This window comes from Brevibacterium sp. R8603A2, from assembly GCF_023072605.1.
In the GTDB taxonomy this organism is placed as follows: Bacteria; Actinomycetota; Actinomycetes; order Actinomycetales; family Brevibacteriaceae; genus Brevibacterium; species Brevibacterium pityocampae.
This window is the reverse complement of record NZ_JALLGN010000003.1, coordinates 55,837-112,343: the sequence shown is the minus strand read 5'-3', so window position 1 is coordinate 112,343 and position 56,507 is coordinate 55,837. Positions and strand designations below refer to the sequence as shown.

Genomic DNA, 56,507 nt, shown 5'->3' with positions numbered 1-56,507 from the left:
GCATCGAGCCCACACCGCTATCGGAGGCCTCACCCCAGCCGACCGCGTTCACAACCTCACGGGGAACTACACCTAGCGTGAGGGGTATCCGCGGGCACCGGCCGCGGTGCCGACGGGCCGAGGACAGCGATGCCGCCGCGCCGCGAGGACGGGCGCCGGGAGGCGCCCGGGAAGGCGAGCCGCATAGTTTGGCAGAGTGCGATGAATCCGTTAGCGTATATCCACTATGTGAAATGCATCACCACCACGGGGCCGCCGAGCACACCCGCATCACGGCACCACAGCCGCTGGCGACCGGACGACACCCTCATCCGGGGGCCACGACATGAGGAGAACTGGTATGACATCGAACATTGCGCAGGCCCCCGACTCGAAGACGAACTCGGAGCCGAGAATGATTCAGATGCTGACCCCCGAAGGCGATCGCGTGAGCTCGGGAGAGTACGACGCCTTCGCCGCAGAGCTCACCGACGACGACCTCCGGAACTTCTACCGCGACATGGTGCTCGTGCGCCGCGTCGACGCGGAGGGCAACGCCCTGCAGCGCCAGGGTCAGCTGGGCCTGTGGGCCCCGCTGCTCGGCCAGGAGGCCGCCCAGATCGGAATGGGCCGGGCCTTGCGCCCGCAGGACTTCGTCTTCCCGACCTACCGCGAGCACGGCCTCGCCTGGTGCCGCGGCGTGCAGCCGGAGACCCTGCTCGGCATGTTCCGCGGGCAGAACCACGGCGCCTGGGACCCCCAGGAGAACCGCTTCCACACCTACACGATCGTCATCGGCTCCCAGGCGCTCCACGCCACCGGGTACGCGATGGGGATCAGCCTCGACGGGGACGTCGGCACCGGTGACCTCGAGCGCGACAGCGCCACCATCGCGTGCTTCGGCGATGGCGCCACCTCGCAGGGCGACGTCTCCGAGGCCCTGACCTTCGCCGGTGCCTTCCACGCCCCCGTCCTCTTCTTCTGCCAGAACAACCAGTGGGCGATCTCCGAGCCGACGAGCGTGCAGACCAAGGTGCCGCTGTTCAAGCGCGGCGAGGGCTTCGGGGTGCCGGGAGTCCGTGTCGACGGCAACGACATCATCGCGATGTACGCAGTCGCCCGCGCCTCGCTCGACAGCGTCCGCGCCGGACACGGTCCCATGCTCATCGAGGCCTTCACCTACCGGATGGGCGCGCACACCACCGCCGACGACCCGAGCAAGTACCGCGACGCCGCGATCACCGAGCAGTGGAAGGCCAAGGACCCGATCAGCCGGCTGCGCGCCCACCTCGAGAAGTCGGGTCTCGCCGACGACGGCTTCTTCGCCGAGGTCGACGCCGAGGCCGACACCCTGGCTGCACGCATCCGCAAGGCATGCATGGAGATGCCCGAACCCGACCCCGCGGAGATCTTCGACTTCGCCTACGCCGGGGAGCACTCCCTCGTCGCCGAGGAGAAGGCCGCGTACCTCGACTACCTCGACTCCTTCGCCGACACGACGGACGGGGGGCGCTGACATGGCAGCAGACACCTCGACGACCGAGGCCCCCGGGTCCTCGCTCACCACCCTGCCGCTGTCCAAGGCGATCACCGCCGGGCTGCGCCGGGCGATGGAGGACGACGACAAGGTCGTCCTCATCGGTGAGGACATCGGGAAGCTCGGCGGAGTCTTCCGCGTCACCGAGGGCCTGCAGAAGGACTTCGGCGAGGCGCGCGTCATCGACGCCCCGCTCGCCGAGTCCGGCATCGTCGGCACCTCGATCGGCATGGCGATCCGCGGCTACAAGCCCGTCATCGAGATCCAGTTCGACGCCTTCATCTACCCGGCCTACGACCAGATCGTCACCCAGCTCGCCAAGCTCCACAACCGCACGCAGGGCCACGAGCAGATGCCGCTCGTCATCCGCGTGCCCTACGGCGGCGGGATCGGCTCCCCGGAGCACCATTCGGAGAGCCCGGAGACGGTGTTCGCCCATCACGCCGGGCTTCGCCTCATCTCACCGTCGACGCCGCACGACGCCTACTGGATGATCCAGGAGGCCGTGCAGAGCCCGGACCCGGTGATGTTCTTCGAACCCAAGCGCCGCTACTGGACGCGCGGGGAGGTCGACACCGCCGAGCGCGGCCTGCCCCACGATCGGGCGCAGGTCGTGACCGAGGGGACCGACCTCACGCTCCTCGCCTACGGCCCCCTCATGCCGACGGCCAAGGACGTCGTCGCGGCCGCGGCGGAGGAGGGCACGAGCATCGAGCTCATCGACCTCCGCTCACTGTCCCCGATCGACTTCGACACGATCGAGGCCTCGGTCCGCAGGACCGGGCGGCTCGTCGTCGCCCACGAGGCCCCGGTGTTCCTGGGCCTCGGCGCGGAGATCGCCGCTCGGATCACCGAGCGCGCGTTCTTCCACCTCGAAGCGCCCGTGCTGCGGGTGGGCGGCTTCCACACGCCCTACCCCGGCTCCAAGCTCGAGCACCACTACCTGCCCGACCTCGACCGGATCCTTGACGGCGTCGACCGCGCACTCGCCTACTGACGCCCGCCCCGCCCCCGGCGCCCCGGCCCGGTGGGCGGGGCGCCGCGGGTCGGCAGCACGCTGAGCGCCGCCGGCCGCCCCGAGGATCGACCGACCACCCGACGACAGACAAGCAAGGGTACTCATGTCCAACGTTTTCCCCCTCCCCGACGTCGGCGAGGGCCTCACCGAAGCCGACATCGTGGCGTGGAAGGTCGCCGAGGGCGACACCGTCACCGTCAACCAGATCCTCGTCGAGATCGAGACCGCGAAGTCCCTCGTCGAGCTCCCCAGCCCCCAGGCGGGCACCATCGAGGCGCTCCTCGTGGGTGAGGGCGAGACCGTTGACGTCGGCACCCCGATCGTCCGCTTCGGCGGCGAGGGCTCCGACGGATCCGAGAGGGCCGGCACCACCCCGGTCGCGGAGCCGGGTGCTCCCGCGCCGGACCAGACCGATGCCGTCCCCGCGCCGACGGAGACCGGCGACGGCACGGCCGGTCCCAACCTCGTGGGCTACGGGGTGAGGGCCGCGTCCTCCAAGCGCCGCCCGCGCAAGCAGGCGGGCTCCCCGCAGGCCGCGGCACAACCCGCACCCGAGGCGCCCGCCTCCCGGGCCGCGCCCGCCGCTGACACGGAGACCGCCCCGTCTGCCGCCCCGGCCGAGGCACAGCCGCGGACGGACGGGCCGGCCGACCCCGGTTCCTCCACCGGGCGGGTGCTCGCCAAACCGCCGGTGCGCAAGCTCGCGAAGGATCGCGGCATCGACCTCGCCGGGGTGCGGGCCACGGGCTCGCGGGGCGAGGTCACCCGCGCCGACCTGCTCGCCCACCTCGACGGAGGCTCCGAACAGGAGACCCCGGCGGGCGCCTCGACGCCGGCCGGCAGTGCGGGGGCGTCGGCTGCTGCCGGCGCCGCGGCCGCTGCTGCGCAGCCCGGCTCGGAGGAGCGCGTGCCGCTCAAGGGCGTCAACCGGATGATGGCCAAGGCGATGGTGGACTCCGCGTTCACCGCCCCGCACGTCACCGAGTTCCTCGACGTCGACGTCACCCGAACCATGGAGTTCGTCCGCCACCTCAAGTCCACGCAGCTGCTCGGCCCCGACGTCAAGGTCTCCCCGCTGCTCGTCGTGGCGCGGGCCGTGATCTGGGCGGCGCTGCGGACCCCGCGCATCAATGCCGTCCTCGACGGCGACGACGTCGTCATCAAGCACTACGTCAACCTCGGGATCGCCGCGGCCACCCCACGCGGGCTCGTCGTCCCTAACATCAAGAACGCTCACGCGCTCGGCCTCGGCGCACTCGCGCAGGAGATCGTCGGCCTCACCGCGGCCGCGCGGGCCGGCCGCTCGACCCCGGCGTCCCAGGCCGGCGGTACCATCACCATCACCAACGTCGGGGTGTTCGGGGTCGACTCCGGCACGCCGATCATCAACCCGGGCGAATCGGCGATCGTCGCCTTCGGCAGCATCCGGAAGCGTCCCTGGGTGGTCGACGACGAGATCGTCCCCCGCGAGATCACGACCCTGTCGGTGTCCGCCGACCACCGCGTCGTCGACGGGGCGGCGATCTCCCAGTTCCTCGCCGACATCGGCCGGGCGCTCGAAGAGCCCCTCGTCATGCTGTCCTGACCGGGCCCGCCGCCGCAGCGGCCGGGGCGCCGCGCCTGCGGCACCCCGGCCGCAGTGCGCTCGCAGTGCGCTCGCAGTGCGCTCCCAGTGCGAGCGCCATGAGTTGAGCCGGGGCCGCCGAGGAGGGTGCGCGCCGGCATGCACCCTCACCGCTGACCTGCTCCTGCCGGGCAGGGCCGCTCAGGGATTGAGCTTCGTGGCCTCGTCCGGGCCCTCGGTCGTCGACAGCTTCTTCGCGAAGCAGTGGTCGCGGTCGATGCTGAGCTCGCGGCAGTGCGCGAGCGCCTCCTGCGGGTCCTCGTAGCCCGTGTCGAGCACGGTGATCCAGTAGTCGTTGAATCGGAACGTCGACCAGTCGCCGCTCCACAGGAGCATCGCCTCGGGGTGCTCGGTACGGTTCTGCTCGAACTCCTCGAGGATGTCCTCCTCGGTCCAGGTGCGGCCCTCGGTGCGCAGGCCGTCCTGCTTGGCGCTCAGCTGCACAACCCAGCGGTCCTGCAGCTCGTCCATCGCCCGGGCGGTGTCGTCCTCGGAGATCGACCGGAGCTGCTCGCCGGCGGCCACGGCGGTTGCGGCGGAGTCGGTGGAGCCGGAGGCGTGGCCCGTTCCCGCATCGGTCTGCGGCTGCGAGCTGTCCGAGGGCATCTCGGTGGAGCGGATGCCGTTGTCGGGGCCGAGGAAGTTCCCGCCGAGCACGAGCGCGATCGCGAGGACCGAAACACCGGCCACGGTGGCGAGCAGGATGCGCGGGCCGCTGCGACGGCCCCCTCTGTCGCGGGTCGGGGTGCCGCCGCTGCCGGACCCGGCGGGCGCCTCGGCTCCGGGAGCGGGGTGCGTTCGGGGAACCGCGTTGGGCTGCTCACCGGTGTGCGCGGCGATGTACTCGTAGTAGGTGGACCGGTCGACGTCGCTGCGGTCGTGGCCTGTCTGCCCGGTGCCGCCCGTCGCGGACCTGTCGAGTGCTGACAGCGGGTAGTACTGACCGTCGGAGGCCTGGAAGTAGACGGAGCCGTCGGCGGCGCGGAAGCAGGCCAGGCCGTCGGGTCCGGTGAAGTGCCCCGTCGCCGGTGCCCCGGGCTGCGGAGCAGACTGCGGGGCGGGGCTCGGGGCGGAGGAGGGAGGAGCCGGGAAGGCGGGCGGGGACGTCGGCGGGGCCGGGTACGGCGCGGTGGGATGCGGGAGCGCCCGGGGTGCCGGTCGCCCGTCTGCGGGTGCGTCGATGCGTGCCGGGCGATCGGGATCCCAGTTCTCGCTCTGTGCCGGGCGGATCCGGGGTCTGCGCGGATCTCGGCCGGGCGTCGTGCCGTCCGGAGGAAGGGGGCTCATCGGGTGCGTGGCCTCGGTCCGTGGGCAGCCTGCGGGCAGTCCATGGAGAATACTGTGGCACGTCCGCTGCGCGGGATCAACCGGATTTGCCTGGTCCGACCGGGCTCCCATAGGATTGTCTTCTGTTGTGTCGATCGATGACCGATCAGCTTCCCCCGCACGGCCCGCGCATCCGCCGCGTCGCGTGGAGGATCCGATCACCGGACATCGACACAGTGCTCATTGAGCGCTGCATCTTGCTTCGGCCCCCTCTCACAGGCTTCAGCTCAGCGCTGATGAGACATCTCGTCACGAAAGTGCGCTCCCGTCCGCGGGAGCGTGCGGAACTGACGGACACGAGCCCTTCGCCGGGCGCAGGCATGTCGGCCCTCCGCACCGCGGAGTCAGCAGGCGCCGGCCCGGTGTCGAATCATGTGTGATGTCTTCGGCGTGTCCACCCCGAACGGTCCGTGCGCGGACCGGTGGGGAACCGGCAGTCCGGTGGACCGTCGGCATTAGTGAAACTGGAGGAGAGAAATGGCAGCAACCTGCCAGGTGACCGGAGCCGTTCCCGGTTTCGGACACAATGTGTCCCACTCGAACCGCCGCACCAAGCGCCGGTTCGACCCGAATATTCAGAAGAAGCGCTACTTCGTGCCCTCGCTGCGGCGTTCCGTGACCCTCACGGTGTCCACCAAGGGCATCAAGATCATCGACGCCCGCGGAATCGACTCCGTGGTGAATGAACTCATCGCCAAGGGAGTGAAGCTCTGATGGCCAAAGCACAGGACATCCGCCCGATCATCAAGCTCAAGTCGACGGCCGGCACCGGGTACACCTACGTGACCCGCAAGAACCGCCGCAACAACCCGGATCGCATCGTGCTCAAGAAGTACGATCCCACGATCCGCAAGCACGTCGAATTCCGAGAGGAGCGCTGAGCGCACATGGCCAAGAAGTCGAAGATCGCCCGTGACCAGCAGCGCCGCGAGGTCGTCGAGCGCTACGCCGAGCGTCGCGCCACCCTCAAGCGTCAGCTCACCCACCCGGACAGCACCGACGACGAGCGCGAGGAGGCACGTCTGGCACTCCAGAAGCTGCCCCGCGACGCCTCGCCGGTCCGTCTGCGCAACCGCGACCAGGTCGACGGTCGCCCGCGCGGATACCTCCGCAAGTTCGGTCTGTCGCGCGTCCGCTTCCGCGAGATGGCGCACAACGGCGAACTCCCCGGGATCACCAAGTCCAGCTGGTAGTCTCTGGTAAGTTCGTAATCGGTTAAACAGATCCGATGTCCTGAAGGAGGGCACAACTATGGCTAAGAACCGCAGTGAACTCGTCTCCGAGGTCGCAGAGAGCACCGGCCTGACCCAGAAGCAGGTCTCCGATGTTCTCGACGGCGTCTTCGAGTCGTTCTCGAACGTCGTCGCCAAGGGCGAGAAGCTCACCATCCCGGGCTGGCTGTCCGTCGAGCGCACCGAGCGTGCCGCTCGCAAGGGCCGCAACCCGCAGACCGGTGAAGAGATCCAGATCGCTGCCGGTTACTCGGTTAAGCTGTCCGCGGGCTCGAAGCTCAAGGCTGCCGCCGGTACCCCGAAGAAGTGATTCTTCGCGCACCTGCGCTGGAGGCCCGGACCCCCTGAGGGTCCGGGCCTTCGCCCATTCATGGGCCGAGGTGGCCCGGCCCTCCCGAGGCGTGTCGCCCGAGCCCGGTCCCGGGGCCGGGCGCCCGGGGTCGGTCGCCCAGGCCCGAAGGCACATCGCCGGGCGCGGTCACACCCCCAGGGTGCTCGCTGAGAGTGCGATCGCCGAAGGTTTCGCTCTCAGGAACCTTCGGAAATTGCGCTCCAGGGGGTGCGTTGGTCCGGGGCGCAGGCGGCGACTACCCTTGAGACATGCGTGTTTCAGCGATCCAGCTCGCCTATACCGATGAGGACTCCCAGCAGACGCGGATCGAGCGCGCCGCCCGGCTCGTGAGGGCCCAGCACGGCTCCGATCTCGTCGTCCTGCCCGAGCTGTGGTCGCCCGGCGGCTTCTCCTACCGCGACTGGGGACCCCGCGCCGAATCGCCCACCGACGGGCCGACCGTCACCGCGCTCGCCCAGGCGGCCCGCGACATCGGCGCCTACGTGCACATCGGCTCCGTCATCGAGGGCAGCGAGACCGCCCTGGCCCGGCTCGCCGAATACGACCATGACGTCACCGCCCTCCCGGAGCTGCCCGACGGCGAGCGCCACCTGTGGAACACCTCGGTCGTCGTGTCGCCGGCCGGCGAGGTCATCGCGACGTACCGCAAGATCCACCGCTTCGGGTTCGGCTCCGGCGAGCCCAAGCTCCTCGAGGCCGGTGAGGACATCGTCACCGTGCCGCTCGAGGTCGACGGCCGCACTGTCTCCCTCGGCCTCGCCACCTGCTACGACCTCCGGTTCCCGGAGATGTTCCGCGCCCTGCTCGACGCCGGGGCCGAGGTCGTCGCCGTGCCCGCCGCCTGGCCCGCGCCGCGGGTCGACCACTGGAGCCTGTTCGCCCGCGCCCGCGCAGCCGAGGACTTCATGGCCGTGATCGCCTGCAACACCGCCGGCTTCCACTCGCGCACGGAGATGGGCGGGCACTCCGTCATCGTCGACGCCTCTGGCACCGTCCTCGCCGAGGCGGCCACCGATGAGACCGTGATCGTCGCCGACATCGACATCGACGCGATCCACACCCGCCGCGAGAGCTTCCCCGCGCTCGCCGACCGACGGCTGCGCTGAGCGGCCGGTGACCACCACCCAGGCCACGCGCACCACCGGTCCGGCCGGTCGCGGCCCCGCCGGGGCGGCAGCGGACCGCCGCACCGCGCGCCGGCTCCGCCTCGCCGCGCTCCCGGGCTTCATCGTCCTCGGCGCGGTCGTCGGCCTCCTCGCCCTCGACTCCACCGGTGCCGCGGCCCCCACCCTGCTCAACGACGCCGGCCCGCTCGGCCGCTTCGGCCTGCCGGCGGCGAAGTTCCTCTTCAACACCGCGATGGCGGTGACGATCGGCGCACTCGTGCTCGCCTCCGTGGTGCTGCCCCGCAGCGCCCCGGTCCGCCGTCGCCACAGGGATCGGAAGGCGGACGCGGACCAGGAGCTCGATCCCGCCTGGTCGGCGTGCCTGCGGGTGGCCGAGGTCGCCTCGGTCGCATGGACCGTGTCCGCGATCGCCGTGCTCATCCTCACCTTCGTCGACACCGCCGGGGCGCAGGCGCTCACCGGCGACTTCTCCGCCCAGCTCGGGGTGTACGTCACCCAGGTGCCCTACGGCCAGATGTGGACCCTCATCGTCGTGCTCGCCGCGATCGTCTCCACCCTCGTGTTCGCGGTCCGCAGCTTCACCGGGATCGGCCTCGTCACCGTCCTGTCCTTCATCCCGCTCGTCCCTCAGGCCCTCATGGGGCATGCGGCGGAGGCCTCCGGCCACATGCAGGCGGTCAACAGCATCGGGCTCCACCTCGTCGCCGTCGTCGTGTGGCTCGGCGGGCTGTTGGCCCTCGCGCTGCTCGCCCCCGTGCTCACCGGCCGCGGGGACCTCGGCGTGCTCGTCTCGCGGTTCTCCGCGCTGGCACTGTTCGCCTGGGCACTCATGATCGTCTCCGGGTTCTTCAACGCCGTCCTGCGCGTCGACTCGCTCGCCGACTGGACGACCCCCTACGGGCTGCTCGTCGTGGTCAAGATCGCCCTCACCGCGGCGCTCGGCGTCATCGGTTGGTGGCACCGCAGCTTCGTCATCGGCCGCCTCGCCGGCTCGCCCGCGGACGGCGCCGCTGCCGGGCGGCCGGGCACGGCCGCGGCGAAGCCCGCCGCCGGGAGAGCGCCGGTGCAGGCCACCGGGACGAGCGGGACCGTCTCCTCCCGGGTCGAGTTCTGGCGCCTGATCGGCATCGAGACACTGCTGTTCGCGGCCGTCATGGCGCTCGGCACCGTGCTCGCCCGCTCCCAGCCGCCCGTGCCCGACGAGCCGCCGGCCGTGCCCACCCCGGCCGAGCGGCTGACCTCCGAGCCCCTGCCGCCGGAGCCCACCTGGGCCACGTTCTTCACCGAGTGGCAGCTCGACCCGCTGTGGGTGGTCGTCGCCGTCGGCCTCGCGATCGCCTACATCGCCGGATTCGTGCGCCTGCGCCGGCGCGGGGACGCCTGGCCGGTCGGACGCCTGATCCTGTGGCTGGTCGGCATGGCGCTGCTCGTCTACGTGACCTCCGGTGGGCCGATGGTCTACGGGCGGGTGCTGTTCTCCGCCCACATGATCCAGCACATGCTCATCGTCATGTTCATCCCGCTGCCCATGGTCCTCGGCGCGCCGATCACCCTGCTCATGCGTGCGGTGCCCGCCCGCACCGACGGCTCGCGCGGCGCCCGCGATTGGATCCTGGGCGCCGTCCACCACCCGTACCTGCGGTTCTGGGCCCACCCGGTGGTGGCGGCGGTGAACTTCTCCGGCTCGCTCGTCGTGTTCTACTACTCCGGGCTCATGTGGTGGGCGCTGTCGACCCACATCGGCCACGAGCTCATGATCCTCCACTTCACCGCCGCCGGGTACATGTTCGCGCAGGCGATGATCGGGATCGACCCCGGCGTCAGCCGCTTCCGCTACCCGCTGCGGCTCCTGCTGCTTCTCATCACCATGGCCTTCCACGCCTTCTTCGGCCTGTCGATCATGGCTTCGACGACCCTCATCGAGGGCGACTGGTACGGCAACATCGGCCACGGCTGGATCCCGGCGATCGACGACCAGGTGCGCGGGGGCGAGATCGCGTGGGGCATCGGCGAGCTGCCGACGCTCGCGCTCGCGATCATCGCCGCCGTCCAGTGGTCGCGCTCCTCGGACCGCGAGGCGAAGCGCCGCGACCGCGCCGAGGACCGCACCGGCGACGCGGAGCTCAAGGCGTACAACGACATGCTCGCCGGCCTCGACCGGCGCGGCTGAGGAGTTCGCCGGGTCGCCTCTCGCACCCCATCCACTGTGCCCGAGTGCACCGCAGGGCACATATCATCTGCGGACTTGCACACTCCAATCGGGTCACGAAACGCGTTCCGCGCTTGAAGGGCACACAGGAAAGGTTCAGGATGGGCTATCGAACGCACCCCGAAGGAGTGGCTGCGGACCCCCGGCCCACAGAGCTGTGACCGGCACGCGCACGTCCTCTCCTTCACTCACCCGCCTGCGGATCACCGCCCGGCGGGAGGACCATCCCGGGAGTCCCGGGTCGACCCGGCTCGGCATCCGCCGAGCGAAGGAGCATCATGAGCACGAAAACATCGGAGGCGCTCGAGCCCGCGGAGCGCACGCAGCTGCAGCGCGTCGTCGCGGCCTCGATGGCCGGCACCATCGTCGAGTGGTACGAGTTCTTCCTCTACGCGGCGGCCGCCACCCTCGTCTTCAACAAGATCCTCTTCCCCCAGTCGGACAACCCGTTCGACGCGATCATCCTCGCCTTCGGCTCCTACGCGATCGGCTTCATCGCCCGCCCGCTCGGCGGCATCGTGTTCGGCCACTTCGGTGACAAGCACGGCCGCAAGAAGCTGCTCCAGCTCTCGATCATCCTCGTCGGCACCTCGACGTTCCTCATGGGCTGCATCCCGACCTTCGAGGCGATCGGCTACGTCGCGCCGGTCATGCTCGTCCTGCTCCGCTTCGTCCAGGGCTTCGCGGTGGGCGGCGAGTGGGGCGGCGCCGTGCTGCTCGTCGCCGAGCACTCCCCGCGCGACTCCCGCGCGTTCTGGTCCTCCTGGCCGCAGGCCGCGGTGCCGATGGGCAACCTGCTCGCCACCGGCGTGCTGTTCGGCCTCGTCGCCGTGCTGTCCGACGCCGCGTTCCTGTCCTGGGGCTGGCGCGTCGCCTTCTGGCTGTCGGCCGTCATCGTGTTCGTCGGATGGTACATCCGCACCAAGGTCTCCGACGCCCCGATCTTCCAGGAGGCGCAGGAGGAGGTCGTCGAGGGCGAGGCCGGCTACGGCGTCGCCGAGGTGTTCAAGCGCTACCCGCGCGGCGTGTTCACCGCGATGGGCCTGCGCTTCGTCGAGAACATCCACTACTACCTCGTCGTGACCTTCTCGATCACCTACCTCTCCATCCAGGTGGGCGTCGAGAGCATGGAGATCCTCGGCCTGCTGCTCGTCGCGCACGCCATCCACGCCGCGGCGGTGCCGGTGGTCGGCAAGATCGGCGACATCGTCGGCCGCAAGATCCCCTACGGGATCGGCATCGTGCTCACCGCCACCTGGGGCTTCTTCGCCTTCCCGCTGTTCGACACCGGCGAGGACATGCTCATCCTCCTCGCCGTCGTCGCCGGACTCCTGTTCCACGCGCTCATGTACGCCTGCCAGCCGGCGCTCATGGCGGAGATGTTCCCCACCCGCATGCGCTACTCCGGCGTCTCGCTGGGCTACCAGGTCACCGCGATCGTCGCCGGCTCCATGGCGCCGATCATCGCGACCACCCTGCTGCGGAACACCGAGTCCTCGATCCCGATCTCGTTCTACCTCCTCGGTGCCGCCGTGGTGAGCTTCATCGCACTGATGTTCACCCGCGAGACCCGCGGCATCGACCTGCTCGACATCGACCGCATCGACAACGAGCGTCGCGCCGGCGAGCGCGCCGCCCGGGCGGCCGGATGACCGGCCGGCCGGCGCCCGCCGGGATCGACGGCAAGCGGGCCCTCGTCACGGGTGCCGCGTCGGGGCTGGGGCGCGCGATCGCCTCGGCCCTGGCCGGCGCCGGCGCCCGGGTGACGGTCGCCGACATCGACGCGGAGGCGGCCCGGGCCGTCGCCGAGGAGATCGGCGGGGAGACCTGGATCGCGGACTTCTCCGACACGGATGCGCTCGAGGGGATCAGCCTCGAGGCGGACATCCTCGTCAACAACGCCGGGATCCAGCGGATCCACCCGCTCGAGGAGTTCCCGCTCAGCGAGTGGCAGCTCATCAACCGGCTCATGCTCGAGGCGCCGTTCCTCCTCACCAAGGCGGTGCTCCCGGGCATGTACGAGCGCGGCTGGGGGCGGATCATCAACCTCAGCTCGATCCACGGCCTGCGCGCCTCGCCGTTCAAGAGCGCGTACGTCGCGGCCAAGCACGGGCTCATGGGGCTGACGAAGGTCACCGCGCTCGAGGGCGGGCCGCACGGGGTGACGTGCAACGCGATCAACCCCGGCTACGTCATGACGCCGATCGTGCAGCGCCAGGTCGCGGACCAGGCGCAGACCCGCGGGATCGACGAGGACCAGATGATGGAGGACGTGTTCCTCGCCCATTCCGCCGTGCCCCGGCTCGCCGAGCCCGAGGAGATCGCCGAGCTGGCGCTGTTCCTCGCCTCGGACGCCGCGGCCGTCATCACCGGCGCCGCCCACGTCGTCGACGGGGGCTGGTCCGCCGGCTGAGCACCGCACTCCGGTCCGACCCCTGCGGGGCCGGACACCGCACGCAGGCGCCGTCCACCGGACGGCGCCTGCGCGCGTGTCGGGGATGGTGGGGCGGCCCGGCGTACGGGTGCCGGGCGGCGCCGGCGTGCGGGCGCCGGGCGGGGCCTGCGTGCGGGCGCCGGGCGGGGCCTGCGGGAGCGGGTGCCGACCGGTTCAGCCGGCGCCCTTCACGGCCTCGGGTGCGGCTGTCTGCTCGGGCGCGGCTGCCTGCTCGGGCGAGGCTGCCGCAGCGTCGCCCTCGACCTCCTCGGGCGCGTCCACCGCCTCGGGTGCCCCGGGCCCCTCCGCCGGGAGGGCGGAGCCGGGGAGCACCTCGGGCACGACCGGCGGCCGGGCGGAGAACTCGCGGAGGATCGCGAGCGCGGCCTCGACCCCGCGGTTGCGCAGCGCCTCGCGGCGCACGTTCGCCCAGTAGGTGATGCGGAGGTCGAGCTCGGGGACCACCCGGACGAGCGCGGGGCTCGCCTGGCCCAGGTAGTTCGGGAGCAGCCCGATCCCGGCGCCGTGCTCGGCCGCACGGACGTGGACGAGCATGGAGTTCGAGCGGAGGAAGCCGCGGGGTTCCGGCAGGCGCGCGCCGGCGGAGTCGAGGACGTCGACGCCGAGCGTGTGCTCGATGTAGTAGACGAGCCGGTGGTCGGTGAGCTCGGCGACCGTGCGCGGGGTGCCGTTGGCCGCGAGGTACTCGGGGGTGGCGAACAGACCCAGGCTGTAGGCGTTGAGCTGGTAGCTCAGCGAGCGCGCCACCTGGGGGCGGCCGACGACGATCTCGATGTCGACGCCGGACCGGTACTGGCGGGCGCGCTGGGTGGCGGTGACGAGCTCGACCTGGAGCCCGGGGTGGAGGCGCTGGAGCTCGGTGAGCGCGGGCGCGGCCCAGGTCAGGCTGAAGCCCTCCGGGGCGGCCACGCGCACCATCCCCGTGAGCTCCGCGGCACCCGTGACCGTCTGCTGGGCGCGGGCGAGGGCCGCCTCGATGTCCTCGGCGACGGCGAGCAGCTCACGCCCGCGTGAGGTGAGCTCCCAGCCCTCGGGGGCGTTGACGAGCACGCGGTCGCCGACGCTCTTCTCCAGTGCGGCGATCCGGCGGGACACCGTCGTGTGGTTGATCCCGAGGCTGTGCGCGGCGGCGGTGTACTTGCCCAGGCGGGCGACGGCGAGCAGGGTGAGGAGGTCGTCCGGCGCGACGGGGTGCGCGCTGTGGCCGGGGCGAAGGTGCGGGCCCGGCCGGGGAGCGGTGCCGGGCCGAGGTGAGCTGTCCGGGTGGGGGCCGGCGTCGGCCCGGCGGCGGTCCGGCTCGCCGTGTGCATCGGTGTGGGGCATGCTCGGAGTGTATCTGCAGAGCTGCACACTCGGTTTGCGCAACTGGCCCGCCGCGCACGGTGCCGTGCCCGCGCGGGCGGACGTACGCTGGTGGCACGACCAGGACAGCGCGGCCTGGATGCACAGCAGTCGGCCGCCACCCGTGTGCAAGGAGGCACCATGGCAACCATCGGATGGATCGGCTTGGGCAATATGGGCAGGCCGATGACGAAGAACCTCATCGCCGCCGGGCACACCGTGCGCGGCTACGACCTCGACGAGCGCGCCGTGGCGGCGGCCGCGGAGAACGGCGTCGAGGCGGTCGGCTCGATCGCGCAGGCCGTCGACGGGGCCGAGGTCGTCTTCACCATGCTCCCCAAGGGCGAGCACGCCCGCAGCGTCTACCTCGGCGACGGCGGGGTGCTCGAGTTCGCCGCACCCGGGACCCTGCTCATCGACTCCTCGACGATCGACGTCGACTCCGCGAACGCGCTCCACGACGCCGCGGAGCAGGCCGGGTTCGCATTCGTCGACGCCCCGGTGTCCGGCGGCATCTCCGGCGCCGCGGCCGGCACCCTGACCTTCATGCTCGGCGGGGCGGAGGCCGACGTCGAGCGCGCCCGCACTTTCGTCGAGCCGATGGCCGGCAACGTCTTCCACGCCGGCGGCAACGGCGCGGGCCAGGCGGCGAAGATCGTCAACAACATGATGCTCGCGATCAGCCTCCAGGGCGCGGCGGAGGGCGCGGTGCTCGCCCGCAAGCTCGGCCTCGACGCGCAGACCTTCTGGGACATCGCCCACGTGTCCTCCGGCGATTCGTGGCCGCTGCGCACCTGGTACCCGGTGCCCGGCGTGGTCGAGACGGCCGCGGCGAACAAGGGCTTCGACGCGACCTTCGCGACGGCCCTCGCCCACAAGGACGTCGGGCTCGCGATGGCCGGCGCGGAGTCCGTCGGCGTCACCCTGCCGGCGGCCCAGGTCGCCTTCGACAACCTGCAGAAGCTCATGGACGACGGCTACGCGGACAAGGACTGCTCGCTCGTCATCCGCAACATCGACCCCGAGGCGCCGGGCGTCCCGCAGGACTGATCACGGGCCGGGCCGCGCCGCGCCGGTCAGGGCAGGACAGTCCGAGCCGGGCTGCTCGGGTCGGGTCGGTGCGGGCGAGCCCGGCGGGCCGGACAGGCAGCCCGCTCCGGACCCGCTCGGTCCGCTCCGGGTGCGAGCGCGCCTCAGCCCGCCGGCGGGCGGGCGCCGAACACGCTCGAGCCGATCCGCACCATCGTCGCGCCCTCGTCGATGGCGAGCTCGAAGTCGTTGCTCATGCCCATCGACAGCTCGGTCATCGTCTCGTCGATGATGCCCTGCTCGAGCAGCGCGGCGCGCAGCCCGGTGAGCTCGCGGTAGCTCGGGCGGATCTCCACCTCCGTCGAGCCGGGCAGGCCGATCGTCATGAGGCCGCGCATCCGCATCCGGTCGAGGCCCTGGAGCGCGCCGACGAGCTCGCCGGCGGCCTCGGGCGCGACGCCGGACTTCGAGTCCTCGCGCGAGGTGTTGACCTGCACGAAGTACTCGATCCGCGCCTCGGTCGCCTCGAGGCGGCGCTGGATCCGCTGCGCGAGCTCGAGCGAGTCGATCGACTGGATGCACGTCGCGACCCGCAGCGCGTGGTTGACCTTGTTCTTCTGCAGCGGGCCGATGAGGTGCGCCTCGTGGGGGACGTCGGCGAGCGCCTCGGCCTTGCCGGTGAGCTCCTGCACCCGGTTCTCGCCGATGAGCGTGAATCCGTGCGCCAGCGCGGCGCGGATCCGCGCGGCGGGCTGGGTCTTCGTCGCGAGCATGATGCGCACGCTGTCGGCGGGCCGGCCGGCGGACTCGGCCGCGGCGGCGACGCGCGCGGCGACCTCGTCGAGGCGGGCGCGGACCGCCGTCGCCTCCTCGGGCGCGAGGCTGCCGGGGGACGCGGCGCCGGTGTGGGGCTCGGTGCTGCTACGGGGCTCGGTGCTGTCGTGGGATGCGGACATGCCCCCATCGTCTCACCAGTCGTGCGCCGCGGTCACGGCACCGGGCCCGCCGGTGTCGCGCGGGCGGTGCCGCACGGCTGTGCTGTGCCCGCCGGGGCCCCGAGCCGAGCGACTGCTCAGCGGCGCGGGGCTACTCTGTGTCCATGGAACTCCTCTCCGGGCTCGGCCTCGCGACCTCCTCGGGCCTCAACGCCTACATCCCGCTGCTCGTGCTCGGGCTGCTCGACCGGTTCACCCCCGTCGTCGAGCTCGGGCCGAGCTTCGCCTGGCTGTCGAACGGCTGGATCCTCGGGCTCCTCGCGGTGCTCCTCGTCATCGAGCTGCTCGCGGACAAGTTCCCGGCCGTCGACTCGATCAACGATGCGATCCAGACCGTCGTGCGGCCCACCTCGGGCGGCATCGTGTTCGGCTCCGCCGCGACCTCGGAGATCGCCGGGCTCGGCGCTGGCACCCTCGCCGTCACCGACCCCGGGGCGGTCGCCGGCTGGCAGACCTGGGTGCCGGTCGTCACCGGCATCGTCATCGCGCTCGTCGTCCACCTGACGAAGGCGCTCACCCGGCCGATGGCGAACACCGCGACGGCCGGCACCGCCGCCCCCGTGCTCTCCACCGGGGAGGACATCGTGTCCGCCGGGCTCTCGCTCATCGCCGTGTTCCTGCCGCTCCTCGTCGTCCTCGCGGTGATCGGCCTCGTGGTCGTCGCAGTCGTCGTTCGCCGCCGCATGCGCCGCAGGCGCGACCGGCGGCTCGGCGGCGCACCGGCCTGATGGGTCCGACCCCCGGTGCGCCGGCCGAACTGCGCGGTATCCCATGATCGGCGCGCAATTGCGCGGTGCGTTCCGGATACCGCGCAGTTCGGAGCTCGGGCGCAGCGCTGCGCCGGGGCGGGGCCCGAGGCGGCCGATGACGGGCGATGACGCGGTCCGCCGCGGGTGTCCGTGCCGCGTGCCATGATGGAGCCATGAGCCCCGACACGACGTCTGCGAACACCTCGAACGGGTCGACCCCGACCACCACGGAGAAGGGTCAGGCCCCGACCACTGAGGCCCCGACCACGGGGACCCCGGCCACCGCGTCCCGCGGCGTGCGGCTGCGCGCCCCGGAACTCACCGGGCGGCGCTGGATCAACACCGGTGGCACGGACCTGACGCTGGCGGACCTGCGCGGTAAGGTCGTGCTGCTCGACTTCTGGACGTTCTGCTGCATCAACTGCCTCCACGTCCTCGACGAGCTCCGCCCGATCGAGCAGAAGTACGCCGACGAGCTCGTCATCATCGGCGTCCACTCGCCCAAGTTCGAGTTCGAGCGCACCGTCGAGGCCGTCGACCAGGCCGTCGAGCGCTACCAGGTCGAGCACATCGTCCTCGACGACCCGGACCTCGCGACCTGGCAGGCCTACACCGCCCGCGCCTGGCCGACCCTCGCCGTCATCGACCCGGAGGGCTACCTCGTCGCCTCGATGTCCGGCGAGGGCCACTCCGCCGGGCTCGCCGGGCTCATCGAGGAGCTCATCGCCGAGCACTCGGAGAAGGGCACCCTCCACCGCGGCACCGGGCCTTACGTCCCCCCGGAGCCGGTGGAGACCGAGCTGTTCTACCCCGGCAAGCTGCTGCGCCTGGCGAACGGGAACCTCCTCGTCGCCGACTCCGGGCACCATTCGCTCGTCGAGTACGATCCCACGGGCACCGAGGTGCTGCGGCGGATCGGCACGGGGGAGCGGGGGCACACCGACGGCAGCTTCACCGAGGCCCGCTTCTCCGAGCCCGGCGGCATGACTGAGCTGCCGGAGGAGCTCGCCGCGCGGCTCGGCTACCGCGTGGTCGTCGCCGACACCGTCAACCACGTGCTGCGCGGGGTCGACCTCGAGGCGGGCACGGTGACGACGATCGCCGGCACCGGCGAGCAGTACATGGTCGGTGCGATCGACAACATCACCGGCGAGCACCGGCAGACCGGCCGTTACGACGGTCGGGCGGACCGCATCAAGCTCTCGAGCCCATGGGACGTCGAGTACTCGACGGCCACCGGCGAAGTCGTCGTGGCGATGGCCGGCAACCACACCATCTGGTCCTTCGACCCGGACGCGGGCACCATCCGCCTGCTGTCCGGCACGATGAACGAGGGCCTGCTCGACGGTGCGGCGGAAGACGCCTGGTTCGCCCAGACCTCGGGCCTCGACGCCGCGGCCTCCGGGGAGATCTGGGTCGCGGACTCGGAGACCTCGGCGGTGCGTCGGCTCGACCCGCGGACCGGTGCCGTCGAATCCCTCGTGGGCACCGGCCTGTTCGACTTCGGGTTCCGCGACGGCCCGGCGGACGAGGCCCGCCTCCAGCACCCGCTCGGCGTCGCCGCGCTGCCCGACGGATCCGTCGCGGTCGCCGACACCTACAACGGGGCGATCCGCCGCTTCGATCCCGCCTCCGGCGTAATGACCACCCTGGCGCGGGGTCTCGCCGAGCCCTCCGACATCCTCGTGCTCCCGGGTGAGGACGGCGCCCCGCCGGCCCTGCTCGTCGCGGAGTCCGCGGCCCACCGGCTCACCCGGGTGAGCATCCCCGCCGAGGCGCAGCAGGTCGACGAGGGTGCGAAGAGCACTACCCGTCCGGCCACCGAGATCGGTCGCGGACCGCTGGAGATCAGCATCGGCTTCACGGTCCCCGCGGGCCAGAAGCTCGACGACCGCTGGGGCGATCCGACCTACCTCCAGGTGTCGTCGACCCCGCCGGAGCTCATCACCGACGGCGCCGGCGGTGCGGAGGGGATGGAGCGCACGGTGACCCTCGACCCGGGGATCGACTCCGGGGTCCTCCACGTCACCGTGCGGGCCGCGGCCTGCGACGGCGAGCCCGGGGGAGAGATCCCCCTCCACGCCGCCTGCCACCTCTACCAGCAGGACTGGGGCATCCCGGTGACGATCGCCGACGGCGCTGAGAACACGCTCCACCTCGATCTGCGCGGGACCTGACCGGCGGGATCCGAGCCGCGCCGCGTCCGCGCGTTCGCGTGCGATCCGGCTCGCACCGGAGGTCCCCGTCCGGCTCGTTCCGGAGCTCTCCGTCCGGCTCGCGGGCCCGCCCGCTGGGGGGTGCCCCGGGTGGAGCGGCTCAGCTCGCCGGGGGCGACTGGCCGAGCGACTGCCCCTCGTTGACGAGGGTGACGGACACCTCGCCGTCGGCCACGGTGACGAGGCCGGTGATCCGGACGATGATCCGTTCGGTGAAGTCGGACTCGTAGGCCGTGACGATGTCGCGTGAGCGGCCGGACACCTCGACCACGGCCTCGGCCGGGGCGACGGTGAGCTGCGTGCCGTCGGCCGTGAGGGTGATCGAGGGGTGTTCGACGATCGACCACGCGACCTCGTCGCCGAGGATCTCGTGGTCGGTCTCGAACCCGAACGGACACCCGGACGGCATGAGCGTCGTCTGCTCCGCACAGGCATCGAGCTGCGCGACCGCCTCGGCGGCGACCTCGCTCGCGAGCGCTTCCGTGGGCTCCGGATCGAGCGTCACCGGGGCGATCTCACCGGGCCGGAGCACATCGACGCGCACCGGATCGGCGTGCAGGTACTCGGCGTTGAAGCCCACGGTGTAGCCCGCCGGGAAGAGCAGCGGCACGCCGCCGCGGTCCGCCGGGGCGGCGACCCCGTTGATCTCGACGACCGAGGAGCCGGTGACGTCGAGGCCCAGGCGCGGCCACTTCTCGACCTCGATGAGCCACCGGTCGAACAGGCCCCACTGCGGGGCCGCTCTCACCAGCGAGTACGTCTCCTCGTGGGAGGAGTCGCCGAGCGTGAAGCCGACGGTGACCGTGGCCCGGTCGCCCTCGACCCGGGAGTCGACGACCCGCGGGTCGCTCGGCAGCGACCAGGCGTTGGCGAGCACCGCATCGTCGAGTGCGGCGGTGTTCCGGGTCGACGGGGCGGCGAGCAGGCCGAGGGCTCGGGAGGCGTCGCCGTCCTCGAGCGCGGACAGATACGCCACGACCGCGCGCTGCGGGGCGTGGGCGGTGAGGTTGAGGACCGGCACGGAGGCGACGGTGAGGAGAACCGCGACGATCGCCGCGAGGAGGAGGCGGAAGGCACGCGGGTCGAGGACGAGGCGTGGGCGGCGCGGCTGCTTCCGCGTCCCCTGGGGCGGAGGTGTCGTGGTCATGGCCCCCTTCCTCCCCCGCGCGCCTGCCGACCGCCCCAGCACCGACCGGGGCCGGTCGCGGAGGCTCTCGGCTCAGTCTAGACGCCCGGCCGGTGCCTCGGCCGGATAGGCCCGCATGCGGGAGGTGTCGACGTCGACGAACAGGCGCGTGCCGGTGCGGACCCGCGCCACGGTGTCCGCCACGGTGCTCGCCAGGCCCGGGTGGATGACACCGAACCCGGAGCCGCCGGTGTCCCCGGCGGCGGAGAAGTCGAGGAGGTCGACGGTCATCGCGAGTCCGACCTCGGTGTCGGCCGGGGACAGGACCACCTGGAGGATCGGTCCGGAGTCGCGGACGGCGACGATGAGCGCTTCGAACACGGAATTGGAGGTGAAGGCGGGATCGAACTCGTCGAACGACAGGCGCGCGGCGGAGGTCGGGATGGTGACGTAGACCTTGCCGTCGAGCTCGGTCCGCGCCCGCACCTGCGAGTGCCCGATCGACAGCCAGCCGCGCCGGGCGAGGCCGGAGAAGACGGAGACGCCCGTCGCCGCAGCGGCGAGATTGCTCCGCGGTTCGCGCAGCTGCACCGCGAGCGGGGCGGAGTCGGCGATCTGCTCCTTCTCGATCGTCACCGTCCGCCCGCCGAGCACGGCGGCGTCCATCACCGAGGAGCCGGAGACCACGAGCCCGCGCTCGAACCGGGTGCAGGCATCGAGCAGCCGGCCCCGCAGGCCCGCGCGCGCCTGCCCGCCGAGACCGTGGAGCGGATCCTCGAGCACCAGCCACTGCCCGCCGGTGGCGAGTGTGAGCGCGCAGATCAGGCGCGCCCGGGACTCCGCGTCGAGGTCGCGCAGCCGGGTGCGCCGGCTGCGGTCGAACGGAAAGCCGAAGTGCGCGCAGGCGTCGGCGAGTGCCGATGGCGTGCCGTGGGGGGCCGCGAACCGGCCGACGGTGAGCCGCCCGGCTTCGTCCGGCCAGGCGACGCGGGCGGCGCCGGGCAGGCGTCCGATGGCGCGCAGAACGCCCCCGACGTCGGACGGCTGCCCGAGGAGGGTCAGCCTGTCGAGGGCGTTCAGCGGCTCAGCCGACACCGCCTCGCCCGTGACCCGGATCCCGGAGAGATCGAGTGTCGGGGCGGAGTCCATGGGCGGAGTGCGGTGCGGCCGGGTGCGGTGCCTGGAGCCGTGCGGCTCAGACGTCGGCCGGATCGGTCGAACGGGTGCGGCGACGGGTGACGACGACCGCGGCGGCACCGACGACGAGCAGGCCGGCACCGAGCGCCAGTCCGGTCATCTCGGAACCGGTGCGCGGCAGCGCGGTGCCGGAGTCGGACGAGCCGCCGGATCCGCTGCCTCCGCCGGATCCATTGCCCTCGCCGCCGGCACGGTTGCCGGCCTCGTCGCCCACCGAGGTGCTGTTGGTGACGACGGTGAAGGACCCGGCCTGCGCCTCGGACTCGGGGCCGAACGCGGTGACCCGGTACTCGCCGAGCACGGGATCGCCCGCGGCGTGCACGCCGACGACGGCATTGCCCTGCTCGTTCGCGACCTTGTCGATCTGGAAGCGCTCGACCTGGCCCTGCGCGTGCTCGACCTGGACGGTGATCTGCTCGCCGGGCTGGGCGCCGGTGACGGTGATCGTCACGCCCTTGTCCGCATCCGCGAAGTCCGACGACGAGATCTCGGTCGGATCGATCGCGATGCTGAACGCCGCGGCCTCGACCGCGTCGTCGCCCGCGGGCAGCGAGGAGGTGGACGGGGTCGGGATCTGCGACTCCGGCGCGCTCGGGGTGGCGGTCGGCGTCGGGGCCGGAGCCTCACGACGCTTCTCGTTGTCGCCGGTCTCCGTCGGGGTCGGGGATGCGGTCCCGGTCTCGCTCGGGGTCGGCGTCGCGGTCTCCGACGGGGTGGCGCTCGGGGTCGCGGTCTCGGACGGCGTCGCGCTCGGGGTGGGTGACGCGCTCTCCGAGGGCGTGGCGCTCGGGGTCGCCGACGGGGTCGCGCTCGGCGTCGCGGACTCCGAGGGGTCCGCGGTCTCGGGCGGTGCGGCCTCCGACGGAGTCTCCGACGGGGTCGGGGTGGTGCTCGGGGTCGCGCACTCGGTGGGCGACGGGGCCGGCGCCGGGGTCTCCGCGACCTTCTCGACGACGTCGAAGGTCACCTTCGAGGAGTCCTCCTTCGTCTCCGTGTCGGTGAGGAAGAGGGTGTACGTGCCGGTGGGCACCTTCGCGGCATCCGTGGTCTCGAAGAAGAAGACGCCGTTGACCTCGCCCTCGGGCGTCACGGTCAGCGGATCCTCCACCGCGTACTCCGTGCCCTCGGTGCCGATCACGGTGACGGTGGCACTGGATTCAGGGGTGAAGCCGGTGCCCGAGAAGCTGATGCCCTTCTCGGTGTTCGCGATGTCGGCCTGCGACACCTCGGGGACCGCGACGGTCGCCTCGGGGGCGTCGGCGAGCGCCGGCACGGCGGCAGGAGTCGATGGCGATGCGCCCTCGGAGGGCAGGCATTCGGCCGGCGCAGGGGCCGGGGGTGCAGTGGTGGATGCAACAGCGGGAACGGCGATCAAACCGGAAACCGCGGCGGCTACTGCGGGGGCAAGCACAAGACTCTTCGCAGAGGTCTTCACAGTATGGCCTTTCGGTCGTGGCGTATTCGACCACGCAAAGGCGACAGTGTTACTCCCGGCCCTTCGGTTAAGGGGGAAGGCACCATCGGCGCGGGCGTATAACAGCACCCACTGTAGAGCATTCTCCAAGGTAATGCGCGGGAGTTCTCCATTCTCGTTGCCCAATAGTGATCGAATCGTTGCCTGATCGACGGTAGATTGGCGGTGTGAGTTTGCTTTCCGATCGCGATATCCGTGCCCAGCTCGACTCCGGGCGCGTGGGTCTCGACCCCTATGACCCCACCCTCGTGCAGCCCTCGAGCGTCGACGTGCGCCTCGACCGGTTCTTCCGGCTGTTCGACAACCACAAGTACACGGTCATCGACCCCGCGCAGGAGCAGCCGGGCCTGACCCGCCTCGTCGAGGTCGACCCCGACGAGCCTTTCGTCCTCCACCCCGGTGAGTTCGTGCTCGGCTCGACGCTCGAGCTCGTCACCCTGCCCGACGACATCGCGGCCCGGCTCGAGGGCAAGTCCTCGCTCGGCCGCCTCGGCCTCCTCACCCACTCGACCGCCGGCTTCATCGACCCCGGGTTCACCGGCCACGTCACGCTCGAGCTGTCGAACGTCGCCACCCTGCCGATCACCCTGTGGCCGGGGATGAAGATCGGCCAGATGTGCTTCTTCGCGCTGAGCTCCCCGGCGGAGAGCCCCTACGGCTCCGACCCCGCCACCGGCAACCGCTACCAGGGCCAGCGCGGCCCCACCGCGTCGCGCGCCCACGTGGGCTTCCGCCGGGGCATGCCCTGATGGCCGGCGCCCACGACGCCCGCGATCCGCGCTCGCCCGAGGCGCTCGCCGCCCGCCACCTGCTGCTGCTCGACGAGGAGATCGAGCCGAGCGACGTCATCGCGCTCGTGACGAACCACTTCCCGTCGCTCGCCGAGCCCGTCGTCGTCGCCGGCGCGGACCCGCGGTGGGGCCACGAGGTGCTCGAATGGCGCCTCACCCGGCACTCCCGCCTGCACGGCCCGATGTTCGTGCCCGCCGCCCTCCGCGCCGAGCTCGGGCTGCCCGACTGGGCCACCCGGGTGTTCGCCCTCGTGTGCCCGCGCGACCGCGAGCCCGCCCCGCCGCCGTCGTGGCTCACCGACTCCGACGGGCTCCACCTGTTCTTCCCCGCCGGGCTCCCCAATCGGGAGGAGGGGCGCTCGCTCGATCTCCTCATCGCGCTCGCCCGCCGCCTCCACCTCGCGCTCCGGCTCGCCGACGAGCCGGTCGACCCGTTCGCGCTCGAGGCGCCGTCGGCCTCCCGCGCCGCACTCGCCGCCGCGGCCGAGGCGCCCGCCCGGATCCTCGTGCCCGATCCGGAGGCGCACGTCGACGTCTTCGTCTACTCGCCGTACTGGCTCGCCCCGGACATGCTCCTCGCCCGCCTCACCGAGGTCGACGCCGGGGTGCGGGAACCGGCCCCGGTGCCGCCGGAGGCGCTCGAGAAGGTCGCGCACCTGATCTCCGCGGACGACGTCGAGGTGCGCGACGGCTACGCCATCGAGGTGCCCCTCGACTCGCTCGGCCCGCGCGCCGGGCTGCTCGAGATCGGCGTCCTCGTCGAGGAGGCGCTGCCGCGCGCCGTCGCCGTCCACCTCGAATCGCCGCAGGTGATGTACCACCTGCGCTGGGTCGACACCGAGCAGCGGCGCTACCTGCCGGAGATGGACGCGGAGCTGCGGCGGATCCGCACCGCGGCCGCGCTGCGCCTCGACCGGCTCGCCGCGGAGGTGCTGCGGCTCACCGCCGGGGTCGGCGTCGACCAGGACGGCTTCCTGCTCAGCGAGCACCAGCTCGGCTGAGCCCTGCCCCGCACGGCACCGCGCTCCACTGCTCCGCACCGCCTCCGGATCCGGCTGCGTAGTATCACACGTCACCGGCCGGATCGACTTCGTCAACGCGGGCGATCTGTGAAAAAATGTGCAGACGTACGTCGAAACTCGGAGGGGGCCTGAGCATGACCGTGCTGGTGGGGGCGTTCTTCGTGGCCGCGCTCCTCGCCGCACCGCTGTTCCGCCTGTGCGGACGCGCCGCCTTCCTCGTCCTCGCGCTCGTCCCGGGTGCCGGCTTCGTCGTCTCCCTCGCCCAGCTGCCCCGGATCCTGTCCGGCGGCGACGACTGGATGGAGCGCTTCAACTGGCTCCCGGCGCTCAACCTCCAGGTCGTCTTCCTCATGGACCCCCTGGCCTGGCTGCTCAGCCTGCTCGTCACCGGGATCGGTGCCCTCGTCTTCGTCTACTGTGCGCGCTACTTCGCCGCCGACGAGCCCCGGCTCGCCCGCTTCGCCGGCGTCCTCATGGCGTTCGCCGGCATGATGTACGGCCTCATCCTCGCCGACGAGATGCTTCTCCTCTTCATCTTCTGGGAGGGCACCACGGTGTTCTCCTACCTCCTGATCGGGCAGTACAACAGCCGTCAGCAGTCCCGCCGTGCCGCGCTCCAGGCTCTCGTCGTCACCACCGCCGGCGGGCTCGCGATGCTCGTCGGCGTCATCCTCCTCACCGTGGTCATGGGCACCGGCCGGATCTCGATGATCGTCGACATCGGCTACACCGTGGGGATCAACGGCGGCCTCGTCATCACCGCGGTGATGCTCATCCTCGTCGGCGCGGTGTCGAAGTCCGCCCTCATCCCGTTCCACTTCTGGCTGCCCGGCGCGATGGCCGCCCCCACCCCGGTGAGCGCCTACCTGCACGCCGCGGCGATGGTCAAGGCCGGGATCTACCTCGTCCTGCGCCTCGCGCCCGGGTTCCACGGCATGCCCGGCTGGACCGCCGTGCTCCTCGCGCTCGGGATCACGACGATGCTCATGGGCGGCTGGCAGGCGCTGCGGCAGTTCGACCTCAAGCTCGTCCTCGCCTTCGGCACCGTGTCCCAGCTCGGCTTCCTCATCATCGTCAGCTCGTTCGGGACGCGCGACATCACCCTGGCCGCGACGACGCTCCTGCTCGCCCACGGCCTGTTCAAATCCGCGCTGTTCCTCATCGTCGGGATCATCGACCACCGGGCCGGCACGCGTGATCTGCGCAAGCTCAGCGGCTACGGCGCGCGCTCGAAGGGGCTGTTCATCGCCGCCCTCGTCGCCGCCGCATCGATGGCCGGCGTCCCACCGCTGTTCGGGTTCGTCGCCAAGGAGGCGGTCTACACCACGCTGCTCGAGGACGGTACGAAGGCCGGGGTGATCGCCGTCATCGGCGTCTTCCTCGGTTCTGTCCTCACGGTGGCCTACTCCGCGCGTTTCGTGTGGGGCGCCTTCGCCACGAAGCCGGGGGTGGAGGCGATCGAACCGGCGCGCGAGAGCCCGCTGTTCAAGTCGGTGCCCTATCTCCTCGCCGTGCTCACCGTGCTCGCCGGCCTCGCCTCCTCCTGGCTCGACCCGATCATCGCCTCGTGGTCCTCGCGCCTGGCCGGCGGCGCGGAGAAGCCCTACTACCTCGCGCTGTGGCACGGGCTCGAGCCCGCTCTGCTCCTGTCGGCGGGGAACCTGGCGCTCGGCCTGGCGATGTTCTGGTTCGCCCGGCAGGTGTCGGTGTTCCAGGCCGCGATGCCCGACGGCATCGACTTCCACGGGCTCTATCGCCGCTCGATCAGCGGGCTCGAGTCGTCCGCCGCCTATGTCACCGCTCGCACCCAGCGCGGCTCGATGCCCTTCTACCAGGGCGTCATCTACATCGTGTTCATCGGCTCGATGTCCGCCGCCCTGCTCCTCAACGACACCTGGCCCAGTGGCATCGCACTCGCCGACAACGCCCTGCAGATCATCGTGGCCGCCGCCATCATCATGGCCGCGCTCGCCGCGACCCGTGCGCAGAAGCGCTTCGCGGCGGTCGTCATCGTCGGCATCTCCGGCTACATGATGGTCGCCTTCTTCGCGCTCCAGGGCGCTCCGGACCTCGCGCTCACCCAGGTGCTCGTCGAGACCATCACGATCGTCGTGTTCGTCCTCGTCCTCCGCCGCCTGCCGGCCCGGATCGGCAACTCCTCGGGTCGTCTCTCCCCGTCGCTGCGCGGCCTCATCGCCGCAGTGTTCGGGATCATGATGATGCTCCTCGTCTTCGTCGCATTCGGCGCCCGCACCGCCGCGCCGATCTCCGAGTCGTTCCCGTTCCTCGCCTACGAATACGGCCACGGCAAGAACGTCGTCAACGTCACACTCGTCGACATCCGCGCCTGGGACACGCTCGGCGAGCTGTCCGTCGTGGTCGCGGCCGCCACCGGCGTGGCGAGCCTGATCTTCGTGCGCGGGCGGGAGAGCCGCCTGCAGCGCTTCCAGGGCCACCGGCCGGACAGCTTCGCCGCGCGGCATCGCCCGGTCGAGGACGAGCTGTTCTCCCCGATGCGCACCGCCGGCGACGGGCCGAGCACCGACACCCGGCGCAGCGCGTGGCTGCTCGCCGGGCGCGCGCTCGCCCCGAAGAACCGCTCGATCCTCCTCGAGGTGCTCGTCCGGCTGCTGTTCCACCCCATCCTCGTGTTCTCCGTCTACCTCCTGTTCGCGGGCCACAACCTGCCCGGCGGCGGATTCGCCGCCGGCCTCGTCGCCGGCATGGCGCTCGTCGCCCGCTACCTGGCCGCCGGCCGCCACGAGCTCGCGGAGGCGGCCCCGATCGACGCCGGTCTGCTCCTCGGCCTCGGCCTCGCGCTCGCTGCCGGCACCTCGCTCGGCGGCTTCCTCTGGGGGAGCGTATTCTTCGAGTCCGCCTACTGGAGCACCGAGCTGCCGGTGCTCGGCTACGTGTCGTTCGGCACCTCGACGATCTTCGACATCGGGGTCTACTTCGTCGTCGTCGGCCTCATGCTCGACATCCTCCGCAGCCTCGGCGCGGGGGTCGACCGCCACCAGGAGGCGGACGAGGAGCGCCTGGCGGAATCGCTCTCCCGCGACGAGCACGCCGGGCCGGACACCACCGAGCTCCACGCGATCCTCGGCCGCATGGACGACGTCGAGGTCGACGGGCCGGCAGGGGGGAGCCGACTGTGACGACCTCTTTCGTGATGCTGCTCGCCATGGGCGTGATGTTCGCCTGCGGCCTCTACCTCATGCTCGACCGCTCGCTCACCCGTGTGCTGCTGGGCTTCCTGCTCATGGGCAACGCGGTGAACATGCTCATCATCCTCACCGCCGGCCCTCCGGGGCGGCCGCCTCTCACCGACGGGGAGAACCTCACCACCGACGGGATGAACGACCCGCTGCCGCATGCGCTCGTGCTCACCGCGATCGTCATCACCTTCGCGCTGTCGGCGTTCCTGCTCGCGATGATCTACCGCTCCTGGCGCCTGGTCCGCAACGAGAACCTCGAGGACGACATCGAGGACGTGCGGATCGCGCTCGCCAAGGGCCGCGGCTCCGGCGACGAGGCGGGCACGAGCGGGGAGTACGACGACACCGAGTTCGGCGACGAGGCCCAGACCCCGATCGCCGGGGCGCTCGACCTGGACGAGGACGGCTCGCCGGTCGAGCGCCGGGCGGAGGACCGGGCGGAGGACCGGGCCGAGGCGCGGGCCGAGGGCGGCTCCGACACCGGGGCCGAGGCGCGGGCCGGTTCCCGTCGGACCGACTCCGGTGAACCCGGCTCCCGCGAGGCCGGCTCGGACGAACCGGGCGCCGCCGACCGCCGCACCGACTCCGATCAGACCGGGAGGGACACCTGATGCTCGCCGTCCTCGTGCCCCTGCCCGTGGTCCTGCCGCTCATCGGGGCCGGCATCACCCTCATGCTGTCCGGACGCCGGCGGGGCCAGACCGCCGTCACCGTCATCACGCTCGCGATCGTGCTCGCGATCGACCTCGTGCTCCTGTTCGGCGTCGACGCCCGCGGCACGCAGGTGGTCGCGGTCGGCGGCTGGGAGCTGCCCTTCGGTATCGCGCTCGCCGTCGACCGGCTCAGCGCGGTCATGCTCGTCGTGTCCGCGATCGTCACCCTGCTCGTGCTCCTCTACGCGGTGGGCCAGGAGATGGCCGACACCGCGAACGAGACGCCGGTGAGCGTATTCAACCCGACGTACCTCATCCTCTGCGCCGGTGTCGCCGCGGCCTTCATCGCCGGCGATCTGTTCAACCTCTACGTCGGCTTCGAGATGCTGCTCGGCGCCTCGTACGTGCTCCTCACCCTGGGCGCCACGGCGCAGCGGATCCGCGCCGGGGTGACCTACATCGTCATCTCGCTCGTGTCCTCGCTGATCTTCCTCATGGGGATCGGGCTCGTCTACGCGGCGACCGGCACCGTGAACATCGCGCAGCTGTCGGTGCGGATCGGCGAGCTGCCGCCCGACATCCAGATGATCCTTCACATCACGCTGCTCATCGCGTTCGGGATCAAGGCCGCGGTGTTCCCACTCGCGTTCTGGCTGCCCGACTCCTACCCGACCGCACCCGCTCCGGTCACCGCGGTGTTCGCCGGCCTGCTCACCAAGGTCGGCATCTACGCGATCATCCGCACCGAGACGGTGCTCTTCGCCGAATCGAACCTGCGCACCCCGCTGCTCGTCGTCGCCGCGCTCACCATGCTCGTCGGGATCCTCGGCGCCGTCGCGCAGTCGGAGATCAAGCGACTCCTGTCCTTCACCCTGATCTCGCACATCGGCTACATGATCTTCGGCGTGGCGATGGGGACGGTCGAAGGTCTGACCGCGGCGATCTTCTACACCGTGCACCACATCATCGTGCAGACCGCGCTGTTCCTCGCCATCGGTCTCGTCGAGCAGCGCAACGGCACCACCTCGATCCGCAAGCTCGGCGGCCTCGCCGTGCTCGCCCCGGGCCTGTCCCTGCTGTTCTTCATCCCCGCGCTCAACCTCGCCGGGATCCCACCGTTCTCCGGGTTCATCGGCAAGGCCGCGCTGTTCCAGGCCGGGTTCGAGACCCGCGACTGGCTGATCTTCGTGCTCATCGGCGCCGGCGCGCTGACCTCGTTGCTCACGCTCTACGTCATCGGCAAGACGTGGAACCTCGCCTTCTGGCGGGACCCGGACGACACCGAGGAGCCCACCCCGGAGCTCGTCGAGGAGTTCGAGGAGCGCAAGGAGGCCGTCGCCGACGGCCGCAGCTGGCGCAGCACGCAGACGATGCCGCGCACGATGATCGGCTCGGCCACGGTGATGGTCGCGGTGAGCGTGCTCGTCACGGTGTTCGCCGGCAATCTCTGGGACATCAGCGCGCGGGCCGCGGAGAATCTCCGGAGCCCGTCGACCTATGTGTCCTCGGTGCTCGGAGAGGAGGACGGATCATGACGACCAAGCGGTCGAAGGCGCGCCGCTCCATCCTCCAGCAGGCCCTGCTCGTGCTCGTGCTGTGCGCGCTGTGGATCATGCTGTGGGACCAGTTCACCGTACTCAACATCGTCACCGGGCTGGTGCTCGGGATCCTCGTCACGCGCTGGTTCTACCTGCCGCCGGTCGAGCTCTCGGGCCGGTTCAACCCCTTCTACGCCGTCCAGTTCATCCTCTGGTTCACCGCCTCGATGATCATCGCCTCCGTCCACGTCAGCTGGTCGGCCGTGCGCCGCCGGGGGGTGCGCGCCGGCAGCGTCATCGAGCTCGACCTCCACACGCGCTCCGATCTCCTCATCACCGCGGTCTCCGTGGTGCTCGGGCTCATCCCCGGCTCGATCTGCATCGAGGTCGACCGGCCGCACTCGGTGATCTACGTCCACGTCCTCGACTGCTCGACGGAGGAGGCGATCGAGAAGGCGCGCGAGCAGATCTACCGGATCGAGCACCTGCTCATCGCGACCTTCGGCTCCGCCCACGACCTCACCGCGCTCAACGAGTGGCGGGTGGAGAACGGCCGGAAGCCGGTCCTCGCACAGCGCACGATCCGACCTGCGGGCAAGGAGGCCGACCGATGACCGGGCTCTCGTCCACGCCGATCGTCGATCCTGACATCCTCCGGATCGCCGGACCGATCATCGGCGTCGTCTTCTTCGTCGCGATGCTCATCGCGGTGTTCAAGATCATCAGGGGCCCATCGATCCTCGACCGGATGATGGCCTCGGATGTGCTGCTCGCGACGCTGATGTGCGGATTCGGCGGGTACGTCGCAGTGACCGGTCGCGTCGATCTGCTGCCGGTGCTGCTCGCGCTGTCGTGCCTGGGCTTCCTCGGCTCGGTGAGCGTGTCGCGCTACGTGTCCCGCTCGGAGACCTCCGCCCCGGTCATCGGGTCGTCGGTGTTCGAGGAGATGGACGAGGCGGACGACGAGGTGGCCGCGGACGGCGCGATCCCGCGCGCCGCGCGCACCGCGGCCAGCACCTCGGCAGGTGGGGCGGCGTCGCCGGCCGGCGGTCCCGACGACGGAATGGTGGCCGCCGGAGCCGCCCGTGACCACCATCCGGGGCCCGCGGGGGACGTCGCCGGCCCGGCGGTGACGGGCGAGGAGGAGCCGATCCGCACGCTGCCCGAGCAGCGCGAGCGATCGCCCGAGGAGGGCGAGGCGCGAACCGCGCCCGAGGGCGCAGGGCCCGGGCAGGGGCAGGCGCCGTCCGAGCAGGAGCACCCCGCGGCCGGCCCCGACGAGGAGGATCTCGTCGAGGAGGCGGTGCGCGACTCCGCGGCGAAGAACGCCGATGCGGAGATCGGCATCGAGCCGAGCAGCGCCGCACCCGCCGCGGACCGCGCCGTGGCGCCCACCGACGAGCACTCACCTGTCGAGCACCGCGCCACTGAGCACCGCGCCACCGAGCACTCCGTCGGACCCCTGTTCGTCGACGACGAGGAGGAGGGGCGGTCATGATCGCCGACATCGTCACCCTGGTCTTCATCTGCGCGGGAGCCGCGCTGTCGCTCGCTGCGGCGATCGGCCTTCTCCGCTTCCCCGACCTCATGAGCCGGCTCCACGCGGCGTCGAAGCCGCAGATCCTCGGCCTCATCCTCATGATGTTCGCGATCGCGATCCAGATCCCGCACTGGGGGCCGATCACCACGATGTTCCTCGTCGTGACCTTCCAGATGATGACCACCCCGGTGGGCACTCACATGGTGGGCCGCGCGGGCTATCGCACGAAACGGCTGCGCCGATCTATGCTGTACCGAGATGAATTGGCGGACGCCGTCGCCCGTGCCGAGGCGCGGGATTCCGCACAGCGCACCGCCCGCACAGTGCCGAAGGACTCGCAGACATGACCTCAGCTTTCGCCCAGGACGATCGACCGCTCGTCCTCGTCGCCGACGACGAGCCCGATGTGCTGGGCGCGGTGGTGCCCTTCCTCAGCCGCTCGGGATTCCGGGTGATCAGCGCCCCGGACGGCAAGCTCGCCCTCGATGAGATCCGCCGCCATCAGCCCGACGTGTGCGTCCTCGACGTGCTCATGCCCGGTGCGGACGGCCGCGAGGTGCTGCGCACGCTGCGCAGCGAGGAGAACTGGGTCCCGGTGCTGCTGCTCACCCAGGTGGGCGAGGCGGTGGAGCGGGCGATGGCGCTCGAGGAGGGCGCCGACGACTACCTCAACAAGCCCTTCGACCCGCACGAGCTCATCGCCCGGATCCGCGCGGTGCTGCGCCGGACCCGTCAGGACGGGCCGCCGCTGGCGAACGCCCCGGTGCTGATTTCGACGTTCGGGCTCAAGCTCGACCGGGTGGGCCGCCGCGCATGGATCAACGACCGCAACCTCGTCATCACCCCCAAGGGTTTCACGCTGCTCGAGTACCTCATGGTGCACCAGGACGAGCTCATCGAGCGCACCCGCCTGCTCGAGGTGCTGTGGGGCTTCGACGATGCCGTCGGCACCCGCGCCGTCGACTCCCGCGTCGCCGAGCTGCGACGCGTGCTCGGCGAGGACGCGGCGAACCCGCGGTGGATCGCGACCGTCCAGGGCCGCGGCTACCGGTTCGTCGCCGAGGTGCGCGGCGCCAACGATCTGGGCGGCCGATGAACACCTTCCTCGTCTTCGAGATCCGGATCTGGCTCTTCCTCGTCCTCCTGCTCGTCGGTCTGCTGCTGCTCGCCGGCGCGGCCTACCTCGCGTGGCGCTGGCTGCAGCGGCGCGAAGCGCGGCTGGTGGCGGAGAACCGGCGGACGGCGGAGCGGGACGCACTCACCCGCCGCAATCGGATGCTCATCCGCCTCGACCACGAGCTCAAGAACCCGCTCACCGCGCTGCGCACCTCCGCGGCGACGGTGCGGGAGATGATCCGTGACGACAGCCCGAACCCGGACGAGATCGCGCCCGTCGTGCGCCAGATCGACACCTCGGCCCGCCGGGTCGCGCGCCTGCTCGCCGATCTGCGCAAGCTCGCCGATGTCGAGTCCCGTACGATCGAGTTCACCCGCGTCGACATGGATCGACTTATCCACCAGGCTGTCGAGGATGCGCGCACCGCACCCGGCGCCGAGGACCGGATGATCGTCGCGACGGTCGCCCGCGCCCCGTGGAAGCTGCCCGATGTCGCCGGCGAGGAGGACCTGCTGCTGTCGGCGATCCTCAACCTGCTCGGCAACGCGATCAAGTACTCCGCGGACACCGACGTCGTCGAGCTCCGCGCCAACGAGCAGATCATCCGCAACCACCGCTGGGTGGTCGTCGAGGTCGCCGACACCGGGCAGGGCATCCCGTCCGATGAGCAGGACACCGTGTGGGACGAGCTGTCACGCGGCAAGCGCGTGCGCTCCGTGGCCGGCTCCGGCATGGGCCTGTCGCTCGTCCGCTCGATCATCGCCCGGCACGGCGGATCGGTCGAGCTGTTCAGCCAGGAGGGCGTGGGCACCTCGGTACGGCTCGTGCTCCCGGTGCTCGGCGACGCACAGGCACCCGGCGCGCCCCACGACGACGGGGCGCAGGCCGCCGCGGCGTCTGCCCCGGTGCAACCGTTCAACGACAGCAGCCGCGGCGGGGGCGCCGGCGGATTCCTGCCGCCGCGTCAGCCCTCCGAGGCCGAGCTCGACGGACGCATCCTCGGCACCCCGAGGCGCACCTCGAAGCGTCGCCTGCAGCGGGTCAACGGCGAGCTCCACGATTCCGCGACCGGCGAGACCTTCGGCGATCAGGTGCCGTTCGACTCGGGTCCCTACCAGCACTTCAAGCCGCCGCGGCCGGCCGCGCCGCCCCCGCAGCCGATGGGGTCGGGACCGCAGCAGCACGCGCCGGGGCCGCAGGACCTCGGGCCGGGCCAGCAGAATGTCGGTTCGGTGCCGCAGCAGTACGGCTCGGGACCTCAGAACGTCGGTTCAGGCCCCCAGCAGTACGGCTCGGGGCCGGTGGGCCCGGGCGGCCCGGGCCAGGCCCAGCCGTACCAGCAGGCACCTGCGGCGCAGCCGTATCAGCAGGGCGGGTCGGAGCAGCGGGCGATGGACCGGGCTCCCATGGAACGACCGGCGCCCGCTCCCCAGCATTACGGCTCCGCTCCTCACCACTACGGCTCCGCGCCACAGCAGTACGGCTCCGCGCCTCAGCAGGGCGGCCCGGTGGCCCATGAGCGCGGTGCGGCTCCGTCCCGGCAGGCCCAGCAGGCCCCTTCCGGTGAGGGCGACGAGCCTCCGCGGGACACCACCTCGGGCTCGGAGCCCCGGCACTGATGCGCCGGCGCATCCAGGCCCTGTGCGCCGCCGGCGCGGCCGTTCTGCTGGCCGGCTGCGGAGCCTTCCAGGTCCGCACCTCCGAGGAGGGCGGCGGCGTGATGGGGGTGCGCGTGGCACAGACCGCCGGCCCCACCCCGACGCCCACGGAGACCGGACCGGCTCTTGCCGACGGCTACCAGCTCGTCGACGTGCCGTTCTCCGAGGGGTGCGGGGTCCCGATGCGGGTCGCGGTCCCCGACGGGTTCTCCGTCGGCTCCTCCGCCGGCGACTACGTGACCTTCGTCGAGGGCACCGCCGCGCTCGACGACCCGACGATCTCGATCTACTGCTCGGATTCGGTGTTGAGCGAGACCGCGGCCGAGCACATCGAGACGACTCGCAGCTACGGCTATCAGGAGGCGGGGACGACCAAGATCGCCGAGCGGAAGGGGCAGTTCGGCAACGGCTACTTCTGGAGCTACCAGGTCGACATGTCTCCGCGGGAGATCTTCGCCGGGACCTCTCAGACGATGCTCTACGGTGCCGACATCGCCTATACCGCCGAGGGTCGCCTGTTCACGCTCAAGTACGCAGCGACCGCGCCCACCGAGGACGTCGCGGGCCAGCACCGGCTGCAGCCGGCGGCGGACTTCGTCGAGGTCGACGGCCGGTTCGTGCCGATGCCCGACTGGGCCGGCTGAGCGGTCACCCGCGCAGCCGGCGGTGCCGCAGAAGGCCACTCCGCAATCGATGATGTCGGCCGAGCGATCACCCTGGAGGCGGCCGCTCCGCAGCCGCCCACCCCGACCGGGAACTCACTCCCCGGAGTCGGAGGCCCAGGACCGCATGGCGGTGAGCTGGGAGCGCAGGGCGCTCTGGTAGATCGCGAAGTCGGCGGTGTGGGAGATCACCTGGAACCCCTCGGCGATCGCGGCGCGGGTGAGCTCGTCGTCGACGGAGAAGATGCCCGCGGCCTTGCCCGCGGAGCGCGCGGCCTCGCCCACCCGTGCCAGGGCATCGCGGAACTCCACCGTGGTGAAGTCGCCGGGCGCGCCGAGGTTGGTGCTCAGATCCATCGGGCCGACGAACAGCACGTCGACGCCGTCGACCGCGGCGATCGCACGAGCGTGGGCGACGGCCTCCGGGGTCTCGATCTGCGGGAGGAAGAGGGTGAACTCGTTGGCTGCGGCCTGCTTGGTGCCGGGCTTGCCGCCGGTGTAGAGATCGTGGGCGATGCCCATCGCGGAGCCGCGCACGCCGAGCGGCGGGTACTTCATCCACGACACCACGGCCGCGGCCTGCTCCGCGGAGTTGACGTAGGGGACCATGATCCCTTCGGCCCCGGCGTCGAGGGCGCCGGACACCAGGTGCTGGGCGGTGCCGATGACGCGCACGAACGAGGCGATCTCCTCCCGGCGGGACACCGCCAGGGCGGGGCGGATCCGGTCGAGGGACCAGCCGGTGTGCTCGAGGTCGTAGAGCACCCAGTCCGCTCCGGCGCGGGTGGTGAGAGCGCCGATGCCCTCGGTCGCGAACTCGATGACGAAAGTGCCCAGGGACAGGTCGCCGGAAGCGAGGGCGCGGCGGACGTTCTCGGTGGTCATGCGGATCCTCTGCGATCGGAGCGGCGGGGCGCGCGGACTGCGTCGCCTCGTACTCCCGATGATATGCGGAACCCGGCGGTATGCGGCCGGTGGCGCGGGACGTGCGCGGCGGCCCGAACCTCGGGCGCGAGCGCGGCGGGTGGCGCCGGTGCGAGCACGGCCGACCCCGTGGAAGCACGGCCGGTCCTGTGCGAGCCGGGGCTCAGGCGTCGACGACGACGTCGCCGTCCGGGGTCGAGCAGCACAGGAGGATCGTGCCGGCGTCGATCTCACGCTGTCGGATGCCGCCGGCGTGCTCCATCTCCACCGGCCCGGAGAGCAGGCCGACCTTGCATGTGCCGCACATGCCGGAGGCGCAGTTCGATCGGAGGGGGACGCCGGCCCGCCGGCCGGCGCTCAGCAGCGTGTCCCCGTCCTCGACCGGGGCCGAGGTGCCGGTCCGGGCGAAGGTGATCCACGGACGGGTATCCGCGCTGTCGCGCTGCGGCGGGGCCGCGGCGGGCGCGGCATCGCGGGTGAGCGCGCCGCCGGCAGGCCTCGTGCCGCTATCGCGCAGCGTGTGCTCCGCAGCCCGCCGTCCGTCACCGGTTCCGGTGGCATCGACGGCCCCCGTGCCCTCGGCAGTGGTCGTGTCGTCGAAGGTCTCGGTGAAGAAGGAGACGGGGGAGACGCCGAGCTCCGCGAGAACCGCGCGGGCCCGCGCCAGGTAGTCCGGGGGCCCGCAGGCGAACACCATCCGGCCGCAGGCGTCGGGGACGAGCGCGCCGAGGGTGTCCGCGCTGATCCGGCCGGTGAGCCCCCGCCAGTCCGAGCTGGGCCGGTCGCCGAGGCTGAAGCGGACGGTGAATCGCGGATCGGTCTCGTCGAGGATGCGGAGCTCGCGGGCGAAGGCGAAGTCGCGCGGTGTGCTTGCGTGGTGGAGGACGACGACGTCGGCGCTGCCGTCGAGCGCGTGGAGGGTGCGCGCCATCGAGATGAGCGGGGTGATGCCGACCCCGGCGGCGAGCAGGAGGTAGCGGGCGCGCCGGTCGAAGTCCGGCAGGTGGAAGCCGCCGAGCGGTCCGAGCGCCTCGAGCACGGTGCCGGGGCGCACGTGGTGGTGGGCCCAGCGGGACACCGTGCCGGAATCCTCCCGCTTGATGCTCAGCCGAAAGGCTGCGGGGTCGGTCGGGGACGACGACAGGGAGTAGTTCCGCTCCCGCGGTCCGGCGTCGGTGGGGAAGACGACATTGAGGTACTGCCCGGGCCGGAACCCGAGCGGCCGGCCGTCGCGGCGCCGAAAGGTGAAGCTCATGATCTCGGGCGTCTCCGCGGTGACGGCGAGGCATTCGATGTCGAACTCGTGGGCGTGCATGGGTGCCGGGGTGCGTGCGATCACGGCCTCGGCCGCGGCCTCGAGCCCGGGTGATTCCGCGGACGCCGCCCGGTCGGCCCGCTGTGGAGGGTCGGCGACCCACGGCATCCGCACACCGCGCCGCGAGGGGGACCAGGGGCTGATGGTCCGCCACCACACGTGCTCCTGGGGCAGCGCCGGCCCGGTGGCCATGTCCGCCGGCGCCTCGGTGAGGGCATGGGGCACTCGTCCCGCTTCATCACGGGGGAAGGCCTCCGCGGCCGTGTCGACGAATCCGGAATGGGGATGGAGCTGCGTCTCTGCGGTCATCGGATGTACTCCTGCATGCGCATCGTGTACCAGTTGACGAAGGCCTCGACCTGGTGCTCGGTCGGGGTGTAGGGGCCCGGGACGTAGCCGGGATCGGTGACGCCGCGCTGGGTCAGACCCACGAAGCCGGCATCCTGGATGTTCGTCTGCCGCCATACGTGGGTCAGGTCCTCGGCGCGGTAGTCGACCTCGTCGACGGCGTCGTCGGCGACGAGCCAGGTGGTGCGCACGAGGGTGCGGTTCTCGCTCATGGGAAACGCGGCGAAGGTGATGACGTGGTCGGCGAGCAGGTGGAACCAGCTGTTGGGCTGGAGGTGGAGCGAACCGTCGCCGAGTCGGAAGTCCGGCAGGTCGCCGAGCAGCTTCTCGCTCAGTCTCCGGCCGGTCGCGGAGAAGGACTCGCCGTCCCCGTCGAGTGCATCGCGGCCCATCCGGATCCCGGCCTCGCGGGAATCCGGGGCGTCGTACACCTGCCAGGGGATGCCGTAGCGCTCGCAGCGATCGCGCAGCTCGTGGTCGGCGAGCACCGAGCGGTGCCAGGTGTCGATCTGGTGCTCGGGCACCTCGTGCTCCTCCAGGCCCCAGGTGGTGAAGTAGGAGCAGGCGAGCTCGGGGTGGCCGTCGCAGTGGTAGCACTCGCGGTTGTTCTCCATGACGAGCTTCCAGTTGCCCTCCTCGACGATCTCCTGCTGGAAGGCGACCTTCGTCCGGGGGATGTCGTGCGGTTCGACGAAGGGGGCGAAGATCTCGGCGACCGCGGCGAAGTCGGCGGGCGGTTCGGGGGCGAGGCAGAGGAAGACCAGGCCTGCGACCGTCATGCTGTGGACCTTGCGGAGACCGAAGCAGCCCGGGTCGAAGTCCGCACCTGCCGCGGCGGCGTGGATGAGCGAGCCGTCGCGGCCGTAGGTCCACGAGTGGTAGGCGCACACGAGGTTGCCGACGCTTCCGCTGGGCTCGGTGAGCACGCGGGCGCCGCGGTGGCGGCAGACGTTGCGCAGCGCATTCACCCCGCCGTCGTCGTCGCGGATGAGGATGATGGAGCGGCTGCCGACGTCGATGGTGACGAAGTCGCCGGGCTCGGGGATCTCCGCGACCGAGGCGGCGAAGAACCAGTGACGATCGAAGATCCCGGTGATGTCGTGGGCGAAGATCGCCGGGTCGGAGTAGAAGGGCGATTCGAGCGCTGTCCACCGGCGACGCCGGTCGATGAGGGTGCGGAGCCGCTCGGGGGACGCGGCGTCTCCCACGGCGGGAGATGGGGGAGCGGCTCGGCGGGCCGGGGCTGCCGAGGTGTGCTGGACCGAGTCGAGTGTCATGATCTGTGCTCCACGGCGATGGGGCCGAAAGGCTCCGGGGCGGCCCCGGAATCCTCATGTCCTCTCAGCGTACGAGCGGTGAGTGACGAATAAAAGCGCAAGAAAATCGACAGTATCGTGCAGAATAGGTGGATGATCGATCATCGGCTCACCGTGCTCCGCACTTTCGCCGCCTGCGGGTCGGTGACGGCTGCCGCCGAGGCACTCGACTACTCCCCGTCGGCAGTGTCCGCCCAGCTCAGAGGGCTGCAGGCGGATCTCGGACTGCGACTCGTCGAGAAGGATGGACGCGGGCTCCGGCTCACCCGGACCGGCAGGCGGCTCGTCGAGGAGTCCGACGGCCTGTTCACGCACTGGGAGGGCGTGCGTGCAGCCCTCGCCGCGGATGGCGGAGCGGAGGCGGAGCAGCTGCGGCTCGGAGGCATGTCGACAGCCACGGCGGCGCTGCTCGCGCCGGTCGCAGTGCGGCTGCGGGCCGAGGCCCCCGGTTTGGGGATCTCCATCGTCGAGGCGGACCCGCAGCGCTGCTTCGACCTCCTGCTGGCCGACCGCCTCGACCTGGCGATCGTCGTGTCGATGCAGGCCAGCGCCGGGGCCGGCGATCCCCGCTACGAGCGGATCGCGCTCCTCGATGATCCGCTCGACATCATGCTGCCGGCGGACCACCGCCTGGCCGGGCGGGAGTCGATCTCCCTCGAGGAGGTCGGTGAGGAGCCGTGGATCGCGGCGCGACCGGGGACTCCGTACCGAGCCCTGTTCATCGCGGCATTCACGGCCGCCGGGACGACACCCCGGGTGGCGCACGAGGTCGCTGAGTGGGACACCGAGGCGACGCTCATCGAGAAGGGTCTGGGGATCGGGCTAGTCCCGCGGCTGGCGCGGATCTCGAGCGACTACCGGGTGGTCCGGGTCCCCGTCGCCGGCCCGGCGGCACCCCACCGACGGGTAGTCGCCGCGATCCGTCGGGGTGCGCGGGAGCGTCCGCTCATCGCACGCACGGTGGATGCCCTCCGTGAGCAGGCGCGGGACGGGCTCGGCTACCGGTGAGACGGGGCGCACGGCGCCGTCGGTAGGTTAGCGTCGCCGCTAGGTTAGCGCCGCCGGAAGGTCCGCGCCGTCGCGCGGCAGTCGTCGACGGGCGGGCCGGTGCTCAGAGCCAGTCGACGCGTTTGAAGATGACATAGAAGATCGCGCAGCCGGCCACCATGATCGCGAGCGAGAACGGGTATCCCATGAGCCAGTGGAGCTCCGGCATGTGCTGGAAGTTCATGCCGTAGACGCCGGCGACGAGGGACGGGAAGAAGAGGATGCCGGCCCACGCCGAGATCTTCTTCATGTGCTCGTTCTGGGTGATCGAGAGCTCGTTCATGCGGCGCATGTCCTCGTTCTGGCGCTCGGAGATCAGGGTCGAGTTGACCGTGAAGATCTCCCGGAGGAGCTGGCGGAGCCGCTCGATGCGCTCGGTGGCGCTGTGGACGTGGTCGGCGACGTCGCGCAGCCCGCGGGCGAGGTCCGGAGGAGCGGTGTGCTGCTCGAGGACGGTGGAGACGGCGGACATGAGCGGGGACAGGGGACTCACCGCGCGCTCGAGCTCGATGAGCTCGCGGGACAGCCGGTACACCTGCTGAGAGGGGATGGGGCCGGTGCCGAAGAGCTGCTCCTCGAGACCGTCCGCGCGATCCTCGAGAGAGATGAGCAGAGGGTCGTAGTCGTCGACCACCCGGTCCATGATCCGGTAGAGCGCGGAGAACTGGGCGTGGTCGAGGAAGCGCGGGTCGTCCTCGAACACGGTCCTCACGGCGTCGATGTCGAAGGCGGGAGTGTGCCGGACGACGATGATGAAGTCGGTGCCGAGGAAGATGTGGAGCTCGCCGATCACGACCTCGGTGATCTCGGCCTCCTCCGGGGCTGTGCGGTCGAGCCCTGCGGCGTCGGCTTCCGCGGCCTCCGGGGTGTGCGGGGCCCGCGGGGCGGCGTGCGCGGTCGTCAGGGCGGCTGACGACCGGGGCTCGGCGGGGCCGGAGTCGACAGCGGGCGCCTCGGCGAACCGGTTCACGGGGGAGTGCGCAGGTCGGCGTCCGGGCCGAGGCGCCGCCGGGCGCAGGACCATGAAGTCGGTGGAGCCGTAGCGCTCGTACTTGGGGCGCTGATGGGCTTCCACGGCGTCCTCGACGGCCAGCGGGTGGAGGTCGAAGCGTGCGGCGAGCTCGGCGAGCTCGGCGTCGGTGGGTCGGAGCATGTCGATCCACAGGAACGGCGGGGCGTCGGGGTTGGCGGGTGCCGCGGCGAGCGCATCGGCGGCCTCGGTGATCGTGGAGAGGTGAGTCGAGTCCTCGCCGTCGGTGTAGAGGACGAAGGTGCCGGAGGTCGAGGCGGTGTCGGGGCGTCGAGGTGACTCTCCCGGCGCGGAGCCGCCCGGCATTCCGCCGGGACCGGGAGGCGCCTCGTCGCTCGGGTCGGACATCCTGTGCCTCCTCGTGTGCCGCCCGGTCGAGCGTGGATCCGCGTGTCCGCCGCCCCGGGATGGGGCCGAATGTCCGCGCCGATCGGGTGATGCCTCACTATGGCATGCTAATCCCATGGACGCACTCATGGTGATGAACACGGAGGAGACGCGCGCGGAGGCGACGGGCATCACCGAGGTCATCGCTGATCTGATCTCCCGTGCACGGGCCACCGGCGGGGTCGTGGCGTTCGTGTCGGCACCCGTGGCGCCGGGCGCCCCGGAGCTGCCGGAGTCGGTGTTCGAGGTCGGGGACGACCTGGGCCTGGTGTCGGAGTCCGCCGACGCATTCGACGGTGTCGATGATCTGGCGGCGGGTCTCCATGACCTCGCGGTCGACCGGATCATCATCGGCGGCGTCGACGTCCAGGAGGCCATCCGTCACACCGCGATGGCGGCGCTGGCGTGCAACTTCGATGTGATCGTCCTCGCCGATGGCACCCGCGATCTTTCCGGTACGCCGGTCGAGTGGCTCTCCGACGCCGAGGAGTCCGGCGCGATGATCAAGGACGTCGCCGACGTCTGGCTGCGGATGTGACGCTCTGTCTCCTTGAGCGACCGGCCCGCGCTTTGAGCGACTGCACGCGCTCAGGACTGAGTGACACCCGCTCTCAGATCTGAGGGACCGCACGCGCACAGAGCTGAGCGACCCCACGCTCTCAGAACGGCGGCACATCGTCGTCCCATGATCGTCGGCGTGCTTCCTCTCTGCCGTTCGCTCCGGACGGGGTGCTGACGAGTGCGGCGGGGAGCTCGAGGAGCCGAGCGCGGAAGCGGGAGTGGAAGACCGGTTCGCGGAAGGCATCGAGATATCCCGGCGGGCGCCAGGCGGGCAGCCCGTCGATCATCACGGCCTCCCAGCCCCATCGCTCGTGCTGGTGGTGGTGGAAGGCGCAGACGAGGGTGAGGTTCTCGGTGTCGGTCGGCCCTCCGCGGGCGTGGGGAACGATGTGGTGGGCGTCGCACCAGCCGGCGGGCATGTCGCAGTCGGGGAAGGTGCACCCGTGGTCGCGTGCGGTGAGGCAGACCATCTGCTTCTTGTTCGCGAAGCGGTTCTCGGTGCGCATCTCGACCTTCTCGGTGCCCGGCTTGGTCGAGTGGTAGAAGAATTGACCGCCGGCTGACAGCGCGAGCAGATCCTCGAGCCGGATCGGGGTCCCGGCCTGGGTCTCGACCTCTCCGCGGCCCCGGGCCATCTGCTCTGCTGTCGCGCTGACGATGAGAGCGAACCCGGGGCCGTGCTGCGTGCGATCACGGGCGACGGAGGTCATGAGCTGTGAGAAGCGCTCGTGCCGGCGGACGCCGTCGGGGCGGCGATCAGGCTCCACATGATGATGGGCCGGCTCTCCGTCCCGCGTGACACCCGTGGCCGATGGAGTGAGGAAGCTCCATCCGGCGGGTGAATCTGCTGCTTCTGCTGTGCGCGGAGGGATGTCTGCGGTCGTTCCGTCACCACCGCTCGGGGGTGAGGCTCCGTCACCACCGCTCGGGGGTGAGGCTCCGTCACCACCGCTCGGGGGTGAGGATTCGCAGGAGCCCGCGTCAATCGATCCTGGCGTGCCTGATCGCGGATCCCCTGAGCGCTGGTCCGCGCGGTCGGCGGACCGGTCGGTGAGCAGTGCGTGCAGGGCGGTGCCGGTCGCGGGAGTGAGCAGTCCGGTGAGCGACCAGTCGCCGTTCTTCCGCGAGGACAGCGTCACGTGGTAGCGGTCGGGGTGCGTGCGCTCGCTCGGCATCTCCCCATCCGGATCGAGGCGATCGAGCACCCGTCGGTTGAGGGTGGGGATGTCGGCGACCTGCACCGTGTTGAGGTTCTCGGCGAACAGCCGGTCGATCGTCGGAGCTTCGGCTTCCCACACCGTCGACGGCAGTTCGTGTGCGACCCGGGCGGCACCGGTGACCTGGCAGGCGGAGAAGGTGCCGGAGTGGATGCCTTCGGCGAGTGCGGGCATCTCCGGTTCCATGCTCTCCCCGGTCAGGCTCGTACGCGAACCGACTGCCTCCGACAGTCGCAGCCGCCTCTGCGCCTCCCCGCCGGAGATGCGCAGCTTCTCCCGCAGCAGCGAGCGAGTGCTGCGCGCGCCATAGGCAGCGGTATCGGATTCACGGGAGAACTGGGCGGTGAGTTCGGCCGACAGGCCATCGAGGCGGCGACGCAGGTCCTCGATCCCACGCAGACCGGCGAGCATGTCCGACGCGCTGAGGCTGCGGGCGTGCGCCCGGATGTCGGCCGCGAGGCGGGTGATGGCGGTGATCGATTCGAGGACCTCGGGAAAGCCTGCGGTGATCGCGCTGAGGTCCGATTCGGAGACCAGCGCCGGTGAAGGACGCGTGTGGCGGCTGCGGTAGCCCGTGGGCTCATGCACAGTGAGCATCGCCGTCGCTTCCTCTACGCATTCCGATCCAATCGTCATCGAATGAATAATGTGTTCGAATCATACGACCATGCTAGCCGATGGAATCGAACAGTGCAAGGGTATATTCGAACAGAGTTTCGCGCGGCAGGATTCATCCACCGGATGCTGTGGAGAGCAGCTGTCGGAACGGCCCTGCACACGGAACGGCCCTGCAGCGTGACGCTGCAGGGCCGTTCCTCGTCGGTCGGGTCGGGATCAGCCGGCCATCGAGCCCGACTTCCAGTTCTCGAAGAACTCGGCGTTGTCGCCGGCCCACTCCTCCACGGCACCGTCGAGGTCCTCACCGTTGTAGTTCTCCTCGGAGAACATGACGTTCTCGAGGCTGGAGAGGGCTTCGTCGTCGATGACGAGGTTCTTCAGCAGCTGACCGGCCTTCGGGTGGTCGTCGCTGAATCCGGAGCGGGTGAAGTTGTAGATGAGCTCGGCCTCGCCCATCGCACCCTCGGGATCTTCGAGGTCACGGACCGGGAAGGCGTCGTAGGCCCAGTGCGGACGCCACAGGGTGACGAGGATGTTGTCCCCGCTGTCGGTCGCCTTCTTGAGTTCCGAGAGCATCGCCGGGGTCGACGACACGATGAACTCGTAGTCCTCGAGGCCGTACGTCGGGATGGCGGACTCCTCGGTGGTCTTCGTCAGGCCTGCGCCCGCCTCGATGCCGACGATCCGGTTGCCGTACTCGTCGCCCATCTCCGCGAGGTCGGCGATCGACTGGGCCGGCGAGTCCTCGTTCACGGCGAGCGTGAGCTTGGCGTTGTCGTACCAGCACCCGTGCGCCTCGATGTCCTCGCCGTACTGCTCGAGGTAGTCGGCGTGGGTCAGGGGCAGCCAGCCGTCGAGGATGACGTCGATGTCGCCCTCGGCGAGGCCGGTGTAGCCCGGCCCGGCCTGGAACGACTGGACGTCGGCGGTGTAGCCGTCCTGTTCGAGGAGGTACTTGTAGAGGTGGGCCGCGGCGAAGGACTCGTCCCAGCCGTCGAAGGCGCCGATGGTGATGTCGGTGTCCGAATCGGCTTCCATCGAGCTGGTGTCCGCGGACTCCTCACCCGGAGTGCAGTCGGACCAGTCGACCTCGGAGCCGCCGCCGGCGGCGGTCTCGTCTCCGCCTCCTCCGGAATTTCCGCCCTCGTTCGAGACGCCGCAGGCGGTGAGTGCGAGCACGGAGGCGGCGAGGACGCCGCCGACCTTGGACATCGTGGTGAGTTTCATGGTTCCTCCTCGGTGGATCGGATGCTGGTATCGGAAGATGGTCAGTGCGATGGGGCTGAAGAGCCGCGCAGCGAGCACCGGGGTCGGCGCCCGTGCCCGGGTCGAGTCATGCGGATCGAGCCCGCTCGAGGGCGGAGCGGTTGCCGAGCGCGGCGGTGACACGGTCGAGGTAGACGGCGATGATGACGACGGCGAGCCCGGCCTCGACACCGAGAGCGATGTTGAGCGAGCTGATCGAGGAGATCACCGCACCGCCGAGGCCCTGCGCTCCGGCCATGCCGGCGAGGACGACCATCGACAGGGCGAGCATGATCACCTGATTGATGCCCGCCATGATCGTCGGCATCGCCAGGGGCAGCTGGATCCGGGAGAGGATGTGCCCGTCCGAGGCGCCGAACGCCTGTCCGGCCTCGACGACCTCGGGATCGACCTGGCGGATCGCCAGCTCGGTGAGGCGCACTCCCGGGGGCAGCGCGAAGATGATCGTGGCGATCGCTCCCGGGACCTGGCCGATGCCGAAGATCACGATGATCGGCACGAGGTAGGCGAGTGCCGGCATCGACTGCATGAAGTCGAGGACCGGCTTGAGGATCGTCGAGACGATGTCCGACTTGGCGGCGAGGATGCCGAGCGGGATCGAGATCGCGACTGCGATGAGGACGGCGACGATGACGAGAGCGAGCGTCGACATCGAGTTGGTCCACTGGTCGAGCGCGCGGATCAGATAGAAGCCGACGAGGGTGAAGACGGCGAGCTTCCAGCCGCTCGCGAGCCAGGCCAGTGCGGCGAGGACGACGATCATGATGAGGTACACCGGCGAGCTCAGCGCCCAGAAGAAGAAGTCGTAGAGACCGCCGAGCACGGTGGAGAGGAGGCTCAGCAGGAGGCTGAAGGTCTCGGTGGACCAATCGATGAAGCTCTCGATCCACTGACCGAACGGGATGCGCGGGTTGAAGAAATCGAACTCCATGGCTCAGACTCCCTTCTCGTCGGTGGGTGCGGGGGCATCGGGGCCGGTCGGGGGCTCCGCTTCGGGAGACTCGCCGCCGAATGCGGACGCGCCGGCCGACTCCGGGGGAGTGAAGACGAAGGGGGCGGTGCCGCCGATCGGTGAGGCCGCTCCCGGTCGTCCGGCATCGTCGATGTCGTTCGGCCCCTCGCCCGAGACGCCCTCTGGGGCGGAGTCGGATGCATAGTCGACTGCGGATGCGCCGCCGACCGCGGAAGCACCGGCGGGATCGCCGGCGGTCGGCCGACTCGCGACCACCTCATCAGCCTCCGCCTGCTGGCCGGTGTCGCTGTCGGACAGCCGGGTGATCGGCAGTTCGCCGGTCGACGGGCTGACGCTCGCCATCGAGTTGAGCAGCGCGATGCGCGGGACGACGCCGATGAGACGGTCCTGTTCGTCGACCACGGCCAGCGGCACGGGGGAGGAGGAGCTCTGGGCGAACAGCTCCGACATCGGGGTCTCGGGTCGCACAGTGAGGACGTTCTCCGTGGTGATGACGCTGCGGAGGTCCTTGGCGCCCTCGCGCGAGGCGTTGACGGCGGCCCGGTCGCTGATCTGGCCGACGAGCCGCCGGTCGCGGGTGGTGACGAGCAGGCCCGAGGTCTTGACGTCCTCCATCATCCGGATCGCCATGCGCGGCCCGGCGGTGTCGGTGATGACCGCGGTCGGCCTCTGCATGATCGACGAGGCGGTGAGCACACGGGTGCGGTCGACGTCCTGGACGAAGCTCGCGACGTACTCATCGGTCGGGTCGGTGAGGATGTCCTCGGCCGTGCCGATCTGCACGATGCGGCCGTCGCGCATGACCGCGATCCGGTCGCCCAGGTACATCGCCTCGTTGAGGTCGTGGGTGATGAAGATGATCGTCTTGTTGAGGGTCGACTGGAGCTCGACGAGCTGGTCCTGCATCTCGCGCCGGATGAGCGGGTCGAGTGCGGAGAACGCCTCGTCCATGAGGAGGATGTCGGTCTCCGCGGCGAGCGCGCGCGCCAGGCCGACGCGCTGCTGCATGCCGCCGGAGAGCTGGCCGGGATACTTGTCGCCCCAGCCGCCGAGCCCGACGACCTGGAGCCAGTGGTCGGCGCGCTCGAGCCGGTGCGTCTTCGAGACCTGCTTGATCTCGAGCGCGTATGCCGCGTTCTCCCGCACCGTGCGGTGGGGCAGGAGCGCGAAGTGTTGGAACACCATTGCGATGCTGTCGCTGCGGAGCTTGCGCAGCTGGCCGGAGCTCATCCGTGAGATGTCCTGACCGGCGACCTCCACGGTGCCGGCGGTGGGGGCCCACAGGCCGTTGATCATCCGGATGAGAGTCGACTTGCCGGAGCCGGAGAGGCCCATGACGACGAAGCTCTCGCCCTTCTCGACCTCGAAGCTCGCGTCGATGACGGCCGCGGTGCCGAGCCTCTTGAGCTCGTCCCGGGTCTTACCGGCCTTGAGGCCCTGGACGACCTCTTTCCCGTTGCGGCCGAAAACCTTGTAGACGTGGGAGGCGCGGACAGCTGTCACGAGGACGAGTCCTTCCTGTCGGTGCGTGCAGTGGAGCGAGCTCGCCGGTGCCGGCTGCGGGGCCGCTCGGTGCTGCGCTGGGCGTCGCGGACGACCGCGGAAGACGGTGCGAGAAGCGCGTGGGGACCCCGGGTGTGCTCCACCTCTGACTCATCGACCATATCGACCGGCGTCGTCAGGACTGTCTCAGCGAGCGGTCCCATCCCGTGGCCGAGGTGCGAATCTGGCCACTTATGACCTTCTCACCTGGGACGATGCTCGCCAGTGGGGAGTTACGGGATCGTTACTCCCGGCCGGTCGGAAACGGCCCGCGCGATCACAATCCCGAGCCTCTGACCTGGGGAGTCGCCCCCCGACTGCCGTGGCGCGAGGCCGGTTCCCCGGCTGTGCATCCGCACGTGCTCCTCCCGTCGGGATCAGGCACTTCTACGCTTGGTAGAATGGCGCCGACCCGGTGGCGCTGTCGTTCGCTCGCTGCCGCGGCCCGCAGGAACGGCGACAGCCAGGAGGAGGCGATCGGATGTCCGGGCACGTGCGCCTGTGGCGATCACTGGCCGCCGCCTCCGGCGCGACGCTCACCGCCCTCGTCTTCCATGCAGGGGCCGGGGGAGCCGGATCCGTGCTCGCCGTCGTCGTCGCCTTCGTCCTCACCCTGTGGGTGGGGGCGATGCTCGCCCGCCGGCGCCTCGGCGTCCTCTCCCTGACCGCCGTCGTCGCGCTCGCCCAGGTGCTCCTCCACGGCACCATGACCGTGTTCTCCGCAGGCCCGATCGAGGTGCGCAGCATGCACTCGGGTGCGGAACTGCTCGTGCTCGGCACCGCGGGCAGCACGACGCATGCGGCCCACGCGGCCCACGTGGCGGGCGCCGGGACCGGTTCGGCGATGCTGCTCGCCCACCTGTGCGCCACCGTCCTCACCGTCGCCTTCCTGCGGCACGGCGAGGGGATGCTGCTCGCACTGTTCGACGAGTTCCTCGCCCCGCTCGCACTCCTCCTCGCTCCGCGTGCCCAGCTCGTGCAGCGCCGGGCGCCCCGCACTCCGCGGTCCCCGCTGGTCTTGCGGGTCTCCACGGCGGTCCTCGGCGCGCAGTTCCGGCGCGGGCCTCCGTCGGCGCTCCCTGCCTGACGCCGCCTGCGTCCGGGCACAGCGCACCCGCTCGGGTGCTTCATCCCATCCACCGATCGGTCGCTCGTTCCGACGCCGAGGTGCACGCACGCTCCCGCCGGACCGTCCCCGGGGGCCGGCGTCCGTGATGGACCGTCGGCCCAGCATTCGGCGCGGCCGCCGGCCCGGCCCATGACCCAACCGGTAGCCCGCCCGACGACGGTTCGCCGGGCCGACCCGGCGGTCCGCCCGTCTGCCCAACCGGCCGACCGGCCTCGCGGCTGCCGGCACGGCACCACGGCGGAGCGCGGCGATGCCGACACCTGTCCCCGGCACCGAGCGGCTCGACCGATCACCCCCCCAGAAGAACACACCGTGAAGACACCGACCACCACCGCACCGACCACCACGACTCGGACCACCTCGCGAGCAGTCGCTCCAGGGCTCGGCCGAGCGCTCCTCACCGCGACCGCGATCGGCCTGAGCCTGGGCCTCGCCGCCTGCGGTCCGACAGGGAGCGCCGCACCCGGCCCGTCCGAATCCGGCGCTGCGGATCCGACTGCGGGGGCCGCAGCGGACCCCGGCGGCTCCGAGACCGGAGATGCCGCTGCCGAGGCCTCCGACGCAGCGCCCCTCGTCTGGGAGGACGGCTGGGTCAAGGCCGCCGAGGAGGGGATGACCGGTGCCTTCGGCACCCTGCGCAACCCCACCGATTCCGACCTCCGGATCACCGGGGCCGAGAGCGCGGCCGCCGGATCCGCCGAGCTCCACGAGACCGCGAGCGACGACGGAGGGAGCACGATGATGCAGGAGAAGGAGGGCGGGTTCCTCGTTCCCGCCGGCGGCTCCCTCTCCCTGGAGCCCGGCGGCGACCACGTCATGCTCATGGACCTGCAGGAGCCGATCCTCTCCGGCGACGAGGTGACGATCACCCTGCTCACCGACGGCGGCGAGGTCGAGACGACGGTCGTCGCCAAGGAGTTCACCGGCGCCCAGGAGGAGTACGTGCAGGACCACGGCCACTGACCGGCCGAGGGTGCACCGCGGCCCGGGCGCGAGGTGCCCGGGCCGCGGAGCACCTCGACCCGCTCCTCCTGGGACCGGTTCCTCACCGGTGCTGGGCCGGCTTCGCCCCGGTCCCGTCTCCACCCACCCCGACGTATTGCCCACCATCTCCGCCTACTCCAGCGCACTGCCCACTCCGATGCGCTGCCCATCCACCACCACACACCTCCAGGAGCTGAACCCATGGACATCCGTCGCCGCCACGTCCTCGGCGCCTCGGTCCTCGGTGTCGGCGCCGGGGTCGGCGCCGGTCTCCTCGCACCGCGGGACCCGGCACCGGCACCCGCCGCGCTGCCCGACACCTCCGGCCTCAACGGAGCCCGCCTCGAGCCCTTCCACGCCCGCCACCAGGCCGGGGTCGAGACGATTCCGCAGGCCCACGCCCTCTTCATCGGCCTCGATCTCGAGGAGGAGACGACCGCGCGCCGAGCGGTGAGCATGCTGCGGCTGCTCACCGACGACGCCGCGGCCCTCACCCAGGGCCGCGCCCCGCTCGCCGACCCCGAGCCCGAGCTCACGCCGCAGCCGGCCAGGCTCACCGTGACGTTCGGATTCGGCGAGCGACTCGTCGCGCTCGCCGGCCGCCGCCACGTCCCCGACTGGCTGCGACCCCTCGAGGAGTTCACGATCGACCGTCTCGAACCGGAGCGCAGCCGCGGCGACCTGCTCCTGCAGATCTGCGGCGACGATGCGCTCGCCGTCGCGCACGCCGCACGGATGCTGCTCAAGGACGCGCGCGCGTTCGCCGCGGTCGCCTGGTCGCGCACCGCGTTCCGCCGTGCCTACGGGTCCGATCCGACCGGCACCACGCAGCGCAACATGTTCGGCCAGGTCGACGGGACCGCCAATCCGGGCCCCGGTTCCGAGGACTTCGCCCGCCTCGTCTGGGGAGAGAGCACCGGCCGGGCGGATCCGGTGTTCTCCGCCCGCGGCGAGCCGCCTCTCGACCTCGGCGCGGATCATCCCGCCTGGCTGCGCGAGGGCGGCACCACCCTCGTGCTGCGCGACATCGCGATGGACATGGAGACCTGGGACGAGGCGGACCGGCCGGCACGTGAGTTCGCCGTCGGCCGGGACCTCGCCTCCGGCGCGCCGCTCACCGGCACGGACGAGCACGATGTCCCGGACCTCACCGCGGTGGACGCCCGCGGGCTCACGAGGATCTCGCCGGCGAGCCACGTGGCGCGGTCCCGGAACGAGGCGAAGCCGGAGGAGCAGATCTTCCGGCGGGTGTACAACTACCACGGGGTGCCCGAGGCCTCCACGGCAGGCACCGGCCCGTCGGGGTCCCGCCGGGTGAGCACGGCCGGACTGATGTTCGCCTCGTACCAGGCGGACATCGGACGCCAGTTCCTCCCCATCCAGCGCCGGCTCGGCGGCATGGACCTGCTCAACCAGTGGACCACCCCGATCGGTTCGACGGTGTGGGCGATCCCGCCGGGAATCGCGGACGGCGACTACATCGGCAGCCGCCTGTTCGAGGGATGAGACGCCGCGCGGGCGGACTACAGTGGGACGCATGAAGCCCTTGCCCTTCGCGCCCGCGGATGCCTTTCCCGCCGTCATCGTCCCGCTCACCGCACCCACCCCGTCCGCGCTCGGCGAGCAGGCGGCCCGGTGCGCCGAGGCCGAGGGCGTCGACGTCATCGAATGGCGCGTCGACGCCCTCGACGTCCTCCGCGGCGCCGACCACCCGCTCGAGACCCACGAGCTCGAAGGGATCCGCGGCGTCGTGCGCGAGGGCTGGGAGGCACTGCGCGCGGCCGCCGACCAGCCCGTCCTCGTCACCGTCCGCACCCGGGGCGAGGGCGGCTTCGCCCCGCTCACGGACGACGCCTACGCCGGGCTCGTGAGCACCTTCATCGAGCTCGCCCCCGCCGCAGTCGACATCGAGTTCCAGCGGCACACCGCCGAGTCGCTCATCGGCCGCGCCCACGACGCCGGGGTGTCCGTGCTGGCGTCCTTCCACGACTTCGAGCACACCCCTCCGGCCGAGCACCTCATGAGCCTCATGACGAAGATGCACCGGGCCGGTGCGGACGTCGCGAAGATCGCCGTCATGCCCGAGCACCGCACCGACGTGCTCGAGGTGCTCAGCGTCGGCGAGCGCGCCCAGGCCACCCTGCCGATCCCGGTCGTCGCGATCTCCATGGGCGAGCTCGGCAAGGCCACCCGCCTCGTCGGCAGCGAGTTCGGCTCCGCGGCCACCTTCGCCGCCGTCGGCGAGATCTCCGCACCCGGCCAGCTCACCGTCCCCCAGGTGCGGGCCGCGCTCGACGCGCTCGGCGCCGACTGACCTCAGCCCCCACCGGCTCCTGCCGGAACAGACCCGCCGGGAGCCGCCCGCCAGGAGGACACCATGCTCGAGGACACCATGCTCGAGGACACCCAGCGCTCCGCACTCGCCTCCGCCCTCGCCGAGGCGCACCGCACCGGGACGCCGATCCCGCAGCCGAGCGCGGCCCACCCCGGCATGGACCTCGACGACGCCTACGCGGTGCAGCGTCTCCAGATCGAGGAGTGGGTGGGATCCGGCGATGCGGTCGTCGGGTACAAGATCGGTCGGACCTCGCGCGCGATGCAGGACCAGTTCGGTGTCCGCGAACCGGACTTCGGGGTGCTCACCCGCAGCGGACTGCTGCTGTCCGGGGCTCCCGTGGACACCGGCCGGTTCATCGCACCGAAGATCGAGCCGGAGATCGCCGTCGTCCTGGGCCAGGATCTCGCCGGGCCCGGCGTCACCGCGCTGCAGGCGCTCGCCGCGATCGACCACGCGCTCGCCTCGCTCGAGATCATCGACTCCCGGGTGGCCGACTGGCGGATCACCGTCGTCGACTCCGTGGCCGACAACGCGAGCTTCGGAGCCGCGGCGTTCGGCACCCGGCGCATCCGCTGGGACGACTTCGATCCGGTCCTCACCGGCTGCGTCCTCGAGGTCGACGGCCGCACCGTCGCCTCGGGTGCCGGCGGTGCGGTCCTCGGCAACCCGCTCAACGCCCTCGTGTGGCTCGCGAACGAGCTCGGTGCACGCGGCACGGTCATGCGTGCCGGCTCCGCCATCATGCTCGGTTCGGTGTGCGCGGCCGTGCCGGTGGCCGCCGGCCAGGTGGTCCGCGCCGAGTTCGCCGGCCTCGGCGCCGTCACCCTGCCCTTCGAGTAGGAGGCCCCGAGTCGCAGGGGCCGCGCTCCCGCGAGCTCGGGCCGCGGCACCGTTCGTGCCCGGACGCACCGGATCCCCCGTCCGGCCAGCGGTGCGGGCCGTGCGGGGGATCCGGTGATGTGAGCGCGTTCCCGGTCCTGCGGATCAGACGGGAGCGGGCTCCTCGGCGTCGGTGCGACCGCCCTGGCCGCCCTGGCCCCGGCGCACGCCGGCGAGCAGCATCTGCGCGACGTCGAGCACCTCGACGCCCTCCGAGGCGTTGCCCTCGGACTGCTCGGCGGTGAGGCCGTCGGACAGCATGACGCGGCAGAACGGGCAGCCCACGGCGATCTGCTCGGCACCGGTGGCCACGGCCTCCTGCGTGCGGTTGATGTTGATGCGGGAGCCGATGGTCTCCTCCATCCACATCCGCGCACCGCCGGCGCCGCAGCAGAACGACCGCTCCTGGGAGCGCTCCATCTCGCGGTACTCGAGGCCCGGCAGGGAGCCGATGAGCTCGCGCGGCGGGGTGTAGATGCCGTTGTGACGGCCGAGGTAGCACGGGTCGTGGTAGGTCACCGGGGTGCTCACGGTCTCACCGGCGGCCGGGGCGACCGGGGTGAGGCGCTTCTCGCGGACGAGCTTGTTGAGCAGCTGGGTGTGGTGCACGACCTCGAACTTGCCGCCGATCTGCGGGTACTCGTTGGCGATCGTGTTGAAGCAGTGCGCGCACGACACGACGATCTTGCGCGCCTTCATCTCGTTGAGCACCTCGACGTTCGCCTGCGCGAGCATCTGGTAGAGGAACTCGTTGCCGGCGCGGCGGGCCGGGTCGCCGGTGCAGGACTCGCCGTCGCCGAGCACGGCGAAGTCGACGCCCGCGGTGTGGAGCAGCTCCGCGATCGCCTGCGTGGTCTTCATCGCGCGGTCCTCGAAGGCGCCTGCGCAGCCGACCCAGAACAGGTACTCGACCTCGCCGAGGTCCTCGATGTCGGCACCGACCTGCTTGATCTCGAAGTCGAGGTTCTTCGCCCACTCCATGCGCTTGCGCTGGGACATGCCCCACGGGTTCTGCTTGTTCTCGAGGTTCTTGAACAGGCCGGACAGCTCGGTCGGGAAGGCCGACTCGATGAGCACCTGGTAGCGACGCATGTCGACGAAGTGGTCGACGTGCTCGATGTCGACGGGGCACTGCTCGACGCAGGCGCCGCAGGTGGTGCACGACCACAGGGCATCGGGGTCGATGACGCCCATCTCCGCGAGCTCCTCGACGTCCTGGGCGCCGACGAGCGGGCGGACCGCCTCGGTCTGGGCGGCCTGGGACAGGGTGCCGAGCAGGTCGAGGTTCTCGTGCGGGTCGGTGATGCCCTGGTAGGCGGCCATCTCCTTGGCGTGGGCCTTCTTCGCCTTCTTGTCCGCGTCCTCGGGCAGCGGGGCCGGGGGCGTCGCCTCGGCCTTCGCCTGCTCCGCGGCCTTGAGCCACGGCGCCTTGGCGTCGGCGTGGTTGCGGAGGTTGATCATCATGAGCTTGGGGCTCAGGGGCTTCTCCGTGTTCCAGGCCGGGCACTGGCTCTGGCAGCGACCGCACTCGGTGCAGGTCGAGAAGTCGAGCAGGCCCTTCCAGGTGAAGTCCTCGACCTTGCCGACGCCGAGCACGGCGTCCTCGTCCATGTCCTCCATGGCCTCGAGGTCGATCGCCTCGCCCTTGTTCTGCATGGGCTGCAGGGCACCGAGGCTGGTGCGGCCGTCCGCATGGCGCTTGAACCAGATGTTGAAGAACGCGAGGAAGCGGTGCCAGGCGACACCCATGGTCGGGGTGAGGCCGACGGTGACCATCCAGGCGTAGGAGACGAGGATCTTGATGAGCGCGATGACGACGATGAGGGCCTCGACGGCGCCGGTCGACAGGCCGGAGAAGAGCTCGCCGATCCAGAAGGTCAGCGGGAAGTGGAGGAGCAGGTTCTCCTGGCCGGCGCGGCCCTGGAGCACGTACTCGAGGCCGCGGAGCAGGGCGATGCACAGGGCCACCATGAGGATGGTGAACTCGACGTAGTACGCCTGCCAGAAGTTCGAGCCGAAGAAGCGCGACTTGCGATGGAGGTCGCGCGGATGGTTCCGCTGGCGGATGACGATGAGCGCGATGATGCCGAGCAGGCCGGTGACGGCGAAGAACTCGGTGATCCACTCGTACGGGAAGAAGTGCCCGATGAGCGGGAGGACCGCGTGCGGGTCGAACAGCTGCATCGTGGCCTGGGCGAGCGTGAGGACGAGCACGCCGAAGGAGATCATCGTGAACCAGTGGGCGATCGCGACGATCGGGAGGCGGGCCATGCGGGTGTGGCCGAGGAACTCCTTGATCAGGGTTCCGGTGCGCTTCCCCGGCTCGGAGGTCCGCTCGCCGGCGGCGGTCGGGGCACCGAGCTTGAAGAAGCCGACGAATTTCCCGACCCGGGTCAGGAAGAACGACCAGCCGACGATGGTCGCGCCGACGCCGATGATGATCGCGAGGATCTGCAGGGCGTGCATGAGTGAACCTCCCAGGTGGCCCGAGGGGAAGTCGGGCGCGGATACAGTTGTGCGGCAATTCTACTGAAGTGCTCAGCATACTGTAACCGGGGCCTGAACGATTGATCAGAACCGCCCATGACCTGGACACATGCGCGGGACGCGCCGGGTGTCGGAGCTGCGCCGGAGGAGGACTCCGGGGCGGTGCGGCGGAGCGGATGCCCGGAGCGCACGGGCAGGTGGCCCGTGCGCCCCGGGCATCTGCCGGTGCGGCTCAGCCGCGCTCGTCGTCCTTGCTCACGCGCGCGGCGCTCTGGAGCTTCTTGGGCAGGGCGGTCTCGCCCCAGTTGTTGCGCACGGTGGTCGCGGCGGCGCGCTGCACGACGAGCTGCACCACGGCCATGCCGACGCCGGAGACGATCGTCCAGGCGAGTGCCTCGCCGAGCCCGATCTCGTCGTCCTGCGTGTTGATCGGCACCGGCTTGTGGGTGGTCTTCTCCCAGACCAGGCCGAGGGTCTTGCGCGCGGCCATGGCGGCGAGTGCCGCACCGCCGACGCCGATGATCTGCCAAGCGATCTTTCCGCCCATGCGAGTGGTCTCCTCAGAAGTCGAATCGGGTGTGTCGGGTCCAGCCTAGTCCGAAGGCGCGGGATCCGGTGCGGTGCGTGCGCAGGTTCCGGGGTGCGTGCCCGGGTGCGGCGCGCGGCTCCGGGTCTCAGCCGCCGAGCACCCAGGCGAGCATCTGCTCCGAGAGCTCCGGGTCGCGCCGCAGCTCCTCCCCGTCGAGGGTGTTGAGCGGCACGCTGATGCGGGCCGAGGAGGTGAGCCAGACGCCGTCGGCGGCGGTGAGGTCGTCGACGGTGAGGTCGGTGTAGGAGCACAGGAGGCCCGCCTCGGCCGCGTGGGCGAAGATCGTCTGCTGGGTGGTGCCGTGGAGCAGCCCGGCCTTGGGGTCGGGGGTGAGGAGTTCGCCGCCGCGGCGGATCACGACGTTCGCGGTGG

The 56,507-nt window shown here is 71.1% G+C and carries 50 protein-coding genes (2 of these 50 only partly in view); 33 read left to right on the top strand and 17 right to left on the bottom strand.

Going from position 1 to position 56,507, the window contains the following annotated elements; translation table 11 throughout:
• The 4 genes from MTQ12_RS04045 to MTQ12_RS04030 form a co-directional block, all read left to right on the top strand.
• On the top strand, positions 1–76 hold the end of the coding sequence (locus MTQ12_RS04045; protein WP_247424209.1) for an IS481 family transposase. 926 nt of this gene lie to the left of the window's left edge; 76 of the gene's 1,002 nt are visible here — the last part of the coding sequence; its start codon lies off the left edge, out of view; it ends in the stop codon at positions 74–76.
• 318 nt (positions 77–394) lie between these two features.
• Positions 395–1,495, top strand: coding sequence for a pyruvate dehydrogenase (acetyl-transferring) E1 component subunit alpha (gene pdhA / locus MTQ12_RS04040; protein WP_247424482.1), 1,101 nt, complete (start codon positions 395–397; stop codon positions 1,493–1,495).
• Position 1,496: 1 nt separating this feature from the next.
• A complete protein-coding gene (locus tag MTQ12_RS04035) occupies positions 1,497–2,513 on the top strand; it encodes an alpha-ketoacid dehydrogenase subunit beta (RefSeq protein ID WP_247424206.1) in 1,017 nt (338 codons plus the stop codon).
• Positions 2,514–2,637: 124 nt separating this feature from the next.
• Positions 2,638–4,119, top strand: a complete 1,482-nt coding sequence (locus tag MTQ12_RS04030; RefSeq protein WP_247424203.1) for a dihydrolipoamide acetyltransferase family protein — start codon at positions 2,638–2,640, stop codon at positions 4,117–4,119.
• Positions 4,120–4,299: 180 nt separating this feature from the next.
• Here MTQ12_RS04030 and MTQ12_RS04025 read toward each other — a convergent pair whose 3' ends face one another.
• Complete coding sequence (locus tag MTQ12_RS04025) at positions 4,300–5,445, bottom strand: hypothetical protein (RefSeq protein WP_247424198.1); 1,146 nt, start codon at positions 5,443–5,445, stop codon at positions 4,300–4,302.
• Positions 5,446–5,961: 516 nt separating this feature from the next.
• On the opposite strand from MTQ12_RS04025, the gene rpmB reads away from it, so the two are divergent.
• The 8 genes from rpmB (at position 5,962) to MTQ12_RS03985 (ending at position 12,817) form a co-directional block, all read left to right on the top strand.
• Positions 5,962–6,198, top strand: coding sequence for a 50S ribosomal protein L28 (gene rpmB, locus MTQ12_RS04020; RefSeq protein ID WP_101652986.1), 237 nt, complete (start codon positions 5,962–5,964; stop codon positions 6,196–6,198).
• The gene (gene rpmG, locus MTQ12_RS04015) at positions 6,195–6,365 is read left to right on the top strand and encodes a 50S ribosomal protein L33 (protein ID WP_302630566.1); all 171 of its coding nucleotides are present in this window, start codon (positions 6,195–6,197) and stop codon (positions 6,363–6,365) included. The genes rpmB and rpmG overlap by 4 nt, the downstream gene beginning before the upstream one ends.
• Positions 6,366–6,371: 6 nt before the next feature.
• Positions 6,372–6,677 (top strand): 30S ribosomal protein S14, encoded by a 306-nt coding sequence (gene rpsN / locus MTQ12_RS04010; protein WP_247424195.1) that lies wholly within the window; start codon positions 6,372–6,374, stop codon positions 6,675–6,677.
• A gap of 58 nt (positions 6,678–6,735) precedes the next feature.
• Positions 6,736–7,026, top strand: a complete 291-nt coding sequence (locus MTQ12_RS04005) for an HU family DNA-binding protein (protein WP_137318597.1) — start codon at positions 6,736–6,738, stop codon at positions 7,024–7,026.
• Between the two features lie 290 nt (positions 7,027–7,316).
• A complete protein-coding gene (locus MTQ12_RS04000) occupies positions 7,317–8,174 on the top strand; it encodes a nitrilase-related carbon-nitrogen hydrolase (RefSeq protein ID WP_247424193.1) in 858 nt (285 codons plus the stop codon).
• Positions 8,175–8,181: 7 nt separating this feature from the next.
• Entirely contained in the window at positions 8,182–10,365 is a 2,184-nt protein-coding gene (locus MTQ12_RS03995) for a cytochrome c oxidase assembly protein (protein WP_247424190.1), read from the top strand.
• Between the two features lie 317 nt (positions 10,366–10,682).
• Positions 10,683–12,056, top strand: coding sequence for an MFS transporter (locus MTQ12_RS03990; RefSeq protein WP_247424187.1), 1,374 nt, complete (start codon positions 10,683–10,685; stop codon positions 12,054–12,056).
• Positions 12,053–12,817 (top strand): 3-hydroxybutyrate dehydrogenase, encoded by a 765-nt coding sequence (locus MTQ12_RS03985; RefSeq protein WP_247424184.1) that lies wholly within the window; start codon positions 12,053–12,055, stop codon positions 12,815–12,817. The genes MTQ12_RS03990 and MTQ12_RS03985 overlap by 4 nt, the downstream gene beginning before the upstream one ends.
• A 195-nt stretch (positions 12,818–13,012) precedes the next feature.
• Here MTQ12_RS03985 and MTQ12_RS03980 read toward each other — a convergent pair whose 3' ends face one another.
• Positions 13,013–14,182: a LysR family transcriptional regulator gene (locus MTQ12_RS03980; RefSeq protein WP_247424181.1), complete on the bottom strand. Its 1,170-nt coding sequence runs from the start codon at positions 14,180–14,182 to the stop codon at positions 13,013–13,015.
• Positions 14,183–14,341: 159 nt separating this feature from the next.
• Here MTQ12_RS03980 and mmsB point away from each other — a divergent pair, with 159 nt between their 5' ends.
• Positions 14,342–15,250, top strand: coding sequence for a 3-hydroxyisobutyrate dehydrogenase (gene mmsB / locus MTQ12_RS03975; RefSeq protein ID WP_247424178.1), 909 nt, complete (start codon positions 14,342–14,344; stop codon positions 15,248–15,250).
• Positions 15,251–15,393: 143 nt separating this feature from the next.
• Here the strand turns inward: mmsB and MTQ12_RS03970 are convergent, their stop codons facing one another.
• Positions 15,394–16,185, bottom strand: coding sequence for a YggS family pyridoxal phosphate-dependent enzyme (locus tag MTQ12_RS03970; RefSeq protein ID WP_247424175.1), 792 nt, complete (start codon positions 16,183–16,185; stop codon positions 15,394–15,396).
• Between the two features lie 143 nt (positions 16,186–16,328).
• On the opposite strand from MTQ12_RS03970, the gene MTQ12_RS03965 reads away from it, so the two are divergent.
• Both MTQ12_RS03965 and MTQ12_RS03960 read left to right on the top strand, forming a co-directional pair.
• Positions 16,329–16,952 (top strand): DUF4126 domain-containing protein, encoded by a 624-nt coding sequence (locus tag MTQ12_RS03965; RefSeq protein ID WP_247424173.1) that lies wholly within the window; start codon positions 16,329–16,331, stop codon positions 16,950–16,952.
• A 194-nt stretch (positions 16,953–17,146) separates the two neighbouring features.
• The gene (locus tag MTQ12_RS03960) at positions 17,147–19,150 is read left to right on the top strand and encodes an NHL domain-containing thioredoxin family protein (RefSeq protein WP_247424168.1); all 2,004 of its coding nucleotides are present in this window, start codon (positions 17,147–17,149) and stop codon (positions 19,148–19,150) included.
• Positions 19,151–19,289: 139 nt separating this feature from the next.
• Here the strand turns inward: MTQ12_RS03960 and MTQ12_RS03955 are convergent, their stop codons facing one another.
• The 3 genes from MTQ12_RS03955 to MTQ12_RS03945 form a co-directional block, all read right to left on the bottom strand.
• Entirely contained in the window at positions 19,290–20,336 is a 1,047-nt protein-coding gene (locus MTQ12_RS03955) for a hypothetical protein (protein ID WP_137318609.1), read from the bottom strand.
• A gap of 72 nt (positions 20,337–20,408) precedes the next feature.
• Positions 20,409–21,464 (bottom strand): ABC transporter, encoded by a 1,056-nt coding sequence (locus tag MTQ12_RS03950; protein ID WP_247424165.1) that lies wholly within the window; start codon positions 21,462–21,464, stop codon positions 20,409–20,411.
• Between the two features lie 46 nt (positions 21,465–21,510).
• Positions 21,511–22,785, bottom strand: coding sequence for an LPXTG cell wall anchor domain-containing protein (locus MTQ12_RS03945; protein WP_247424163.1), 1,275 nt, complete (start codon positions 22,783–22,785; stop codon positions 21,511–21,513).
• A gap of 368 nt (positions 22,786–23,153) precedes the next feature.
• Between MTQ12_RS03945 and dcd the strand changes: the two genes are divergently transcribed.
• The 11 genes from dcd (at position 23,154) to MTQ12_RS03890 (ending at position 35,167) form a co-directional block, all read left to right on the top strand.
• Positions 23,154–23,735, top strand: a complete 582-nt coding sequence (gene dcd, locus MTQ12_RS03940) for a dCTP deaminase (protein ID WP_247424159.1) — start codon at positions 23,154–23,156, stop codon at positions 23,733–23,735.
• Positions 23,735–24,778 carry a hypothetical protein gene (locus MTQ12_RS03935; protein ID WP_247424155.1) on the top strand — a complete coding sequence of 348 codons (1,044 nt, stop codon included), beginning with the start codon at positions 23,735–23,737 and terminating at the stop codon, positions 24,776–24,778. Before dcd ends, MTQ12_RS03935 begins: the two co-directional genes overlap by 1 nt.
• Positions 24,779–24,933: 155 nt before the next feature.
• Positions 24,934–27,957, top strand: coding sequence for a Na+/H+ antiporter subunit A (locus MTQ12_RS03930; RefSeq protein ID WP_247424153.1), 3,024 nt, complete (start codon positions 24,934–24,936; stop codon positions 27,955–27,957).
• Complete coding sequence (locus tag MTQ12_RS03925; protein WP_137318614.1) at positions 27,954–28,628, top strand: Na(+)/H(+) antiporter subunit C; 675 nt, start codon at positions 27,954–27,956, stop codon at positions 28,626–28,628. Before MTQ12_RS03930 ends, MTQ12_RS03925 begins: the two co-directional genes overlap by 4 nt.
• A complete protein-coding gene (locus tag MTQ12_RS03920; protein WP_137318615.1) occupies positions 28,628–30,205 on the top strand; it encodes a Na+/H+ antiporter subunit D in 1,578 nt (525 codons plus the stop codon). The genes MTQ12_RS03925 and MTQ12_RS03920 overlap by 1 nt, the downstream gene beginning before the upstream one ends.
• On the top strand, positions 30,202–30,822 hold the full coding sequence (locus MTQ12_RS03915) for a Na+/H+ antiporter subunit E (RefSeq protein ID WP_137318616.1): 621 nt from the start codon (positions 30,202–30,204) through the stop codon (positions 30,820–30,822). Before MTQ12_RS03920 ends, MTQ12_RS03915 begins: the two co-directional genes overlap by 4 nt.
• Positions 30,819–31,706: a monovalent cation/H+ antiporter complex subunit F gene (locus tag MTQ12_RS03910; protein WP_247424150.1), complete on the top strand. Its 888-nt coding sequence runs from the start codon at positions 30,819–30,821 to the stop codon at positions 31,704–31,706. The genes MTQ12_RS03915 and MTQ12_RS03910 overlap by 4 nt, the downstream gene beginning before the upstream one ends.
• Entirely contained in the window at positions 31,703–32,095 is a 393-nt protein-coding gene (gene mnhG / locus MTQ12_RS03905) for a monovalent cation/H(+) antiporter subunit G (protein WP_247424147.1), read from the top strand. The genes MTQ12_RS03910 and mnhG overlap by 4 nt, the downstream gene beginning before the upstream one ends.
• Positions 32,092–32,844 carry a response regulator transcription factor gene (locus MTQ12_RS03900; RefSeq protein WP_137318618.1) on the top strand — a complete coding sequence of 251 codons (753 nt, stop codon included), beginning with the start codon at positions 32,092–32,094 and terminating at the stop codon, positions 32,842–32,844. Before mnhG ends, MTQ12_RS03900 begins: the two co-directional genes overlap by 4 nt.
• On the top strand, positions 32,841–34,484 hold the full coding sequence (locus MTQ12_RS03895) for a HAMP domain-containing sensor histidine kinase (protein ID WP_247424145.1): 1,644 nt from the start codon (positions 32,841–32,843) through the stop codon (positions 34,482–34,484). Before MTQ12_RS03900 ends, MTQ12_RS03895 begins: the two co-directional genes overlap by 4 nt.
• On the top strand, positions 34,484–35,167 hold the full coding sequence (locus MTQ12_RS03890) for a hypothetical protein (RefSeq protein WP_247424141.1): 684 nt from the start codon (positions 34,484–34,486) through the stop codon (positions 35,165–35,167). Before MTQ12_RS03895 ends, MTQ12_RS03890 begins: the two co-directional genes overlap by 1 nt.
• A 114-nt stretch (positions 35,168–35,281) precedes the next feature.
• On the opposite strand, the gene MTQ12_RS03885 is transcribed toward MTQ12_RS03890, so the two are convergent.
• The 3 genes from MTQ12_RS03885 to MTQ12_RS03875 all read right to left on the bottom strand — a co-directional run bounded on the left by MTQ12_RS03885 (position 35,282) and on the right by MTQ12_RS03875 (position 39,049).
• Complete coding sequence (locus tag MTQ12_RS03885) at positions 35,282–36,070, bottom strand: aldolase/citrate lyase family protein (RefSeq protein ID WP_247424138.1); 789 nt, start codon at positions 36,068–36,070, stop codon at positions 35,282–35,284.
• 202 nt (positions 36,071–36,272) lie between these two features.
• Positions 36,273–37,733, bottom strand: coding sequence for an iron-sulfur cluster-binding domain-containing protein (locus MTQ12_RS03880; RefSeq protein ID WP_247424135.1), 1,461 nt, complete (start codon positions 37,731–37,733; stop codon positions 36,273–36,275).
• Positions 37,730–39,049 carry an aromatic ring-hydroxylating dioxygenase subunit alpha gene (locus MTQ12_RS03875; RefSeq protein WP_247424132.1) on the bottom strand — a complete coding sequence of 440 codons (1,320 nt, stop codon included), beginning with the start codon at positions 39,047–39,049 and terminating at the stop codon, positions 37,730–37,732. The genes MTQ12_RS03880 and MTQ12_RS03875 overlap by 4 nt, the downstream gene beginning before the upstream one ends.
• 132 nt (positions 39,050–39,181) lie before the next feature.
• On the opposite strand from MTQ12_RS03875, the gene MTQ12_RS03870 reads away from it, so the two are divergent.
• Entirely contained in the window at positions 39,182–40,096 is a 915-nt protein-coding gene (locus MTQ12_RS03870) for a LysR family transcriptional regulator (protein WP_247424127.1), read from the top strand.
• Positions 40,097–40,199: 103 nt separating this feature from the next.
• On the opposite strand, the gene MTQ12_RS03865 is transcribed toward MTQ12_RS03870, so the two are convergent.
• On the bottom strand, positions 40,200–41,513 hold the full coding sequence (locus tag MTQ12_RS03865; RefSeq protein ID WP_247424123.1) for a magnesium and cobalt transport protein CorA: 1,314 nt from the start codon (positions 41,511–41,513) through the stop codon (positions 40,200–40,202).
• Positions 41,514–41,628: 115 nt separating this feature from the next.
• Between MTQ12_RS03865 and MTQ12_RS03860 the strand changes: the two genes are divergently transcribed.
• Complete coding sequence (locus tag MTQ12_RS03860) at positions 41,629–42,090, top strand: isochorismatase family protein (protein WP_247424120.1); 462 nt, start codon at positions 41,629–41,631, stop codon at positions 42,088–42,090.
• Between the two features lie 121 nt (positions 42,091–42,211).
• Here the strand turns inward: MTQ12_RS03860 and MTQ12_RS03855 are convergent, their stop codons facing one another.
• The 4 genes from MTQ12_RS03855 to MTQ12_RS03840 all read right to left on the bottom strand — a co-directional run bounded on the left by MTQ12_RS03855 (position 42,212) and on the right by MTQ12_RS03840 (position 47,690).
• The gene (locus MTQ12_RS03855) at positions 42,212–43,927 is read right to left on the bottom strand and encodes an HNH endonuclease signature motif containing protein (protein ID WP_247424117.1); all 1,716 of its coding nucleotides are present in this window, start codon (positions 43,925–43,927) and stop codon (positions 42,212–42,214) included.
• A 237-nt stretch (positions 43,928–44,164) separates the two neighbouring features.
• A complete protein-coding gene (locus tag MTQ12_RS03850; protein WP_137318627.1) occupies positions 44,165–45,175 on the bottom strand; it encodes a glycine betaine ABC transporter substrate-binding protein in 1,011 nt (336 codons plus the stop codon).
• 106 nt (positions 45,176–45,281) lie between these two features.
• Positions 45,282–46,145, bottom strand: a complete 864-nt coding sequence (locus tag MTQ12_RS03845) for an ABC transporter permease subunit (protein ID WP_137318628.1) — start codon at positions 46,143–46,145, stop codon at positions 45,282–45,284.
• Positions 46,146–46,148: 3 nt separating this feature from the next.
• On the bottom strand, positions 46,149–47,690 hold the full coding sequence (locus MTQ12_RS03840; protein WP_348983842.1) for a betaine/proline/choline family ABC transporter ATP-binding protein: 1,542 nt from the start codon (positions 47,688–47,690) through the stop codon (positions 46,149–46,151).
• A 520-nt stretch (positions 47,691–48,210) separates the two neighbouring features.
• Between MTQ12_RS03840 and MTQ12_RS03835 the strand changes: the two genes are divergently transcribed.
• The 5 genes from MTQ12_RS03835 to MTQ12_RS03815 all read left to right on the top strand — a co-directional run bounded on the left by MTQ12_RS03835 (position 48,211) and on the right by MTQ12_RS03815 (position 53,020).
• Complete coding sequence (locus tag MTQ12_RS03835) at positions 48,211–48,816, top strand: hypothetical protein (protein WP_247424114.1); 606 nt, start codon at positions 48,211–48,213, stop codon at positions 48,814–48,816.
• Positions 48,817–49,170: 354 nt separating this feature from the next.
• Positions 49,171–49,821: a copper chaperone PCu(A)C gene (locus MTQ12_RS03830; protein WP_247424112.1), complete on the top strand. Its 651-nt coding sequence runs from the start codon at positions 49,171–49,173 to the stop codon at positions 49,819–49,821.
• A gap of 222 nt (positions 49,822–50,043) precedes the next feature.
• Positions 50,044–51,348, top strand: a complete 1,305-nt coding sequence (locus MTQ12_RS03825; protein WP_247424108.1) for a Dyp-type peroxidase — start codon at positions 50,044–50,046, stop codon at positions 51,346–51,348.
• A gap of 31 nt (positions 51,349–51,379) precedes the next feature.
• Positions 51,380–52,156, top strand: a complete 777-nt coding sequence (gene aroD / locus MTQ12_RS03820) for a type I 3-dehydroquinate dehydratase (protein ID WP_247424105.1) — start codon at positions 51,380–51,382, stop codon at positions 52,154–52,156.
• Positions 52,157–52,219: 63 nt separating this feature from the next.
• Positions 52,220–53,020, top strand: coding sequence for a fumarylacetoacetate hydrolase family protein (locus tag MTQ12_RS03815; RefSeq protein ID WP_247424102.1), 801 nt, complete (start codon positions 52,220–52,222; stop codon positions 53,018–53,020).
• A 144-nt stretch (positions 53,021–53,164) separates the two neighbouring features.
• Here the strand turns inward: MTQ12_RS03815 and MTQ12_RS03810 are convergent, their stop codons facing one another.
• From MTQ12_RS03810 to MTQ12_RS03800, 3 genes are all read right to left on the bottom strand, one after another.
• The gene (locus MTQ12_RS03810) at positions 53,165–55,525 is read right to left on the bottom strand and encodes a (Fe-S)-binding protein (protein WP_247424099.1); all 2,361 of its coding nucleotides are present in this window, start codon (positions 55,523–55,525) and stop codon (positions 53,165–53,167) included.
• Positions 55,526–55,778: 253 nt separating this feature from the next.
• On the bottom strand, positions 55,779–56,093 hold the full coding sequence (locus MTQ12_RS03805) for a DUF4235 domain-containing protein (protein ID WP_137318636.1): 315 nt from the start codon (positions 56,091–56,093) through the stop codon (positions 55,779–55,781).
• 127 nt (positions 56,094–56,220) lie between these two features.
• Positions 56,221–56,507: the 3' portion of an aminodeoxychorismate lyase gene (locus MTQ12_RS03800; RefSeq protein WP_247424096.1), read on the bottom strand. Its footprint extends 598 nt past the window's final position; 287 of the gene's 885 nt are visible here — the last part of the coding sequence; its start codon lies beyond the right edge, outside the window — the gene reads right to left on this strand; it ends in the stop codon at positions 56,221–56,223.

Excerpts from the sequence above, each read along its gene's own strand:
- mnhG (WP_247424147.1), top strand. The coding sequence starts at position 31,703 with ATGATCGCCGACATCGTCACCCTGGTCTTCATCTGCGCGGGAGCCGCG.
- mmsB (WP_247424178.1), top strand. The coding sequence starts at position 14,342 with ATGGCAACCATCGGATGGATCGGCTTGGGCAATATGGGCAGGCCGATG.
- pdhA (WP_247424482.1), top strand. The coding sequence starts at position 395 with ATGATTCAGATGCTGACCCCCGAAGGCGATCGCGTGAGCTCGGGAGAG.
- MTQ12_RS03845 (WP_137318628.1), bottom strand. The coding sequence starts at position 46,145 with ATGGAGTTCGATTTCTTCAACCCGCGCATCCCGTTCGGTCAGTGGATC.
- MTQ12_RS03810 (WP_247424099.1), bottom strand. The coding sequence starts at position 55,525 with ATGCACGCCCTGCAGATCCTCGCGATCATCATCGGCGTCGGCGCGACC.
- MTQ12_RS03860 (WP_247424120.1), top strand. The coding sequence starts at position 41,629 with ATGGACGCACTCATGGTGATGAACACGGAGGAGACGCGCGCGGAGGCG.
- MTQ12_RS03965 (WP_247424173.1), top strand. The coding sequence starts at position 16,329 with ATGGAACTCCTCTCCGGGCTCGGCCTCGCGACCTCCTCGGGCCTCAAC.
- MTQ12_RS03880 (WP_247424135.1), bottom strand. The coding sequence starts at position 37,733 with ATGACCGCAGAGACGCAGCTCCATCCCCATTCCGGATTCGTCGACACG.
- MTQ12_RS03950 (WP_247424165.1), bottom strand. The coding sequence starts at position 21,464 with ATGGACTCCGCCCCGACACTCGATCTCTCCGGGATCCGGGTCACGGGC.
- MTQ12_RS03890 (WP_247424141.1), top strand. The coding sequence starts at position 34,484 with ATGCGCCGGCGCATCCAGGCCCTGTGCGCCGCCGGCGCGGCCGTTCTG.
- MTQ12_RS03915 (WP_137318616.1), top strand. The coding sequence starts at position 30,202 with ATGACGACCAAGCGGTCGAAGGCGCGCCGCTCCATCCTCCAGCAGGCC.
- aroD (WP_247424105.1), top strand. The coding sequence starts at position 51,380 with ATGAAGCCCTTGCCCTTCGCGCCCGCGGATGCCTTTCCCGCCGTCATC.
- MTQ12_RS03885 (WP_247424138.1), bottom strand. The coding sequence starts at position 36,070 with ATGACCACCGAGAACGTCCGCCGCGCCCTCGCTTCCGGCGACCTGTCC.
- MTQ12_RS03895 (WP_247424145.1), top strand. The coding sequence starts at position 32,841 with ATGAACACCTTCCTCGTCTTCGAGATCCGGATCTGGCTCTTCCTCGTC.
- MTQ12_RS03930 (WP_247424153.1), top strand. The coding sequence starts at position 24,934 with ATGACCGTGCTGGTGGGGGCGTTCTTCGTGGCCGCGCTCCTCGCCGCA.
- rpsN (WP_247424195.1), top strand. The coding sequence starts at position 6,372 with ATGGCCAAGAAGTCGAAGATCGCCCGTGACCAGCAGCGCCGCGAGGTC.
- MTQ12_RS03825 (WP_247424108.1), top strand. The coding sequence starts at position 50,044 with ATGGACATCCGTCGCCGCCACGTCCTCGGCGCCTCGGTCCTCGGTGTC.
- MTQ12_RS03910 (WP_247424150.1), top strand. The coding sequence starts at position 30,819 with ATGACCGGGCTCTCGTCCACGCCGATCGTCGATCCTGACATCCTCCGG.
- MTQ12_RS03805 (WP_137318636.1), bottom strand. The coding sequence starts at position 56,093 with ATGGGCGGAAAGATCGCTTGGCAGATCATCGGCGTCGGCGGTGCGGCA.
- MTQ12_RS04025 (WP_247424198.1), bottom strand. The coding sequence starts at position 5,445 with ATGAGCCCCCTTCCTCCGGACGGCACGACGCCCGGCCGAGATCCGCGC.
- MTQ12_RS03815 (WP_247424102.1), top strand. The coding sequence starts at position 52,220 with ATGCTCGAGGACACCATGCTCGAGGACACCCAGCGCTCCGCACTCGCC.
- MTQ12_RS03900 (WP_137318618.1), top strand. The coding sequence starts at position 32,092 with ATGACCTCAGCTTTCGCCCAGGACGATCGACCGCTCGTCCTCGTCGCC.
- MTQ12_RS03990 (WP_247424187.1), top strand. The coding sequence starts at position 10,683 with ATGAGCACGAAAACATCGGAGGCGCTCGAGCCCGCGGAGCGCACGCAG.
- MTQ12_RS03960 (WP_247424168.1), top strand. The coding sequence starts at position 17,147 with ATGAGCCCCGACACGACGTCTGCGAACACCTCGAACGGGTCGACCCCG.
- MTQ12_RS03985 (WP_247424184.1), top strand. The coding sequence starts at position 12,053 with ATGACCGGCCGGCCGGCGCCCGCCGGGATCGACGGCAAGCGGGCCCTC.
- MTQ12_RS03875 (WP_247424132.1), bottom strand. The coding sequence starts at position 39,049 with ATGACACTCGACTCGGTCCAGCACACCTCGGCAGCCCCGGCCCGCCGA.
- MTQ12_RS03935 (WP_247424155.1), top strand. The coding sequence starts at position 23,735 with ATGGCCGGCGCCCACGACGCCCGCGATCCGCGCTCGCCCGAGGCGCTC.
- MTQ12_RS04035 (WP_247424206.1), top strand. The coding sequence starts at position 1,497 with ATGGCAGCAGACACCTCGACGACCGAGGCCCCCGGGTCCTCGCTCACC.
- MTQ12_RS04030 (WP_247424203.1), top strand. The coding sequence starts at position 2,638 with ATGTCCAACGTTTTCCCCCTCCCCGACGTCGGCGAGGGCCTCACCGAA.
- MTQ12_RS03855 (WP_247424117.1), bottom strand. The coding sequence starts at position 43,927 with ATGCTCACTGTGCATGAGCCCACGGGCTACCGCAGCCGCCACACGCGT.
- MTQ12_RS03850 (WP_137318627.1), bottom strand. The coding sequence starts at position 45,175 with ATGAAACTCACCACGATGTCCAAGGTCGGCGGCGTCCTCGCCGCCTCC.
- MTQ12_RS04000 (WP_247424193.1), top strand. The coding sequence starts at position 7,317 with ATGCGTGTTTCAGCGATCCAGCTCGCCTATACCGATGAGGACTCCCAG.
- MTQ12_RS03865 (WP_247424123.1), bottom strand. The coding sequence starts at position 41,513 with ATGTCCGACCCGAGCGACGAGGCGCCTCCCGGTCCCGGCGGAATGCCG.
- MTQ12_RS03970 (WP_247424175.1), bottom strand. The coding sequence starts at position 16,185 with ATGTCCGCATCCCACGACAGCACCGAGCCCCGTAGCAGCACCGAGCCC.
- MTQ12_RS03955 (WP_137318609.1), bottom strand. The coding sequence starts at position 20,336 with ATGACCACGACACCTCCGCCCCAGGGGACGCGGAAGCAGCCGCGCCGC.
- MTQ12_RS03920 (WP_137318615.1), top strand. The coding sequence starts at position 28,628 with ATGCTCGCCGTCCTCGTGCCCCTGCCCGTGGTCCTGCCGCTCATCGGG.
- MTQ12_RS03835 (WP_247424114.1), top strand. The coding sequence starts at position 48,211 with ATGTCCGGGCACGTGCGCCTGTGGCGATCACTGGCCGCCGCCTCCGGC.
- MTQ12_RS03870 (WP_247424127.1), top strand. The coding sequence starts at position 39,182 with ATGATCGATCATCGGCTCACCGTGCTCCGCACTTTCGCCGCCTGCGGG.
- MTQ12_RS04005 (WP_137318597.1), top strand. The coding sequence starts at position 6,736 with ATGGCTAAGAACCGCAGTGAACTCGTCTCCGAGGTCGCAGAGAGCACC.
- rpmB (WP_101652986.1), top strand. The coding sequence starts at position 5,962 with ATGGCAGCAACCTGCCAGGTGACCGGAGCCGTTCCCGGTTTCGGACAC.
- MTQ12_RS03980 (WP_247424181.1), bottom strand. The coding sequence starts at position 14,182 with ATGCCCCACACCGATGCACACGGCGAGCCGGACCGCCGCCGGGCCGAC.